Genomic DNA, 54922 nt, shown 5'->3' with positions numbered 1-54922 from the left:
GCCGATCTGCTCGCCGGTTTGGGCTTCGCCGAAGACGCGGTCCGCCGGGCGCAGGGCTGGGTTCTCGGAGAAGCCGACCTGGCTGAATGGACCGACGCGCCCGAAACGCTGAAGCCTGTTCTCGGCGATCCCTCCGGATTCGAGGCGGACCTGCGCGCGGTTGTGGAACAGGTGAGCGCTGCGCCCGACATCGCTCCGACGCAGATGGACTGGCGCGCCACGACGATCCAGACCGCGCGGCTTCTGGGCGACGCGGCTCGCGAAGGCCGGCGCGCCGTTCGCCTGCAACGGGCGACGCCGCCGACGGGTCCGCTGTTGAACCTGACCGAACCGGAAGAGACCAGCCGGCAGCGCCGGTGGGAGCCGGAAACCCGCGCCGTGGAGCGGGTGGTCGAGAAGGTGATCGAGCGCGACCGCACCCGGCGCAAGCTGCCGGACCGGCGCAAGGGCTACATCCAGAAGGCCGCCGTGGGTGGACATAAGGTCTATATCCACACCGGCGAATACGAGGACGGCGAGCTCGGCGAGATCTTCATCGACATGCACAAGGAAGGCGCGGCCTTCCGCAGCCTGATGAACAATTTCGCCATCGCCATCTCGATCGGCCTGCAATACGGCGTGCCGCTGGACGAGTTCGTGGACGCCTTCGTCTTCACGCGGTTCGAACCCGCGGGACGGGTGACGGGCAATGACTCCATTCGCTCTGCGACCTCCATCCTTGACTACATCTTCCGCGAGCTGGGCGTTTCGTACCTGGACCGCCGCGAGCTGGCCAATGCGGACGCCGAGGGCCTGAACGCCGACGGTCTGGGCCTGGGCAAGGCCGAGGATGGAGAGCCCGAAACCGTGCCGGCCGCGCGCTTCATCTCCAAGGGTTTCGCCCGCGGCGCAGCGCCGGACAATCTGGTGGTCCTGCCCTTCGGCCAGCCGCGGGAGACGCCGGTCGCGACCGCAGCCTCGACCGAGGCCGTGGCTTGCCCGGCGTGCGGGGATTTCACCCTGCAGCAGCGGGGCGCGGGCTGGACCTGCGACAGCTGCGGGGCGGCGCCGTCCATGCAGGGTTGATCAACGATTGTGCGCCATGATGGCTCGCGTCTTGCACATCCGAAGGCGAGACCGGAGCCCGTCATGAAAGCCATCCTGACCTTCACCCTCGCGGCCCTTCTGGCGGCCACGGCCCTGCCCGCCGCGGCGCAGAACGCCGGCCAGATCGCGCGCGTGCGCGGCGGCGCCAGCTGCCCCGGCTGCAACCTGTTCCAGGGCGACTTCGGCGGCCTCGAGGCCCGCGGCCTGAACCTTTCCGGCGCGCGGCTGCGCCAGGCCGACCTGAGCCTGGCGGTCATGAACCGGGCCCGGTTCACCAATGCGGACCTGCGCGACGTCGAAGCGTATGGCGGCGTCTTTTCGAGCGCGAACTTTTCCGGCGCGAACCTGACCAACGCCAGCTTCGTCGGCGCATATCTGGAAGGCGCCTCGTTCTCGGGCGCGACGCTGACGGGCGTCAATTTTTCCGGCGCGTCGCTGGAGCGCGCCACCGGCCTGACGCAGGGCCGACTGAACCAGGCGTGCGGCGACGAGGCCACCCGGCTGCCGCGCGGCCTGACCGTTCCCCACTGCTGAGCTGACGGCATAAGGCCTTGGACCTTACCGCGATTTAAGTAGGGTTTGCGGGCATTTGCGGTCATGACGGGAGGGTGAAAACGCTTGTCGCTCCACAGACCCGCCGCCTCTCCACCGCCGGCCTTGCACTGGGCGCGGCCATCGCCGCCCTGGCGAGCGCCGGATCGGCGAGCGCCGGGAGCCAGTTCGATCTGGGCCTGCAGGATCGCGATGTGGCGCGAATGGTGTCCCTGGGCGGCTCGTGCAACCGCTGTGAGCTGTCGGGGCGGGACCTGACGGGGGCGGCCTTTATCGGCGCCGTCTTCACCAACGCAGCCCTGGTGGGCGCCGACCTGCGCGGCGCCGAACTGCAGGGCTCCAACTTCACCGGCAGCGACTTCAGTCGCGCCGATCTGTCCGGCGCCGAGATGGTCGGCGCCAACTTCACGGGCGCCAACTTCACCGATGCGGACCTGTCGGGCGTCGAGGCCATGGGCGCGACCATGGTGCGCGTGCGGATGACCAGCGCCAATCTGAGCGGCGCGGAGCTGACCGGCGCCAATATGAACGGCGCGGTGCTGACCAACGCAAATCTGTCGGCCGCCGAGCTGAACGCCACCACCCTGGCCAATGTGAGCGCCCGGGCGGCGAACCTCAGCAACGCCGATATCTCCATGTCCAACCTGTCGAACGGGGACTTCCGCAGCGCCTCGTTCCGGAGCGCCGAGTTGAACGGCGCGCGCCTGACCGGCGGAAACTTCGCCGGAGCGGACTTCCGCGGCGCCGAGCTGAACCGCGCGGACATTCGCGGCGCGGACCTGTCGGGCGCGAACGGCCTGACGCAGGAACAGATCAGCCGGACCTGCGGCGACGCGAGCACCCGCCTGCCGTCCCGTCTGACGGTGCGGATCTGCCGCGGCGTCAGCATGGTGCGGATCACGCCCCGCGCGCCACCCGCCCCGCCGGCCCCTCCGGTTCCGCCCCGGGTGAGAAATCTCGCGATCGCCAGTTCGGGCCACTGACGACAAAGGCCGCTGTCCCCGGGGACAGCGGCCTTTTTCATGTCCGGGGCGTGGGCCAACCGTCAGGTCTTGAGTGGCAGGGCCGCACGGATGTGCAGCTCCTTGTACTGACGTTCGGCGGCGTCCGAGGGCGCGCTCATCAGCAGGTCCTGGCCCTGCTGGTTCAGCGGGAAGGCGATGACCTCGCGGATGGCGACCTGGTTGGCCAGCAGCATGACGATCCGGTCGATGCCGGGGGCCAGGCCGCCGTGCGGCGGCGCGCCGTAGCGGAAGGCGTTGAGCATCCCGCCGAACTGGTCCTCGACCACCGAGGCGTCATAGCCGGCGATCTCGAAGGCCTTGAGCATGATCTCGGCCTTGTGGTTCCGGATCGCGCCGGAGCACAGCTCATAGCCGTTGCAGACGATGTCGTACTGGTAGGCGAGGATGTCGAGCGGATCCTTGGTGGTCAGGGCCTCCATCTCGCCCTGCGGCATGGAGAAGGGGTTGTGCGAGAAGTCGACCTTCTTCTCTTCCTCGCTCCACTCGAACATGGGGAAGTCGACGATCCAGCAGAATTTGAACTCGTCGTCCGAGATCAGGTTCAGGTCCTGGCCCAGTTTGGTGCGGGCGTTGCCGGCGAATTTGTAGAAGACGGACGGGTCGCCGGCGGCGAAGAAGGCGGCGTCGCCCTTGCCCATGGCCAGCGACTTCATCAGGGCGTCGGTCGCCTCGGCGCCGAGGTTCTTGGCGATCGGACCGCCCCATGCGCCCTGGTCCTCGGACCAGAAGATGTAGCCCAGACCCGGCTGGCCCTCGCCCTGGGCCCAGCTGTTCATGCGGTCGCAGAAGGCGCGCGAGCCGCCGGTCGGGGCGGGAATAGCCCAGACGGCGTTCTTTGCGTCGCCGGCGAGGATCTTGTTGAACAGGCCGAAGCCGCCGTCGCGGAAATGCTCCGAGACGTCCTGCATCTCGATCGGGTTGCGCAGGTCCGGCTTGTCGGTGCCGAACAGGGCGATGCTCTCCCGGTACGGGATGCGGACGAAGGGATAGGGATCGACCGTCTTGCCGTCGGCGAACTCCTCGAACACGCCGTGCATGACGGGCTCGATGGCGGCGAAGACGTCCTCCTGGGTGACGAAGCTCATCTCGACGTCGAGCTGGTAGAATTCCAGCGAGCGGTCGGCGCGCAGGTCCTCGTCGCGGAAACAGGGCGCGATCTGGAAATAGCGGTCGAAGCCCGAGACCATCAGCAGCTGCTTGAACTGCTGCGGGGCCTGCGGCAGGGCGTAGAATTTGCCGGGATGCAGACGCGACGGGACCAGGAAGTCGCGCGCGCCTTCCGGCGAGGAGGCCGTCAGGATCGGGGTCTGGTACTCGAGGAAGCCCTGCTCGACCATGCGCTGGCGGATCGAGGAGATGACGCGCGAGCGCAGGACGATGTTCTTGTGCAGGGTCTCGCGGCGCAGATCGAGGTAGCGGTGCTTGAGGCGGATGTCCTCGGGGTATTCGGGCTCGCCGAAGACCGGCAGCGGCAGTTCGGCGGCCTCGGACAGGACCTCGACGCCGGTGACGCGCAGTTCGATCTCGCCGGTCGGCAGGTTGGGGTTCACCACCGAGCCTTCACGGGCCACGACCTCACCGTCGACGCGGATGACGCTCTCGGCGCGCAGGCGTTCGACGGCTTCGAAGCCCGGGGTCTCGGGGTGCAGCACCAGCTGGGTCAGGCCGTAGTGGTCGCGCAGATCGATGAACAGCAGGCCGCCGTGGTCGCGCTTGCGATGGACCCAGCCGGACAGGCGGACATTGGAGCCTGCATCGGTCAAACGGAGGGCGCCGCAGGTGTGGGAGCGGTAGGCGTGCATGGGCGGTACGTCTTGGATCAGGGGCCGCGAGGGCCGCAATTCGGGAGGCCGGAAGGGCGCATCATCGCCCCGGAAAGTCAAGGCTGGAGGCGATTGCACCGACGCGCCTCCCCCTGCCCGAGGTAGACTCGCGATCAAAAAAACACCGTCTACCTAGTCTACCGAGTCTACGTTCGATCGCTCCCTTTCGCCGAGCCACGCAGTCTGCACCATGGGCGCGTCAGAATCGGACGCAGGCCTCCGCGTGGTCGAGATGAATCGTCGGGATGATCCACAGTCCGGGATCGTCTTTGCACCGACGAACCACCGCGGGGGACGGATACGGCGCGCCCTCTGCTATGATGAATGTCATGACCGCCCGCGCCCCGACACCCGACCAGATGCGCCTGCCGCTGCAAAGCGATCTGCCCGACGGCGCCGACGGCTTTGTCGTGTCGGCCTGCAATCGCGCGGCGGTCGACGCCTTGGCCGACTGGCCCAATCTGATCGGCGGGGTGATGGCGATCTGCGGACCGGCCGGGTGCGGCAAGAGCCGGCTGGGGCAGATCTGGGCCGAACGGGTCGGGGCGGTGGCCCTGCATGGGGCCGAGGCGGCGCTGATCGATCCGGGCGAACTGGAGGGGCGGCCGCTGTTGCTGGACCGGGCCATGGACGCGGACGACGAGACGCTGTTCCACCTGATCAACCTGACCCAGGCCACGGGCGGAGCCCTGCTGATGGTCTCGCGCCCGGCGCCCTCGGCCTGGAAGGTCGCCCTGCCCGATCTGCGCTCGCGGCTGGACGCGGTCATAAGCGTGCCGATGGAAGCGCCCGACGACGCCGTGCTGGCCGCCATGCTGGAAGCGCGGTTCGCGGAACGGGGCATCCGGCCGCAGAAGGACGTCATCCCCTGGCTGCTGCGCCGCATCGACCGGTCGGCGGCGGCGGCCGCGGATGTGGTCGAGCGGCTGGACGCCCTGCACAAGCCTGTGACGCGGGCGCTGGCGCGGGAGGTCGTGGAGGGGACGGAGGAGAGCGGGGAGCTGTTTGAGTAGGGCTTCAGCGCGGTCGCGCCGGCAACCGCTCGACCAGTTCGTCGAACACGACCCGGCATCGGGTGTTGGTCCTCATGTCTTCGTGCATGACGATCCAGGTCTCGAGATCAGCGCCGAACGCCTCGGGCAGCACTCGTGTCAGCTTCGGCTCCATCGCCGCGACGGCCGTCTGGCAGACGCCGATGCCGTACCCCGCCCGGATGGCCGAGAGTTGCGCAACGTCGCTGTCCACGCGCAGGGCGAAGGCCGCCCGCTGCAGCATGGGCCAGGGCTGCAGGAACGCTCGCAGAGCCGGCGTCTCGACATCATAACCGATGACATCGTGGTTCCGCAGGTCCTCCAGGGTCCCAGGCGTTCCCCGACGCGCCAGATAGTCCGGGTGGGCATGGAGCCCGAGCTCGAAGTTCCCGACCCGTTTCGCGATGAGGGCGTTCTGCGTCGGCCGGAACATGCGGACGGCGATGTCCGCCTCTCGCTGGAGCAGGTCGTCGACGCTGTTGGACAGGACCAGTTCGATCGCCAGATCGGGATGTTTGAGACGCAATCCCGTCATGATGGGTGGCAGGTGCACCGTCCCCACGATCTCGCTGGCGCTGATGCGGACCGTCCCTCTGACCTCGCCCGCACGGCCGTCCGCGGTGCGCAGCAAGGCGGCCGAGGTTGACGCCAGAAGATCGGCGTGGGGCTTCAGTTCGAGGGCCGCGTCGGTCGGCGACAGGCCGCGCGCCGATCTGACGAACAGCGAGACGCCGAGGCTGGCTTCGAGCGCATCGATGTGGCGGGCGACGCTGGGCTGGGTGATGCCGAGCCGGCGCGCCGCCCCTGACAACGAACCCTCCCGGAGCACGGCGCCGAAGGTTCGGTAGAGGTCCCAGCTGGGTTCATGACTCATGCATTTTCGTATAGCAGCTGCAGATATATCCGCAATTTCGTTTGCCTTGGCCCGGGTGCAGTTTGCGTCATCAACGGATGGAGCTGAACGTGACAACGAAACTGGCATTGGTCCTCGGGGCGACCGGCGGCATCGGCGGCGAGGTCGCGAACCGACTGGCGCAGGCGGGATGGACCGTCCGCGCCCTGTACCGCGCCTCGTCGACCGGCGAGCGCGACCCCCGCTTCGCCTGGATCGAGGGCGACGCGCTCTCGGCTACGGATGTGGCTGCGGCCGCCGAAGGAGCCTCGCTGATCGTCCATGCGGTGAATCCGCCCGGCTACCGCAACTGGGCCACCGTGGTTCTGCCGATGCTGGACAATACGATCGCGGCCGCCCGGGCCAACGGCGCCCGGATCATTCTGCCCGGCACGGTCTACAACTACGGGCCGGACGCCCTGCCGAACCTGTCGGAAGACGCGCCGCAGACCCCCCGCACCCGCAAGGGCAAGATCAGGGCCGAGATGGAGCGGCGCCTGAAGGCCGCGGCCGCGACCGGCGAGGCGACGGTGCTGATCGTACGATCCGGTGACTTCTTCGGCCCGACGGCGGTCAACAGCTGGCTGAGCCAGGGGATCGTGACGCCGGGCAAGCGCCCGACCGCCCTGATCTCGCCCGGCAAGCGCGGCGTCGGTCACCAGTGGGCCTATGTGCCGGATGTGGCCGAAACGATGGTGCGCCTCATTGAACTGGGCGATCTGGAGGATTTCGCGACCTTCCACATGGAAGGGCATTGGGACGCCGACGGGACGCAGATGATCGCCTCGATCCAGCGCGTGCTGGGCGGCGAGCCGGTCCCCGTGAAGGCCATGCCGTGGTTCGTGATGAGGCTGCTGACCCCCTTCATGCCCCTGATGGCCGAACTGACGGAGATGGAATACCTCTGGCGCACCCCGGTCCGCCTGCTCAACGGGCGGCTGATCGACCGGCTCGGCGCTGAACCGAAGACGCCGCTGGACGACGCGATGCGCGCGACGCTCGGGGCCATGGGAAGCCTGTGACGGACGCCGGTCAGGACAGAGGCGCCGGCGCCCGATCGCATGCGACCGGGGCTCCACCCCTCAATCCCCTCCGCCCCGCTTCGCGTGGTCCCCCTCCCCACGCAGTGGGGAGGAGACGCCGCCTACAGCCCCAGCTTCGCCTTCAGGATGTCGTTGACCGCGGCCGGGTTGGCCTTGCCGCCGGTGGCCTTCATGACCTGGCCGACGAACCAGCCGAGGGCCTGGGGTTTTTCGGCGACGGCGGCCGCCTTGTCGGGGTTGGCGGCGATGATGTCGTCGATGGCCTTTTCGATCGCGCCGGTGTCGGTGACCTGTTTGAGGCCGTGCTTCTCGACCACCTCGGCGGGCGAGCCCTCGCCGTTCCAGACGTGGTCGAAGACCTCCTTGGCGATCTTCGACGAGATGACGTCGGTTTCGATCAGCTCGACCAGCTGGGCGACATGGGCGGCCGGGAGGGTGTTCTCGCTGAAGTCCTTACCCTCGGCGGCGAGGCGGGCGGAGACCTCGTTGGTGACCCAGTTGGACACCAGTTTGGCGTCACGCCCTTTCGCGGCGGCTTCGAAATAGTCGGCCTTGGCCTGTTCCGAGATCAGCACCACCGCGTCGTATTGCGACAGGCCGTAGTCGGCCATCAGCCGGCGGCGCTTCTCGTCCGGCAGTTCGGGCAGGGAGGCCTTGATGTCGTCGATCCAGGCCTGTTCCAGCTCGAGCGGCAGCAGGTCGGGGTCGGGGAAGTAGCGATAGTCCATCGCCTCTTCCTTGGAGCGCATCGAACGGGTCTCGCCGGCCGTGGGGTCGTAGAGGCGGGTCTCCTGGGTCACCTTGCCGCCGTCCTCGAGGATCTCGATCTGGCGCCGGGCCTCGTAGTTGATGGCCTGGGAGATGAAGCGGAACGAGTTGACGTTCTTGATCTCGCAGCGCGTGCCCAGATGGCTGAAGTCGCCGGTGGCCTTGTATTTGGCGTACTGGCCCTCGCGGCAAACCGAGACGTTGACGTCGGCGCGCAGGTTGCCCTTCTCCATGTCGCCGTCGCAGGTGCCGAGATAGATCAGGATGGTGCGGATCTTCTTGACGTAGGCGACCGCCTCTTCCGGCGAGCGGATGTCCGGACGCGACACGATCTCCATCAGGGCCGTGCCGGCGCGGTTCAGGTCGACATAGCTCTCGGTCGGCGACAGGTCATGGATCAGCTTGCCGGCGTCCTGTTCCAGATGCAGTCGCTCGATGCCGACGTTGAAGAAGGAGCCGTCCTCGGCCTCGACCTCGACGACGCCCTCGCCGACGATGGGGAAATAGAGCTGGCTGATCTGATAGCCGGTCGGCAGGTCGGGATAGAAATAGTTCTTGCGGTCGAACTGGCTGCGCTTGTTGATCTGCGCATTGAGGCCCAGGCCGGTGCGCACGGCCTGTTCGACGCAGTATTTGTTCAGGGTCGGCAGCATGCCGGGGAAGCCGGCGTCGACCAGCGACACCTGCTCGTTCGGCCCCGCGCCGAAGCCGACGGCGGCGCCGGAGAACAGCTTGGCCTTCGACGCCACCTGGGCGTGGATCTCCAGCCCCATGACGATTTCCCACGGGCCGGTGCGGCCCTGGATGAGTTTGGACGGGGTGGCGATGGTGTCGGTCATGGTGCGTATCTAGGACGGCGTGGCTTGGGAATGAAGAGTTTTCGCGACCCTCTCCCTCAGGAAGAGGGATCAGAATAGCGTCGTCGGCGGGAACCTCGAAGATCGCTCCTTAACTCACACCTGAGTGAATGTTGACGCACGATCCCCGACGGGATCATCCTCCCCGCAACAACAAAAGCAGGAGGGACCGATGCGGGATCAGGGGCGAGCCAGGGGAATCGGGCGGCGCAGCCTGCTCAAGGCGGGCGGAGCCGGGGTGGCGACGATGGCGGTCGCCCCCTCCGTCGGGGCGGCGTCTGCGGCCCGGGAACGGCGGCCGGCGCCGGAGGGGTTTCTCTGGGGGACGGCGATTTCGGCCTATCAGAGCGAGGGAAACAATACCAACAGCGACGCCTGGCTGATGGAAAACCTGCAGCCCAGCATGTTCCGCGAACCGTCCGGCGACGCCTGCGACAGCTATCACCGCTTCGACGAGGATTTCGCCCTGGCCCAGGCGCTGGGCTTCAACTGCCACCGCTTCGGCGTGGAATGGGCGCGGATCGAGCCCAGCGAGGGGCGGTTCTCCAACGCCGTGCTCGACCACTACGCCCGCATGCTGGACGCCTGTCAGGCCCGCGGGCTGAAGCCGATGATCACCCTGAACCACTTCACCACGCCGCTGTGGTTCGCCCGCCGCGGCGGCTTCGAGGCCCCGGACTCGCCCGCCATCTTCGCGCGGTTCTGCGGCAAGGTGGCCGAGCGGCTGGGCGGCCGGATGTCCATGGTGACCACCTTCAACGAGGCCAATATCCGGCTGCTGGTCGACCTGATGCCAGGGATCGAGGCTGGGCGGCGCGTCGCCGAGGTTGCGATCGCGGCAGCGGCGAAGGCGACGGACTCGCCGAGGTTCTCGCGGCTGGCCTTCGCCGACCCCGCCGTGGCGACCCCGCTGATGCAGGCGGCGCATCGCCAGGCCTATGACGCGATCAAGGCCGTACGGCCCGATCTGCCGGTCGGGGTGACCCTGACCACCCAGGACATCCAGGCGCCGGGGCGTCCGGACCTGGTCGAGCTGTATCAGCGGCGGCTGTATGGCGACTGGGTCGAGACAGCCCGGACCCATGCGGACTTCTTCGGGGTCCAGACCTATACGCGCTTCATCGTCGGCGAGGACGGGGTGCAGGCGCCGCCGGCGGGGGCGGAACTGACCATGGCGGGCTATGAATTCTATCCGCAGGCCCTGGCCAACACGATCCGATGGGCCCATGCGGCGGTCGGCAAGCCGATCTATGTGACCGAGAGCGGCGTGGCCGTGCAGGACGACGCGCGGCGCAGCGCCTTCATCGACGCCGCCCTGGACGGGGTGCGGCAATGCCTCGACGAGGGCATTCCGGTGCACAGCTATCTGTACTGGTCGCTGCTGGACAATTTCGAATGGACCTCGGGCTATGGCGTGCCGTTCGGCCTGTCGGCGGTGGACCGGGAGACGTTCGAGCGGAAGCCGCGACCCAGCGCCCTGCATTTTGGCCGGCTGGCGCGGGCCAATCTTATTTGAGCGGGTCTTTGAGCGGCGGCGGCGCGGTCATGGGCGGTATCGGGGAAGACGGAGCTTCGAACCAAGCGGCTTTGGCGTCCCCTCTCCCATTGGGAGAGGGAGGGGCCCGTCGGCGGAGCCGACGGGAGGGTGTGGGGTTACGGCGCCGGCCAGTTTCGCCTGGGCCCGGATGGCGGCGAGGACAGTGGGGAGCGAGCCTGTCACCTCGGTGTTGGGGAACCTGAGAACGGACCAGCCCAGAGACTCGATCGCTTGCTGGCGGTGATAGTCGTTGAGTTGCCGGTCGTCGTCATCGTGAACGCCGCCGTCCAGTTCGATCACCAGCTTGATGGATTCGCAGGCGAAGTCGGCGAAGTAGCGATCGATGGGGTGCTGGCGACGAAATCTGAAGCCGTCGAGACGGGAGGCGCGGAGGGCCTGCCACAGGATGTTCTCTGCATGGGTCCGGCGCTTGCGGGGATCGCGGGCACGGGCGGTTCGAGTTTCGGGCGTCATGCAGCGTAACCCCACACCCTCCCACGCGCTGCGCGCGCGGGCCCCTCCCTCTCCCTCAGGGAGAGGGGCTTTGATTGTTCACCACCACTTCTCCGGTTTCGCCACAAACCCCGCCGCGTCTTCCAGCGCGCTGGCGACCTGGAAGACCGTCGCCTCGTCCAGCGCCTTGCCGATGACCTGGAGGCCGAGGGGCAGGCCGCCCGCGTCGACGCCCGCGGGGACGGAGATGCCCGGCAGGCCGGCGAGGTTGGCGGTGACGGTGAAGATGTCGTTCAGATACATCTGCAGCGGATCGATCTGCTTGTCGCCGAGGGCGAAGGCGGCCGAAGGCGTGGACGGCGTCAGGATGGCGTCGACGCGGTCCCACACCGCGTCGAAATCCATGGCGATGCGGCGGCGGACCTTGAGGGCGCGGACGTAGTAGGCGTCGTAGAATCCGGCCGACAGGACATAGGCCCCGATGGTCAGTCGGCGCTGGACCTCCTTGCCGAAGCCCTCGGCGCGGCTGGTCTCATAGAGGTCGGTCAGGGACGTGGTCCCCTCGGCGCGGTGGCCGAAGCGCATGCCGTCGTAGCGGGCCAGGTTGGACGAGGCCTCGGCCGGGGCGATGATATAATAGGCCGGCAGGGCGTACTTCGTGTGCGGCAGGCTGATCTCGACGATCTCGGCGCCGCCGGCCTTGAGCCAGGCCACGCCCTGGTCCCACAGCGCCTGGATCTCGGCGGGCATGCCGTCGACGACGTATTCCTTCGGCACGCCGATGCGCAGGCCCTTGACGCCCTTGTTCAGGGATCGGGTCCAGTCGGGCGTCTCGACGTCGAGGCTGGTGGCGTCCTTCGCATCGTAGGAGCACATGGCGCGCAGCAGGATGGCGGCGTCCTCGACGGTCTTCGTGATCGGGCCGGCCTGGTCCAGCGAGCTGGCGAAGGCGACCATGCCGAAGCGGCTGGCGCGGCCGTGGGTGGGCTTGATCCCGACCGTGCCGGTGAAGGCGGCGGGCTGGCGGATCGAACCGCCGGTGTCCGAGGCGGTGGCGGCCAGGCAGAGGTCGCCGGCGACGGCCGAGGCCGAGCCGCCGGAGCTGCCGCCCGGGGTCAGGTCAGCGTTGGAAGCCGTTGACTTCCATGGGTTCACGACCGGACCGAAGGCGCTGGTCTCGTTCGACGAGCCCATGGCGAACTCGTCCATGTTGAGCTTGCCCAGCATGACCGCGCCGTCGCGCCACAGGTTGGCGGTGACGGTGGACTCATAGGGCGGGACGAAGCCGCGCAGCATGTTGGAGCCGGCCGTGGTCTGGACGCCGTCGGTGCAGAACAGGTCCTTGATGCCCAACGGCGCGCCTTCCAGGGCGCCGCCCTCCCCTTTCGCCAGTTTGGCGTCAGAGGCGCGGGCCATGGCGAGGGCCTTGTCCGTGGTCTGGAGGACATAGGCGTTCAGACGCGGATTGGCGGCGTCGATATTGGCGACGAAGGCCCTGGTGATCTCTTCCGAGGAGAAGTCGCGGGCCTTGAGGCCGTCGAGCGCGGCCTTGAGCGTGAGTTTGGTCAGGTCGGACATTCTATTCGACCACCTTGGGCACGACGAAGAAGCCGTCGGCGGACTTCGGGGCGTTGCCGAGCACGTCGGCGACCTTGTTTCCGTCGGTGACGACGTCGTCGCGCAGGCGCATCGGCTGGGCCACGTTCGACGTCATCGGCTCGACGCCGTCGACGTCGACCTCGTTGAGCTGTTCGATCCAGGCGAGGATGCCGTTCAGTTCCGCGGCGAGCGGCTCGAGCCGGTCTTCCGGGGTCTTGATGCGGGCGAGGTGCGCCACACGGCGCACGGTCGCGGCGTCGATGGCCATGCGGCCCTCCAATGCGAAACCTGAGCGGGCGGGATTAGCCGCCCCAACCCTCTTTCACAAGGATCAGGCCCGGTTTCGCAAGGATTCCGACGCTATCGGGCGGGTGTGACCGTCACAGTAGCGGGCGCCGAGCCGTCCGTGGCCAAGGACCAGCCGACGATGACCCGCCGGGTGCGGCTGCCGATCGTCGTGGAGGCCGGGTCCATGGTGCTCTCGGTGAGCTCCAGATCGACGCGGCCCGGGGCTTCGGACAGGATGCGGTATTCGAGGACGTCGCCGAGGCGGAAGACGCGCCAGCCGTCAGCCGGACCCTGGAAGAAGGCGATGTGGGTGTAGAGGCCGTTCATGGCGGGATCGCCGCCGGCCGTGCCGAACAGTTTGGCGGTCAGGCCGCCGCCCTGCCGGGTCAGCGGGTCGAGGCTGACGACCGAGGCGGCCTGCTGCAGCTCGACGGCGGTTTCGGGCTGAAGCGTGGCGGCGGGCCCCGCGGCGGTCAGGGGCGCGGCGACGGGCGCCGTGGCGGTGGCGTGTTCGGCGGCCGGGACTTCGGCCTTGCGGCTTTCGACCTGGGCGTCGCAGCCGGCGAGGCCCGCCAGGGCGACAAGGAAGGTGACTGGCTTCATCGGATGTTCCCCCATCAACGATAGCTCACCTTGCACTTTGACAGGGCGGCTCGCCAGTCCTACCGCCAAGCCGTGACAGTTCTATCGCTCGAAGATCTCGCCGCCTCGACCCCGCCCGGCACGCCGTGGCTGGGGCTGGATCTGGGCGAGAAGACCATCGGCGTCGCCGCCTCGGACGCGACGCGCATGATCGCCAGCCCGTTGTCGCTGATCCGAAAGACGAAATTCACCGACGACGCCCATGCCGTGCTGAAACTGATGGACGGGCGCAAGGCGTCGGCCCTCGTCATCGGCCTGCCGCTCAACATGGACGGCAGTGAAGGGCCGCGGGCGCAGTCCTGCCGGGCCTTCGCCCGCAATCTGCAACGCATCCGCGCCGTGCCCTGCGCCTTCCAGGACGAACGGCTGTCGACCAGCGCCGTCGAGCGGTTCCTGATCGGGGAACTGGACCTGAGCCGCAAGCGTCGCGCCGATGTGGTCGACCGCACAGCCGCCGCATGGATCCTGCAGGGCGCGCTGGACCGGTTGAGGGTCTGATGGGCGGGCTGATCGCGGGCGTCGTCCCGGTCTTCGTGCTGATCGCCATCGGTTACGGGCTGCGCAAATCGGACTTCCTGCCCGACGCGACCTGGCGGCCGATCGAGAAGCTGTCGATCCACCTGCTCTATCCGGGCTTCCTGATCCCGGCGATCTGGAACGCCGACATCTCGAGCGGCGGCGCGGGGGCGGCGGGGGCGGCCTCGGTCACCTCCGTGCTGATCATCGCGACCCTGACGTTGGCGCTCAAGCCGCTGATGAAGATCGACGGCCCGGCCTTCACCAGCGTGTTCCAGGGTGCGATCCGGTGGAACAGCTTCGTCTTCCTGCCGGTGATTTTGTCGGTGTACGGCCCGGACGGTCTGGCGCTGGCGGCGGTCGTGATCGCGTCCATGATCCCGGTCACCAACGTCCTGTGCGTCATCGTGCTGGTGAAGTGGGGGGCGGATGAGCGGTCGATGTCGCCGTGGGCGCTGGCGAAGGCGATTCTGTCCAACCCCATCCTGCTGGCCTGCCTGATCGGCCTGGCGCTCAATCTTGGCGGCGTGCCGCGGCTGCCGGGCATTTCCAACACCCTGGAGCTGCTGGGCGGGGCGGCCCTGCCGCTGGGCCTGATCGTGGCGGGCGCGGGTCTGAGCTTCGCGGAGGTGGCCCGACGCCGGATCACCATCGGGGCCGTGTCGTTCGTCAAGCTGGTCATAACCCCGCCGCTGATGTGGGGCCTTTGCGTGCTGTACGGCGGCGACGAGACGGCCCAGGGCATCGCCCTGCTGTGCGGCGCGGCCCCCGGGGCGGCGGCCAGTTACATCCTGGCGCGGCAGATGGGCGGGGACGCCCCCCTGATGGCCGGAATCGTGGCCCTGACGACGGTGGGAAGCGCCTTGAGCATCCCGATCCTGCTGGCGCTATTCCATCTGGCCTAGATGCGCCCTATAGGCGGGCCTCGATGAGCCAGCCTGCCGCCCTCACCGATCTGATTCTCGAGCGGCTGGCGCCGTTCCCGCGCAGCCATTTCCTGTCCGCGGGCGATCTGAACGCCGCCACCACGCCGCCGCTGCTGGATCTGGCCGACGCCTTCGTCGACTTCAACCGCCAATCCTCCAAGTCGCTGGACCTGATGCGCGGGCGCACGGTCATGAACCTGTTCTTCGAGAACTCGACCCGCACCAGCGCCTCGTTCGAGATCGCGGCCAAGCGGCTGGGGGCCGATGTGACGACGCTGAGCCCGCGCACCTCGTCCGTGGCCAAGGGCGAGACCCTGATCGACACGGCGGCGACGCTGAACGCCATGAAGCCCGACGTGCTGGTGGTGCGCCACGGCGCCTCGGGCGCGGCGGCCCTGCTGGCCCAGAAGGTGGGTTGCGCGGTCGTGAACGCCGGGGACGGCCGCCATGAGCATCCGACCCAGGCGCTGCTGGACCTGCTGAGCCTGCGCCGGGCCTTCGGCGACGTGGGCGGGCTGACGGTGGCGATCTGCGGCGACATCGCCCACAGCCGGGTGGCGCGGTCGAATGTGTCGATGCTGTCGATGATGGGCGCGCGGGTGCGCCTGATCGGGCCGCCGACCCTGGTGCCCGGCGACGCCGACCGCTGGGGCTGCGAGGTCTTCCACGACATGCGCGAGGGGCTGAAGGGCTGCGACGTCGTGATGATGCTGCGCCTGCAGCTGGAGCGGATGGAGGGGGCGCTGGTCCCCTCGACCCGCGAGTATTTCCGTTTCTGGGGTCTGGACCGCGAGAAGCTGGCCTGGGCCAATCCGGGGGCGAAGGTCATGCACCCGGGACCGATGAACCGGGGCGTGGAGATCGACTCCGACGTGGCCGACGACCTGACGGTCTCCCTGATCCAGGACCAGGTCGAGATGGGTGTGGCGGCCCGGATGGCTGTGCTGGCGGCCCTGTCGGCGCGGCTGGACGGAGACTCCTGATGGGCGCTCTTTGTGTTCCCTTCCCCCCTCGCGGGGGAAGGTGGGCCGCGGAGCGGCTCGGATGGGGGGGCTGTCAGCCCTCGACGGAACGTGAGTGGAAAAGCGAACTGGGATGGGCCGGTGCTTCACCCCCCATCCGTCAGGCTTCGCCTGCCACCTTCCCCCGCAAGGGGGGAAGGGCGTGAATACGTTGGCGATTCTCAATGCGAGAATTCTTGATCCCGCCACGGACTATGACGGCGCCGGCGCGGTGCTGGTCGAGGACGGCCGGATCACCGAGGTCATTCACGGCGCCGGCGCGACCGCCCCGGAAGGCGCGACCGTCATCGACGCCGGCGGCCTGTGCCTGTCGCCGGGCCTGATCGACATCCGGGTCAAGACCGGCGAGCCCGGAGCCGAGCCGAAGGAGACGCTGAAGTCGGCCAGTCTGTCAGCGGCGGCGGGCGGGGTCACCACCATCGTCATCCAGCCGGACACCGATCCCGCCATCGACGATCCGGCGATGATCGAATTCATCCAGCGGCGCGGAGCGGCCCTGGGACTGGTCAATGTCCGGGCGGCGGGGGCGGCGACCCGGGGCCGCGACGGCGCGCGGATGGCCGAGATCGGCCTGATGGACGAGGCCGGGGCGCTCTATTTCACCGACGTCGATCAGGTCATCGCCAACACCCGCACCCTGCAGCGGGTGATGAGCTACGCCGCCGCCTTCAACGCCCTGATTTCCTGCCGCCCGGCCGAACCATGGCTGAGCGAGGGGGCGGTGGCGACCTCGGGCGAACTGGCGACGCGGCTGGGTCTGGCCTCGGCGCCCGCGATCGCCGAACGCATCCAGCTGGAGCGCGATCTGGCCCTGGTCGAACAGACGGGCGCGCGCTTCCTGGTCGACCAGATTTCGACCGAGGGCGCGCTGGAGACGCTGGCCCGCGCCCGGGCCAGGGGCCTGGAGGTCGCCGCCTCGGTGTCGATCAACCACCTGTGCTTCAACGAGATCGATATCGGCGACTATCGCACCTTCTACAGGCTGGACCCGCCGCTGCGGCCCGAGAGCGACCGGCTGGCCCTGATCGAGGCGGTGCGCGACGGCCTGATCGACGCCATCACCTCGGCCCACGCCCCTGCCCCCGCCGAGGACAAGCGCCGCCCCTTCGCCGAGGCGACGCCCGGCGCGGTGGGGCTGGAAACCCTGCTGGCGGCCGCCCTGTCACTGCACCATGAGGACGGACTGGACCTGCTCGACATCCTGCGGCCGCTGACCCACGGACCGGCCACCTTGCTGGGGCTGGACGCCGGCGTCCTGGCGGCCGGCGCGCCCGCGGACCTGACCCTGTTCGACCCCGGCGCGCCGATCGTGGTCGACGCGAACGCGCTGAAATCGAAATCGAAGAACTCCCCCTTCGACGGACGCCGTCTGCAAGGCCGGGTGTTGCTTACCGTCGTCGGCGGACGCATCGTCCACGACGCACGCTAAGAGGGAGCGAATCACTTGCAGGATCTGGTCGGGCCCGCCCTCGGGACGGTCGCCCTCGTGGCGGTCGGCGGCTATCTGCTGGGCTCCATTCCGTTCGGCGTGATCCTGACGCGTCTGCTGACGGGCGAGGATGTGCGCAGCATCGGCTCGGGCAATATCGGCGCGACCAATGTGCTGAGAACCGGGCGCAAGGATCTGGCCTTCGCCACGCTGATTCTGGACGCCGGCAAGGGGGCCGCCGCCTATCTGATCGCCCAGGCGCTGTTCCCGGGCGTGCCGGCCCTGGCGGCGATCGCCGGCGGCGCGGCCTTCCTGGGCCATCTCTTCCCGGTCTGGCTCGGCTTCAGGGGCGGCAAGGGGGTGGCGACATTCTTCGGCCTGCTGCTGGCCGCCGCCTGGCCGCTGGGCCTGCTGGCGGGGGCGACATGGCTGCTTGTCGCAGCGTTGTTCCGCATGTCCTCGCTGGCGGCCCTGCTCGCCGCGGCCGCCGCGCCGGTCTACGCCGTGCTGCCGCTGGCCGCCCTGGGCCTGCCGGTTCCGGCGCCGGTCGCGGCCCTGGCGCTGTTCACCGCCGTGCTCATCTGGATCCGGCACCATGAGAACATCGCGCGTCTGCTGAAGGGGGCGGAACCCCGTATCGGCGCCAAAAAGGGGTGAGCCCCTCGCCGCCCCTGTCGGAGGCGGAGCGATTCGCGCGGCTGAGGCTGGCGCGCACCGATCGGGTCGGCCCGGTCACCTTCCGCCAGCTCCTGGACCGGTTCGGCGCGGCGGAACGCGCGCTGGAGGCCCTGCCGGACCTGATCCGGCGCGCCGGCGGCCGCGGCGACGGTCCGCCGCCTGTCGATCAGATTGAAGCGGAATACGCGGCGGGCGACCGGATCGGCGCCCGGCTGATCGTGCTGGGGGACGCCGCCTATCCCGAGCCGCTGGCGGCGACGGACCCGCCGCCGCCGGTTTTGTGGGCCCTTGGCGACGCGGGGTTGATGAGCCGGCCGTGCATCGCCGTCGTGGGCGCGCGCATCGCCTCGGCGGGCGGCCAGCGGATCGCGCGCGGGCTGGCGCAGCAACTGGGCGAGGCCGGCCATGTGGTCGTCTCCGGCCTGGCGCGCGGCATCGACGGGTCGGCGCATGCCGGGGCCCTTCCGACCGGCACGGTCGCCGTTCTGGGCGGCGGGGTGGACGACGTCTATCCGCCGGACAACGCCGACCTCTATCGCCGGATCGTCGAACAGGGCTGCATCGTTTCGGAAAGCCCGGTCGGGGCGCGGGCCCAGGCGAAGGACTTCCCGCGCCGCAACCGCATCATCTCGGGCCTGTCGCGCGGGGTGATCGTGGTCGAGGCCGAGCTGCGGTCCGGATCGCTGATCACGGCGCGGCTGGCGGCGGAACAGGGGCGCGACGTCTTCGCCGTGCCGGGCTCACCGCTGGATCCCCGCTCGCGCGGCCCCAATGAACTGCTGCGGCAAGGCGCGATCCTGTGCGAGGGCTTGGAGGACGTGGAGCGCGCCTTCTCGACCCTGCGCACCCTGCGCGAGCCGGCTCACGACAATCCCTTCCAGGCCGCGCCGGAGGAGATCGATGCGGCGCTGATCGAACGGGTCGCCGCCCTGCTGTCGCCGACGCCGACGCCGCGCGACGAGCTGGCCCGGGCGGCGGGAGCCCCGATCGGCGCGGTGGCCGCGGCCCTGCTGGAGCTCAGTCTGGCAGGCCGGGCCACCCTGCTTCCGGGCGGTCTGGCGTCGGTCTGAAAACGCCCGATTTTCAGCGCCGATTGACAGCGACGCCCGGGCCAACCACGTTCCGCCCCCTTTCCGCGCCGTTTCAAGGCCCCCTCCCCGCATGAACCTCGTCGTCGTCGAGAGCCCCGCAAAGGCCAAGACCATCAACAAATATCTGGGCCCGGACTTCACTGTCCTGGCGTCCTACGGGCACGTCCGCGACCTGCCGTCCAAGGACGGCTCGGTGCTGCCCGACGACGATTTCGCCATGTCGTGGGAAATCGACGCCAAGGCCTCCAAGCGGCTGAGCGAGATCGCGGAGGTCGCCAAACGGTCCGACCGCGTCATCCTGGCCACCGACCCCGACCGCGAGGGCGAGGCGATCAGCTGGCACGTGCTGGAGATTCTGACCAAGAAGAAGGTGCTGAAGGACACGCACGTCGAACGCGTCACCTTCAACGCCATCACCAAGAGCGCCGTGCTGGAGGCCATGGCGAAGCCTCGCCAGATCGACATGGAGCTGGTCGAGGCCTATCTGGCCCGCCGCGCGCTGGACTATCTGGTGGGCTTCACCCTGTCGCCGGTGTTGTGGCGCAAGCTGCCGGGCGCCCGTTCGGCCGGACGGGTGCAGTCGGTCGCCCTGCGCATCGTCGTCGATCGCGAGATGGAGATCGAGGCGTTCAAGGCGCAGGAATACTGGTCGGTCGAGGCCGATATGAACGCGGACAGCCCGCCGTTCACGACGCGTCTGGTCAAGCACGCCGGCAAGCGGGTGCAGCGGCTGGACATCACCTCGGAAGCGATGGCGAGCGCGGCGCGCGACGCCATCAAGGCCGGGACCTTCACCATCAGCTCGGTGGAGAAGAAGCCGGTCAAGCGCGCCCCGGCCCCGCCGTTCATGACCTCGACCCTGCAGCAGGAGGCCTCGCGCAAGCTGGGCTTCACGGCGCAGCGCACCATGCAGGCGGCGCAGAAACTGTATGAGGGCGTCGACGACCAGGGCGGCCTGATCACCTATATGCGGACCGACGGCCTGTCGGTCAGCCCCGAGGGCATCGCCCAGGCGCGCGAGGTCATCGGCGACCGCTTCGGCCCGGCCTATGTCCCGGAACAGCCCCGATACTACAAGACCAAGGCCAAGAACGCCCAGGAGGCGCACGAGGCGATCCGGCCGACGAACATGGCCCGCGCGCCCGAGACCCTGCGTCTCGATGGCGATCTGCAGAAACTGTACGAACTGATCTGGAAGCGGACCATCGCCAGCCAGATGGAGTCGGCGCGTCTGGACCGGACCACGGTCGAGATCGAGGAGCCGACGGGCCAGACGGGGCTGCGCGCCACCGGCCAGGTCGTGGCCTTCGACGGCTTCATGGCCGTGTACGAGGAGGGCCGAGACGACAAGCCCAAGGACGGCGGCGACGACGAGGACGACACCACCCGCCTGCCCGCGCTGAAGGAAGGCGCGATCGCCAGGGTCGACGCCGTCCGCATGGAACAGCATTTCACCGAGCCGCCCCCGCGCTTCTCCGAAGCGACCCTGGTCAAGAAGCTGGAAGAGCTGGGCATCGGCCGGCCGTCGACCTACGCCTCGATCCTGACGACGCTGCGTGACCGCGAATACGTCCGCATGGACAAGAACCGCTTCATCCCCGAGGACAACGGGCGGCTGGTCACGGCCTTCCTCGAACAGTTCTTCGGCCGCTGGGTGGAGTACGACTTCACCGCCGCGCTGGAAAACCAGCTGGACGAGGTGTCCGCCGGCGATCTGGACTGGAAGGTGGTCCTGCGCGAGTTCTGGAGCCAGCTGAAGCCGGCCACCGAGGCGGTCACGGCCCGTCAGGGCGTGATCGACGAGCTGGACACGGCGATCGGCCCCTTCCTGTTCCCCGACAAGGGCGACGGGACCGACCCGCGCCTGTGCCCCCTGTGCAAGAGCGGCCGGCTGCATCTGAAGGCCAGCTTCAAGATGCGTTCGTCCTTCATCGGCTGCTCCAACTATCCGGAATGCCGCTACACGCGCGGTTTCGGCGCGGCGAGCGAGGTCGAGGACGGCGGCGACCGCGATCTGGGCGTCGATCCGGTCACCGGCCAGCCCGTGGCCCTGAAGATCGGGCGGTTCGGGCCCTATGTGGAAACCACCCTGCCCGGCGAGGAGAAGCCGAAACGGTCATCCCTGCCCAAGGGCTGGTCGGCGGCGTCGCTGACGCTGGAGCAGGCGCTGAGGTTGCTGGCCCTGCCGCGCGAGGTCGGGATGCATCCGGAAGACGGCAAGCCGATCACGGCGGGTCTGGGCCGTTACGGACCGTTCGTGCTGCACGCCGGGACCTACGCCAATGTCGCCGACATCGACGAGGTGTTCGAGGTCGGTCTGAACCGGGCGGTGGTGCTGCTGGCCGAGAAGCGGGCCGGCAAGTTCGCCGGGCGGGGCGGGGCTTCGGCGCCGCTGAAGGATCTCGGAGCCCATCCGGAGACCGGCGAGCCGATCCACGTCATGGCGGGCCGGTTCGGCCCCTATGTGAAGTCCGGCAAGATCAACGCCACCCTGCCCAAGGGCACGGCGCCGGAAGACCTGACGCTGGAAGAGGCCCTGCCCCTGCTGGCGGCGCGGGCGCTGGCGGCGCCGGCCAAGGGCAAGAAGGCGCCGGCGGTGAAGAAGGCCGCGGTGAAGAAGCCGGCGGCCGCCAAGAAGGCGCCGGCCAGGAAGCCGGCCGCGAAGAAAGCGTCCAAACCGGCAGCGTGACCCATCGCTCTCCCTCCCCTTCATGGGGAGGGACGGCGGAGCGAAGCGGAGCCCGGGCGGGGTAGTGTGAAGCTCCCGCCGTCCGCGCTTGAGGCTACAATTCCCCACCCGGATCGCTACGCGATCGTCCCTCCCCACTTCTGGGGAGGGAGAACGAATGTCACCGCTTCAGCAGCCTGTCCCGCGCGGCGTTGAGCCGGGCGGCGAGGCCTTCGGTGCCGCCCTGGTCGGGGTGGGCGCGGCCCATCAGGCGGCGCCAGGCGGCATTGACGGCTTCGGGTGTGGCGCCGGCCGGCACGCCGAGGATCGACCGGGCTTCCGCATCAGACAGAGCCTCGGTCGGGCGGGGAGCGACGCTTCTCTGACGCGACGCCACCGTCAGCCACAGACCCGCTCCGATGAGCCCGGCCGCCGGCAGCCAGGCGCCGCGAACGGCCAGCAGTACGCCTCCGGCCAGCATCACGGCGCTGAACAGGGTGGCCGCAACGCGCCACTGGCCCCGACGACGGCCCTCGCCCTGACGGCCCAGCCGAACAAGGGCCCAGACGGCGATGGCGGCCAGAACCAGCCAGATCAGACTCAAGACGTCATGCCGCCGCGTCGAGCGGGGCGTCCAGGGCGGCGGTGTCGAGGCCGAGCGCCTGCATCAGATTGCGCATCTCCTGACGGGCGGCGACGTGGGCCAGGGACACCGCCACGGGCCGGATCTCGCTGGACAGGTCGGCCACGGTCAGGCCGAACGGGAACAGTTCGCGATAGATGACGCGGTCGCGCAGGCCGGGCCCCATGCGGAAGCCGACGCGGCGGGCCAGCTTCTCCATCCGCTCCTCGAGCCGCTGGCGGTTGCGCGCGGCGGCGACCGCGAGGCGGTTGGTGACCACGATCCAGTCGATCTGGGCGTGACGCCCCTGGGTGATGGCCCGCTGTTTGCGGGCCTCCCAGACGCTTTCCGAATAGATCGAGGGCTTGAGCAGATCGAGGGTGACCGGATCGACCGAGCCCAGCAGGTCGAAATCGACGAAGCTGTCGTTCATCGGGGTGACGATCTGGTCGGCCAGACCATGGGCGGTGCGCGACAGCAGGGTGTCGCCGCCCGGCGTGTCGATCAGGATGATGTCGGCCGACGCTTTCGCCTCGGCGAAGGCCGCCTCGAACCGGGCCAGCTGTTCGGCCTCGCCGGCGCGCGCCAGGGCCTTGCCGTCGCCCATGTCGGGCTCAAGCGGCATGGGCAGGGTCTGGCTGTTGCCCGCCATCCAGGCGGCGCGGTTGGCGAAGAATTTGGCCATCGACCGCTGGCGCAGGTCCAGATCGATAATGGCCACGCGCCGGCCGGCGTGCAGCAGGGCGGTGACGATGTGTATGGCGAGCGTGGACTTGCCCGCTCCGCCCTTTTCGTTGCCGACGACGATGACCGTGGGGTCAGCCATGGAGACTCATACCTGTTTGGGGCCGCCGACTCAGACGCGCAGCCGAGACAGGCAGAATCGCGGGGGGCGGGCCCGACGTCAACGCAGGGGGGGTGTTAGGGCTGTGGATGCCCGCCCTAGACGGCGCGACGGCACCAGGGATCGTCGATCCCGGCGGCCGCGCAGACCGCGCCGGCTCCGGCGGCGGGCGCGCGAACCTTGAGCCGCGTCAGCTGACGGCCGCCCACCTCGACGGCCTCGTAGACCGGCGACAAACCGTCCAGCGCCCAGGCGGCCTGACCGCCCTTGAGGCGGTTCCAGGCGGCGCGGGCCGAGGCTTCGCTGGAATAGGCGCCCAGTTGCACCAGGCCGCGGGCGGCTCCCGGGGCGGCTTTCGGAGCGGCTTTCGGAGCGGCGGTTTGTATGGCGGGCCGAAGCCCCGCGCGGGCGGCGGCGTTGTCGACGCGATGCGAGACCTGTTGCACCACGGCGTCAGCCATCGCCGGGGCGGCGGCGGCCACGAGACGGGGCGCGGCGCGCTCGACCATGCCGTTCATGTCGGCGTCCCGGGCGTCCCACAACGCATGGGGATCCAGCACCTCGACGCGGATGGCGGGACGCAGGGCGGCGTGGTTGGACGTGCGACGAACGGCAGGGGCGGCGGAAGGCTCACCCTGTCCGTCGAGCGGGATGGCGGCCACGGCCTCCGCCAGGGTTTCGAAACGACGCGGATCACTTTCCACCATGCCGCAGGCCGTCAGGCCCGAGGTGGCGAGGAGGACAAGCACTGGACGGATCAGGAGGCTCGGCGTCATAAGCCAACCCTCGCACGGCAGCTTTTGCCGCCCGGTTCACAAGCACGCTTAAGGCGAAGGGTTAATCCGTTCATCATGACCGAGCCCGCCTCCCTTCCCGTCGTGCGCACCGTCTCCGCGCTGCGTGCACAGATCAGCGCATGGAAACGCCAGGGGTTCACTGTCGGCTTCGTTCCGACCATGGGCGCGTTGCACGAAGGCCACTTGACCCTGGTGCGGGAGGCCGGTCGCCGGGCCGATCGCGTGGTCGCCAGCGTCTTCGTCAATCCGACCCAGTTCGCGGCGCATGAGGACCTGGGGACCTATCCCCGGCGGGAGGCGCAGGACGCCGGAATGCTGGCCGGCGCGGGCTGCCATCTGTTGTTCGCGCCCACGGTCGAGGAAATGTACCCCGAGGGCTTCGCCACCGCGGTCAGCGTGGGCGGACCGTCCGCGGGGCTGGAGACCGACTTCCGCCCGCACTTCTTCGGCGGCGTGGCCGTGGTGGTGGCCAAGCTGCTGAACCAGGTCCAGGCCGAGGTCGCCGTGTTCGGGGAGAAGGATTATCAACAGTTGATGGTCGTGCGGCGGATGGCCCGCGACCTCGACATTCCGACGGATATCGTCGGGTCTCCGACCGAACGGGACGGCTACGGCCTGGCCCTGTCATCGCGCAACGCCTACCTGGGCGACGCCGAACTGGAGACCGCGCGGCGGCTGAACGGCGTGTTGGCCGAGGCCGGGGCCCAGGCGACCGGGCGGCGTCCGCTGGCGGCCGTCGAACGCGACGCCCATGCGGCCCTGCTGAAGGCGGGGTTCGAACGGATCGACTATGTGGCCGTGCGGCGCGCCAACAATCTGGCGCCGTTCCGCGACGGCGTCGTGGACGCGCCCGCCCGCATTCTGGCGGCCGCCTGGCTGGGCCGGACGCGTCTGATCGACAATATGGCGGTCGCGGCGCCGTCGTAGGCGAGCTCAGGCCAGCTTCAGATCCATGGGGCCGCCGATCCATTCCACGGCCGACTTCCGCCGCGCCTCGGCCGCGGCTTCGGCATGGCCCAGGGCGGTCTCGGCCTCAGCGAGGACGAAATAGCTGTAGGGATCGCCGGGCCAATCCTCGAGCAGTTCGACGATCTTCGCCCTGGCGGCCGCCGCGTCGCCCTTGAGCAGCAGGGCGGCGGCGAGGCTGCGGCGGGTCGGGTACCAGACGATCGGCGGGTCGCCGCCCTCGGAGTCCTGGCCCTGGATTTCGGCGGCGCGGGTGAAGGCGGCCACGGCGGCCCCGGCATTGCCCTCGATCATGGCGGCGCGGCCTTCAAGAACGCGTTGGGAGATCTCGGTGAATTCGGTGCGCATCCTGCCCTGGGGACCGGCGGCGAAGCCGGGCGCCGCGCGGAGGGCGGCGATGGCCTCGGCCTCGGCCCGGACGGCCGCCGCTTCCCCGGCCCGCGCGGCCGCCTCGCCGCGGGCGAAACGCCAGCTGACGCGCAGCATGGGATGGCTTTCAGCTGGTTCGGCCAGGGCCGCGACCTTCTCCGCCGAGCCGAAGCGGCCGTAGATGGCGTAGGCGTTGTTCACCATCGCCTGGCGCCAGACATTGTCCGCCGGAATCTCCGGCCAGGTCGCCAGAAACCCGTCGGCCAGCTTGAGGCCTTCCTCGCCGCCGCCGGCCATCAGGGCCCCGCCCATGCCGAAATGGATGTTGTGCCCGTGCAGCGGCATGCCGGACAGGCCGCCGGGCGGTCGCGCCAGACCGACGTAGCGCCGGTCCAGCGCCACGGCGTTGACGTTGGACATCATGGCGTCCCTGTACCGGCCGACCCGGTAGAAGGTGTGCGACGGCATATGCACCAGATGGCTGGCCCCGGGCGCCAGGGCCGCCAGCCGCTCCCCGTACGGAATGGCCTTGTGCGGGTCGTCCGACCATTCCGTCAGGTGGATGTAGAGATGGATCGCGCCCGGATCATTCGGGGCGTGGGCCAGGGTCTGTTCGAGGAGGGTCATGGCCCGGGTGATGCCGGGATCGGCGGCCTTGCCGGCGTCGTCCCACCATTCGTCGGCGTTCAGCATCCAGGCGTCGGCGGTGATGGCGGCCACAGTGACGTCGGTCGGGTTGGCGCGCGCGATCCGGTCCATCGACCGGGCGAAGCGGCGGCTGCGCGAGCCTTTCTGGCCCGAATAGCGCTGCACCAAGGCGTCGATCATCTGGCGCTGCATCGGTGTCGCGCGGCGGCTGAGGCGGCGGGCGTCCCGCGCGGCCTTCAGGGCGGCGGCGAGGCTTTCGTCGTCATTGCCGCCGCCGTTCAGATTGGGCCCCAGGGCCCAGGCCTCGCCCCAGGCGCACAGGCCGCAGGTCGGATCCAGCAGCCGCGCCTTGCGGAAGGCGCGGACGGATTCCTTGTGCTCAAAGGCCCAGCGCAGCCGGACGCCATGGTTGAACCAGGCCTGGGCCTCGGGGTTCGCCGTGTCGATGGTGAAGCCGCCCGTGCCGAAGCCGTCGACCATGACCATGTCGGCGACCGGCGTGACGGCGTCGGCCGAGTTGGCCGGTCCGCACACCTGGGGCCTTTCGATCAGGTCGCGCACGGCGCGGTCGGCGGTCGCATCGGCGACGGCGGCCGGGCCGATCAGCGCCGCCGTCAGCGCGACGCCCGCCATCAGTAACCTGCGCATGAACCGCCTCCCCCTGCCCTCGCCTTCACCCTGCCGCGAAAGCCGGGAGGCGCCAAGCCGGGTCAGCCGCAGTCGACGCGTTCGATGACCCCGGTGGTCTGGTTGAAGCGGATGTTCAACCGGTCGGGTCTCAGGTCCCTGGTCGTCGGGCAGGTGGTGCAGACAATGCGGACGTCGGCTCCGGACTGGAAGCTGACCGCTCCAATGTGAGAGCCCACCAGCGACTGCGAAGCCGCGGCGTCGCACCGCTGTGGAACGGGGGTGGCGTCCGGCGCGTCGACGGGTGCGCAAGCCGTCAGCGTCAGGCCCGCGGCGGAGGCCAGGAGAACGACCTTCATCCGCATTTCACCTCCCGAATGATTCCGGAGCGCTCTTCATAGAGGATGTTCAGCCTCGACGGGCTGTAGTCCATCGTCACCGGGCAGGTGGTGCAGGTCACCCGCCAGGTCTCGTTGGCCGGTCTGGCAGGCAGTTCCGAGCGGTTGCGGCCGATGAAGCGCTGGTACTGGTCCGCACGGCACCGGGTCGGACCGTCAGACGGGGGCGTCGCAGGCGCCGGTTCCACCGGCGCGCAGGCGGAGAGCGCCCCGGCGAGGGAGAGGCTGAGGATGAGGGTCTTCATCGGTCGTCTTCCTGTGATGCGTCAGCCGCAGCGGACCTGTTCGACGATCTGGGTCTGTTCATTGAAGAAGATGTTCAGGCGTTGCGGCACATAGTCCTCGGTCACCGGGCAGGTGGTGCAGGCGACCCGGCGGTTCACGACATCGACCGGAACCGGGATCTCGGTCTTCGGCTTTCCGACCAGCCACTGAAGCTCCCCCGCGCGGCACATGTCGACGGTCGGATAGGTCGGTCGGGCGCCGACGGGCTGGTTCAGCTGCGCTTCCTCGACCGTCCGCGGCGCGGCGCCGTCAGAGGCCGGCGTCGAACAGGCGGCGAGCGCCGCCAGGGCGATCAGGCCGCCTTTTCCCAGCGACCTTCGGGCGACTGTTTCCAGTAGGCCAGATTGGCGCCCTGATCCTTCAGCGTCTTCCACCGGACCCGCGCGCCCGTGAGCGCCGTCTCGTCGCGCCCGTCGAAGATGATGAAGCATCGGTCGAAGCCTTTCGTGTCGCCCAGCTCTGCGCCGTCCACAATGAACAGCGCCTGAGCCGCATTCGGGTTCTCGGACGATTCGGTCAGCAGGATGGGCTGGCGATCCGCCCCGGTCTCCGTCGCCCGACCATGGGCCAGGAAACTGTCGTCACGATACGTCCACAGCCGCTCGTCGATATGGTCGAGCAGGCCCGTATCGGACGCCCGGACCAGGGCCTTCCAGCCCCGGTCGCGGGTCTTCTCCAGCAGACCGGGCAGGACCTGGTCCAGCGTCGAGCGCTCGAGGTGGTAGAACCAGATTTCCGGCGTTGCGTCAGACACCCGGTTCCACCTCTCGCGCGGCTCAGGACTCGTAGGCGTCGGCCACCATCCGGTCGAGCGTACGCACGCCCCAGCCCACGGCGCCGTCCGGCACGGTCGGATTCTTCGAGTCCTTGACCCAGGCGGTCGGGGCGATGTCGATATGCGCCCACGGCACGCTGTTGGTGAAGCGCTGCAGGAACAGGGCGGCGGTGATCGAACCGCCGGCGCGACCGTTGCCGGTGTTCTTCACATCGGCGATCGGGGTGTCGATGTGGCGCTCGTAGGCGGCCGGGATCGGCATCCGCCAGGCGTTCTCGCCGACCTTGGGACCGGCGGCGAGGAAGTTGTTCGCCAGTTCGTCGGAGTTCGAGAACACGCCCGCGTATTCCAGACCCAGGGCCACGATCATGGCCCCCGTCAGGGTCGCCAGGTCGAGCATGAATTTCGGCTTGAACCGCTCCTGGGTGTACCAGAGGCAGTCGGCGAGGACGAGGCGACCCTCGGCGTCGGTGTTCAGCACCTCGACCGTCTGGCCGGACAGCGAGACGACCACGTCGCCCGGGCGCTGGGCCGCGCCGTCGGGCATGTTCTCGACCAGGCCGAGAACGCCGACGACGTTGACCTTCGCCTTCCGGCCCGCCAGCGCGTGCATGAGGCCGGCCACGGCGGCCGCGCCGCCCATGTCCCACTTCATGTCTTCCATGCCGTCGGCCGGCTTGATCGAAATGCCGCCGGTGTCGAAGCAGACGCCCTTGCCGACGAAGGCGATGGGCTGGTCGCCCTTCTTGCCGCCGTTCCATTTCATGATGGCGACCTTGCTTTCGCGGACGCTGCCCATGCCGACGGCCAGCAGCGTGCGGAAGCCGAGCTTCTCAAGCTCCTTCTCGCCGAGGATCTCGACCTCGAGGCCCAGCTTTTCGAGGCCCTTCACGCGCCTGGCGAACTCTTCGGGATAGAGGATGTTGGCCGGCTCGCTGACCAGATCACGCGAGAATTCGACGGCCTCGGCCACGGCCGCAAGGGCGGTCCAGGCGGCTTCGGCGGCCTTGGGGTCGGCGGCGACGATGCGGATGGTCTCGATCGACGGCGTTTTCTCGGGCTTCAGGGTCGTGCGGTATTTCAGGAAGCGGTAGCCGGCGAGGCGGGCGGCGAAGGCGGCCCGCGCGGCCTGGGCGGCCGACAGGTGCGACGCGTCGATGGTCAGGACGGCCGCGCCCGACAGCTTGACCGCGTGATAGGCTGCGCCGGCGGCGGCTTCCAGGGCGAGGTCATCGAATTTGGCCGGATCGCCCGCCCCGGTGAGCACCAGGGTCGCGGCGTCCACACCCGCGGGGGCGGCGACGATCAGGGTGCTGTTTGAACCGCCGGTGAACCGGCTCGCCGTCATCGCCCGGGTCAGGGCGCCGGACGCCGCGGCGTCGAGCTGGGCGCCTGTTCCGACGAAGGCGCGGCCTTCGTTGACCAGGATGGCGAGAACCTCTGGGGCGCTCGCGGACGCGACGAATTCGATCTTCATTTACTGCTCCCGCCGGGCATTACGCGTCCGGTGATGGTGTCGATAGGAACGAGCGCGTGCGGTTTCACCGGCGCGGTCGGGTGTGTATTAGATGCTCTCCCTCGCCGCCGCCTGCAACGGGCGATTTCTCCTGAACATGACCCTGATCCAAGGCTATCTTTTCCGGCAGATCGCCCGTCCCGTCGTCGGGGCGTGCGCCGCACTGACCGGAATCGGCATTCTGAGCCAGAGTCTGGATCAGCTGGAGGTCATCGTCGAACGCGGCCAGAGCGTCTGGGTCATGATCAAGCTGACCTTGCTGGCGGTCCCGCAGTTGCTGGCCGTGATCGTGCCCATCGGCATGTTCGTCGGCGCCCTGATCGCCCTGACCCGGCTGCAGCGGGAGCAGGAACTGACCGCCATCTTCGCCTCGGGCGTCACGCGCTGGCAGGCGATCCGGCCGGCGATCCGGCTGGCGGCCATCGCGGCGCTCGCGACCCTGCTGATCACGACGGTGCTCATGCCCTGGGGCCAGCGCCAGGCGCGCGCCGAGGCCTTCGCGATCCGCACCGACCTGGCCGCCGTGCTGATCGAGGAAGGACGCTTCGTCCAGGGACCCAACGGCCTGACCGTCTATGTCCAGCAGATCGAACAGAACGGCCTGCTCAAGAACCTGTTCGTCTATGTCGACGAGGGCGACAAGGTCACCACCTGGGACGCGGCGGAAGCGCGGTTCGGCCGGATCGACGGGACGCCCTTCCTGACCCTCGTGAACGGATCGCGACAGAGCTATTCGTCCCGCGGCGTGCTGGAATATATTTCCTTCGGACGCACGGTGGTGGATCTTTCGCCCTATGCCGACGTCACGGACCGTATTCGTTACAAGCCGTCGGACCTGTATCTGCCCCAGCTGTTCAATCCATCGCCCCAGGACCTCGAAAGCGTGGGATCGGCAGGCGAACTGGCGGCGGAGGGGCATTCGCGCCTCTCGGCTCCGTTGTACGCCCTGATGGCCATGGCCATGGCCCTGACCGCGATCATGGGCGGTCAATTCAGCCGCACCGGCTACGGCCTGCGAATTGCCAAGGCCGCCGCGGCGTTCCTGATCGTTCGGGTGGCGGGCTACGGAATCGTGTCGGCCAGCGCCTGGAACGGCTGGCTGAACATCTTCCAGTATCTGCTGCCCGTCATCGCGACCATGATCGCCCTGAGGCTGCTGTTCCGCGCGCTGAAGCCGCGACGCAGCCGCGCCTGGCCCGCAATGGACCGGTTCAGGGCGAGGTTCGCATGAGCCGGATCGCCCTGCCCGTTCCCTGGCTGCGCCTGGGCCGCATCGAACGCTACGTCCTGGTTCAGCAGGCGCGGTCGCTGGCCATCGCCCTGGGCGTCATCGCCGCCCTGATCATGCTGATCGACTTCGTGGAGATTTCCCGCGGGGTCGGATCCGACGTTGACCTGTCGGGCGCACGGATCCTGGGCTTGATGCTGCTGAAGTCGCCCCAGGTGATCCTGCAGCTGCTGCCCTTCGTCTTCCTGTTCGGAACCCTCGCGGCCTTCGTCGGACTGAACCGGCGCAGCGAGCTGATCGCCATGCGGGCTGCCGGCGTGTCGGCCTGGCGGTTCGTCCTGCCCGCCGCGGGCGCGGCCTTCATGTTCGGCGTGATCACGGTGGCGGCTCTGGGGCCGCTGGCGGCCTCGGCGGACGGACTGTTCCAGCGCGAACGATCCCGGCTGTCGGGATCGGCGGTCGCCGGCGAGGCCGAGCAGGCCGTCTGGATTCGCGAGGGCGACGACACGCGACAGATGGTCATTCGCGCGGCGCGTCAGGATCGGGCCAACGCGCGGCTGCTCGGCGTCAGCTTCTTCATCTACACCAACGACAGCGCGGGATTACGCACCTTCTCGGAGCGGATCGACGCCGCCTCGGCGACGCTGGGGAACGGTCGCTGGCGGCTGGTCGACGCGGTCGGCGCCCAGATCGGCCAGCGCGCCGTGCGCTACGCCACGCTCGACCTGCCCTCCAGCCTGGCCGACGACGAGGCGTTCGAACGGTTCGCCCGGCCCCAATCCACGTCTTTCTGGTCCCTGTCGGCGCAGATCGCGCGCGTCGAGGATGCGGGTTTCTCGTCCACCGCCTACCGGCTCCGCCTGCAGCAGCTGCTGGCCACGCCCCTCATGTTCGCGGCCATGTCGATCCTGGCCGCGGCCTTCTCGCTCAGGCTGATGCGGCTCGGCGACCTGGCGAAGATGAGCGTCGCCGCCGTGGTGCTGGGTTTCGCCTTCTTCTTCGTCAACCAGGCGGCGTCGGCGTTCGGCTCCGCGGAGGTGATTCCCCCCTGGCTGGCGGCCTGGTTGCCGCCATTGCTGACGGCGCTCGCCGCCTTCACCTTGCTGTTCTATACCGAAGACGGCTAAGCGAACTCCCCGCCGTCCCGTCCGCCATCAGAGTGATTTCGAATGCAGCGTGACCGTCGCGCGCCCGACACGGCAGCCTTGCGCCTCCGGCTTCTGGCCGGCGCGGCTGCTGTGGCGCTTGCCGCCTCGGCCCACGCCGCCAGCGCCCAGACGGCTCCCGCGGCGCCCGTTCCCGCGGCGACGGGGCCGGACGGACTGACGGCCGACGCCATCTATATTGAAGCGGACGTCGCGGCCCGGGAGGGCGACGTCATCACCGCCAGCGGCGCGGGCGAAAACCGCGTGCTGGCGCGATTCAGAGGCGTGACCCTGAGGGCCGGCGAAGTCAGCTATGACCTGGAGCAGGGCGTGGCGACCGCCAACCGGCGGGTGGAGTTCACCGACCCGGCCGGGACCGTCGTTTTCGCCAGCCATCTGGAGCTCGATTCCGACCTCAAGGCCGGCGTAGCCGTGGATTTCGCCACCCGGTTCAGCAACGGCGCCAGCCTGATGGCCGCCACCGCCGTGCGCCGCAGCGAGAATGTGAACGAACTGAACTACGCCATCTTCACGCCCTGCCCGATCTGCGACGCCGAAGGAAATCCCAAGGAACCCAGCATCTCCATCCAGGCGGAGAAGGTGGTCCAGAACGAGGAGCTCCGGGCGGTCCTTTACCGCAACGCCCTGTTCCGCATCGGCGGCGTGCCGGTCTTCTACCTGCCCTTCTTCGCCCATCCGGATCCGACGGTGGAGCGCGCCTCGGGCTTCCTGGTGCCGATCCCCAGCTATGACGAAGGCCGGGGACTGAGCCTGGAGGTTCCCTATCTGCACGTCGTCTCGCCATCGGAAGACTGGCTGATCAGCCCGCAGCTCAACACCGACGTCGCGCCGCTGCTGAATCTGCAGTGGCGGCGCCGGTTCTCGAACGGCATGGTCGTGGCCCGGGCCGGCTATACCTATGAAGAGAATTTCGGCGATTTCGACGGACCCGACGCCGACAACCTGCCCGACATTCCCATCGACGCCGAGCATCGCAGCTATCTGCTGGCCCACGGGCGGTTCGATCCGGACGGACCATGGCGCGGAGGTTTCACCGCCGAACGCGTTTCGGACAAGACGCTGTTCGACCGTTACGACATCCGCGATCCCTATCAGGACAACGGCCTCTACTACGGCGATCGCCGCCGCCTGATCAGCCAGGCCTACGCCGAGCGCCAGACCGACCGGTCCTATGTCTCGATCGCCGCCTTCGACATGCAGAGCCTTCGCATCGCCGAGGCCAACGTCGATGCGCCGGGGCTGAATATCTTCGAGGCCGACGACAGCCTGCCGTTCGTGGCTCCCCTGATCGAGGCCCGTTGGGAACCTGCCGGACCGGTCCTGGGCGGGCGACTGCGGCTGCGCGGCACGGCGGTCGCCCTGTACCGCGACGCCTATGTGGGAGCCCCGGTTCTGCGGCCCGAGGTCGTGCCCACCGGGTCGCTGCTCGGCCTGCCGGGCGTGGACAGCCGCCGGGTCTCCGGCCAGGCCGAATGGCGCCGGGCCATGACCTCGCGCGCCGGCATCCGGTGGGAGCCGTTCGTCGACCTTCGCGCGGACGCCTATTCAGTGGGCGACCTGCCCCCGGTCCTCGGACTCGACGACGAAGCGATCACGCGCGGTCGCGCCACGGCCGGACTGGACGTCAGCTATCCCCTGATCCGGCGCATGAGCGACAGCGCCGACCTGATCCTGGAGCCGATGGGACAGCTGTCCGTTTCGACCGACCCGGATCTCGACCCCCGCATTCCCATTGAGGACAGCCAGACGCTGGAGCTGGACGAAAGCTCGCTGTTCCGCATCGACCGCTTCCCCGGCTATGACCTTCTGGAAGGCGGCCTGCGGCTCACCGCGGGCATGCGGGCCACCCTTCGGTGGGACCAGGGTCGACAGGCCAGCCTGTTCGTCGGGCGCAGCCTGCGCGATGCGGAGGAGCCCGGATTCCTTGTCCCCGTGCCGGACGCCCCGACCCGGTTGTACGACCCGTCAGGCCTGGCGTCAGACACCTCGGACTGGGTCGTGCAGGGCAGTTTCTCGCCCTCGGACCGGATCCGGGGCTGGGGTCACGCGACGATCGATTCCTCGGGCGATATCCGCCGGGCCGAAGCCGCGATCGACGGCCGTTGGGGCCGGCGAAATCTGGCGTCGGTCAGCTACATCATCGATCGATCCAATCCGGTCGCCGGGCCGCTGAATCGCAACTATGAATTCATCCAGTTGTCAGGCCAGCAGTTCGTTTACGGCAACTGGGGCGTGACCGCCGCCGGCATCGCCGATCTGGAGCGCGACGTGATCACCCGCTCGGAGGTTGGACTGCTGTTCGACGACGATTGCTTCCGGTTCGAGATCGGTTATCGGCGCGATAATACCCGCGTCCGCCCCACCGGGCCCTCGGAGGGCGTTTATGTACGCCTAAACCTCGCCACTTTCGGCGGTACAGGGTATTGACGCAGCGACAGGCGCTGGACGCCGCGCGGCCCGGGGGCGCGCGGAAAAGGACTCTCCGGATCCGATCCGGGCCAACGCCGCTTGAGGAATACGGACTGACATGGGTTTGACGCGTTATATGACGGGCGTGGCGATGGCCGCCCTCCTGGCCGGTACGGCCGTGGCGCAGACTGCGCCGGCTCAAGCCCCGGCCGTCGCCGGAACCCTGAATCCGGCCGCCGAGGCGGCGCCCGCGGCCGCTCCGACAGCGCCGGCCTTCCAGATGTCCGATGGCATCCTGGCCACGGTCAACGACAGCGTCATCACGGGGTTCGATCTGCGCCAGCGCATGCTGCTTCTGATCGCCATGACCCAGGTCCAGCCGACGCCCGAGAATATTCCGGCCATCCAGCAGCAGGCGTTGAACCTGCTGATCGATGAGCGGCTGCAGGCTCAGGAACTGGCCAAATACGAGGATCTGGTGATCTCCGACGAAGAGGTCGATCAGGAACTGGCCGCCATGGCGCAGGAAGTGGGCGCCGCGCCGGCGACCTATCTCGACTTCCTGGCCCAGGGCGGGATTCGTCCCTCGACCCTGCGCGAACAACTCCGGACCCAGATGGGGTGGTCCCAACTGGTGGGCGGCCGCTTCCAGAGCCGCGCCCGGGTCAGCAAATCGGCGGTCGACGCCGCTCTGCGCCAGGCCTCCGAGGCGGCGTCCAAGAAGCAGTATCTGATCGGCGAAATCTACATCGAGGCCGGCCGTGTGGGCGGTCAGCAGGCCGCGCTGGACGGCGCCACCCAGCTGGTGCAGCAGATGGTCCAGGGCGCGCCCTTCCAGGCCGTCGCGCAGCAATTCTCGGCCGCCCCCTCGGCCACCCGCGGCGGCGACGCCGGCTGGGTCGTGGAAGGCAGCGTGCAGCCCGCTCTGCAGCAGGCGCTGGATCAGCTCGCCGTCGGCCAGCTGTCGCGGCCCATACCGGTCGATGGCGGCGTCTACATCGTCTATATGCGCGACAAGCGGGACGGGGCTTCGACCAGTCTGGTGCAGATCAGGCAGGTGATGATCGAATTGCCGGAGACCGCCACGGATGCGGATGTGGCGGCGGCCACGGCGCGGCTGGAGGCCCTGCGGCCGCAGCTGACGTGCGAGACCATGCTGCAGCGCGCGACGTCGGAACAGGGCCTGCTGGGCTCCGATCTGGGCGAGTCCGATGTGCAGAACCTGGCGCCGCAGTTCCAGCAGGTCGCCCGCTCGGCCGAAATCGGCTCGGTCAGCACGCCGGTCCGCACGCCGCTGGGCGTGCATCTGCTCGGCGTCTGCGGACGACGGGCCGGCGGCGTCGAGGCGCCCGATGCGCGCACCGTGGAAGGCGCACTGTTCCGCCAGAACCTCGCCACCCTGGGCAAGCGCTATATGCGCGACCTGCGCGAGGACGCCCTCATCGAGATGAAGTGATGACCGGCCCCGCGCCGCTGGCCCTGTCCATGGGCGAACCGGCGGGCGTGGGACCCGAGATCATCGCCAGGGCGTGGACGGCGTTGAGGGCCGACGGCCCGGCCTTCGTCGTCGTCGGCGACGCGGCCCTGCTGCGCGCGCAGGGCCAGCCCGTGCAGACGGTGTCGGCGGCCGGGGACGCCGCGGCCGTGTTCGCTCGCGCCATACCCGTGCTGGACCATCCCCTGCCCGTCCCCGTGACGCCCGGAAAGCCCGAAGCGGCCAACGCCGGCGTCGTCGCCGACTGGATCGAGCAGGCCGTGGACCTGGCCCTGTCCGGCGAGGCGTCGGGCGTGGTCACGGCCCCCATCGCCAAGGCGCCGCTGTACGCCGCCGGCTTCCGCTTTCCGGGGCATACGGAGTTCATCGCCGAACTGACCGCCGACGCCCCGTTCGCCGGCACGCGCGGCCCGGTGATGATGCTGACGGCCAAGGACCTGCGCGCCTGTCTGGTCACCATTCACGCGCCCCTCGCCGAGGTCCCGGAACTGGTCACGATCGAGCGCGTCTGCCGCACGGCGCGGGTGGTGCATGAGGCGATGCGGCGCGACTTCGGCATCGCCGCGCCCCGGCTGGCGCTGGCGGCGCTGAACCCGCACGCGGGCGAAGGCGGCGCCATCGGGCTGGAGGAAATCCAGGTCCTGGCCCCGGCGGTGAAGATCCTGCGCGCCGAGGGGATCGCCATCACCGATCCGCTGCCGGCCGACACCCTGTTCCACGACGCGGCGCGCGCGACCTACGACGCCGTGCTGTGCCTGTACCACGACCAGGCCCTGATCCCGGTCAAGACGCTGGACTTCTGGGGCGGGGTCAACACGACCCTGGGCCTGCCGGTTGTGCGGACGTCGCCGGATCACGGGACGGGGTTCGACATCGCCGGCAAGGGCGTGGCCCGGGCCGACAGCCTGATTGCGGCGGTGCGGCTGGCGGCGACGATGGCGGGGAAGAGGGTGAAGAGTGCTAGTGAGTCGTGAGTGGTCGGCGTCTGCAATTGAACCGCTCACGCAGTCCTCACCACTCACGACTCACTAGCACTGGCATTCTTCACTCCGTGACCGACCTCCCCTCCCTGCGCGAAACGCTCGACGCCCACGGCCTGCTGGCGAAGAAGAGCTTCGGCCAGCATTTCCTGCTGGACCTGAATGTGACGCGCAAGATCGTGCGGCTGGCGGGGCCGTTCGAGGGCCGGGCGGTGATCGAGGTCGGCCCCGGTCCCGGCGGGCTGACGCGGGCCCTGCTGGAAAGCGATGCGGGCCCGTTGGTGCTGGTCGAGAAGGATCCGCGCTTCCTGCCGCTGCTGGCCGAGTTGGACGACGGTTCGGGCCGGCTGACGGTGGTCGAGGCCGACGCCCTCAAGGTGCGCGAGGCCGATCTGGTCGAGGGCCCGGCGCATGTGGTGTCCAACCTGCCCTACAACGTCGGCACGCCGCTGCTGATCAAATGGCTGACCGGGCCGTGGCTGCCCCACGCCCTGACCCTGATGTTCCAGAAGGAGGTGGCCGAGCGGATCGTCGCCGCCCCGGGGGACGACGCCTACGGCCGGCTGGCGGTGATCAGCCAGGCCGTGTGCGAGGCGCGGCTGGTGATGCACCTGCCGGCCGCCGCCTTCACCCCGCCGCCCAAGGTGGCCTCGGCCGTGGTGCATCTGGTCCCGCGCGCGGACCGGCCCGACCGGGAGCTGCTGAAGGCGCTGGAACGGGTGACGGCGGCCGCCTTCGGCCAGAGGCGAAAGATGCTGCGGTCCAGCCTGAAGACGCTGGGCGGGGCGGCCCTGTGCGAGGCGGCGGGGATCGAGCCGGACGCCCGGGCCGAGGTGATCGACGGGGCGGGGTTTCTGCGTCTGGCCGAGGCGGTGAGCCGGAACGACTGAGCGACCGGGGCCGTCGCGTCCCTGCGCGGGTGACGGCCGGAGGATGATCTGCCACAACCGCTCCGGAACCGAACGGAGATCGGGCGCGAACCCGGGAAGGCCCGCAGCACGTGACACCCACACCCTGGCAGGTCGGCGGCATGGTGTTCGGCCTGATCGTCTACGCCGTCGCCTGGGTGCGCGGCGCCCGCCCGGAACGAACGGGCGCGGGCGTCCTGCTGCTGGCCTGCCTGCTCTCTGAAATCACCTATCGATGGGAGGTCGACGGACATTATCCGGCCGGCATGGTCCAGGACTGCGTCCGTCTCCTGATCTTCGCCTGGATGAGCTTCCGGATGGATCGTTGGTGGCTCCTGGTCATGACGGCGGCCAACGGGCTGCTGGTGCTGGTCTATGTGCTCAGACTGGTGGATCCGGCGGTATCGCAGTACACCCTGGCCTCGGCCCACGTCGGCCTGGGGTATCTGATCGACCTGACCCTGTTGTTCGGCGTGTTCGAGCGCTGGCTGTCGGGAGAACGGGCGGCTGCCCCGGCCGCCTGGGCGGAGGCGAACCGGGCGACGGCGGCCCGCGACGCCGCGCGATGGCGGGGCGACAATGACGCGGCGCAGGCGCATATAGCGGCAACCCCGGGACCCGCGGGACGTTCAGCGGGTCCCCCAACAATCGGAGACTCCGGATGATACTTTCCACAGGCACGCTCGTGGCGGTCGTCGATGGCGAGAAGCTGGCGCTGTACGAGAACAAGGGGCATCAGAAGATCGAGCTGAGCCCCAAGCCGACGCCGGAGATCGCCGATCGCGCCTCGGGCGCCGCGGGTCGGATCTCGAGCGACGCCAACCCCGATAACGACACCCAGGCCGAGGACGGCTTCGCCATGGGCGTGGCCGACGTCCTGAACAAGATGGTGCTCAACCACAAGGTCGAGCATCTGCTGGTCATCGCCGCGCCCAAGACCATGGGTCAGCTGCGCAAGGGCTGGCACAAGGAAACCGCATCGCGGGTCGTCGGCGAAATCTCGAAGGACCTGACGGGGCATTCGGCCGAGCAGATCGCGACGGCGATCGAGAAAGCGTAGGGGCCGGCCCCCCTCTCATCCTACGGTCTGCTCCCGGGATGAGAGGGCGGCGTCCGCCGAAGCGATTGAACATCCATGAACCGTGGACCGCGTCCGATGATCCGTTCCCGTCCGTCCGGCCTCGCCCTGCCGGTCCTGCTCGCCTGCAGCGTGCTCGGCCTGGGCGCCTGCGCCTCGACGCCCGGATTTCCCGGCATGGAGTTCAACCGCGCCCAGGCGGACGAGGGCGGAGCGACCTTCCGCGAGGGCGTGGGCATGGCGGCGACCGCGCCCCTGGATGACCTCAACCTGCGCCGCAAACAGGTGCCGGAGGTTCTCATTTCGGCGCGGCGCGCGCCCTATGCGACCGAAGGCTTGCGGCGGTGCAGCGACATCCGGGCCGGGATCAGCGCCCTGGACGAGGCGCTGGGACCCGATGTCGACCAGCCGCAGCCCGCGCAGGGCACGGGCGATCAGGCGGCCAATGCGGCGCTGGACATGGTGCGCGACACCGCGACCGATTTCATTCCCCTGCGCAGCTGGGTGCGAAGACTGTCCGGCGCGGAGGCCCATGACCGGGAGGTCCAGGCGGCGGTCCGCGCCGGCCTGGTCCGTCGGGGGTTCCTGAAGGGGATCGCCCGGCAGAGGCAGTGCACGCTTCCGGCCTGACCGGCCTGGCGGGGGGCCGTCGGGCGCGCCGGGAGGCGGACCGCGACGGCTTTCGGGCGGCCGCCGGGGACGCGGGGCCGTTGGGTTCAAGGCGGGGCGTGTCAGGCGGCCGATGTTGACCGTCGGCGATCGGACCGCAGGTTCATGGCCGCTCCCGACCCATTGCGGACCTTGCTCAAACGGCGGCAGCCATGCATCAAAAAGGCATGGAGCACTTCACGCGGGCTTGGGCACTCGGTGACCTTTCTGACGACGAGGCCGCCAAGGTTGAGAGTGCCTATCGAACATACATCGACACTCTCGATCACGGCTCGGCAGTCCGGCAATTTGCGACAACGATAGGGTTGAATGACGCCCTTGTAGATCGGGCCATCATCGACTCGGGCAACGTCCGGCTGCGGCTTCTCACCGGCGATCAGCAGCGCGGCTATTGGCACACCGAGATCACCTACAAGAACGCCCGCATCGTCTTCGGACAGGATGCCCTCGCCCAGGCGGTGCAGAACCGTCCGACCGAGATTTGGTATGATGAGTTCTCAGGCGGGGAGCCTGAGATGGTCCATCGGTTCCTGCTGGTTCAACCGAGCGGAACTGAAGATCGAGGGGAGGTCCGCATAGAGTTCACCGACCTCAAATTTTCCGAGACTCCGGCTCAAGATCGCCACCTGCCGCCTCTTTGAGGGCGGGTCCGCTAACCACCCTCAGGGGACAGTCCGCTTTCGACCCAAAGCGGACATCCCAGCGGCGGACTTAGCCGTCTGTAAGAATGGCAGACTCACACAGCCCGACGAAGAACACCGTGAAGTTCCCGTGGAGAACTACGAGTGCGGCTTCTCCGCTAACGATCCGGTCGGCCCGTTCCGCTTCGTCCTCGACCTCACTCTGAAAATAGTCCGGCCAGCGAGGGTTTGGAGTGCCAAACAGCCTCCGCAGGAGCCGCTTTCTGGGTCGTTTTCCTTGGATGATCTCTAACCAACCGATCAGGTTGTTAGATTCAACGGCTACGTGGAAACGCTCCACCCCACGCATCTCAAGCACGTAAGGTTTGCCCGTCCAGTCAGTCATCCTCGCGGTCACGCGGTCGCTAGCGAAATCTAATCCGGTCAGCGAACCATCGTGAAGATTCGGAATGTCGATAACCAACGAAGTCATGGCCTCTTATATCTTCGCCATGATCGCATTCCACCCGGCCCAATCCCGCAATATGTGCCCTGCCCAGAGACTGAGCCGAACGTCCGGAAAGTAGCGCAATGCCTGTGACCGTTCCCGACCCATTGCGGACCTTCGTGGTTGAGGCGACAGTCCGTCACCAAGTCCGGGGCCCGATGTGCGCACGTTCTTCCTGTATGGCATCAAAGACGCTCGACAGGCATCCGCCTATCTTGACCACCATCTCACCCCGAGTGGCGAGAAGGAGTGGACGCTCTGCAGCGGGGCCCGTCCTTTCGCGTGGCTCCGTGTCGATCCGGAGGCGGAGCTATACGGCGATGAGGGTGACGACCTCATCGAACACGGACCCTGCATTGTCGCTGACCGGAGCGGTGCTCTTGCTCATCTGGAACCCGATCTGATTGCTTTCCTGAAGCTGGCGCAGTCGACTTTGGGAGGGACCCTCCGCGGCGATAACGACGAACTTCTCTAAGGTCGGCATTCCGCGCCTAAGCGACAGTCCGCTCCCGACCCATTGCGGACATCCTGACGCGACGCCTAACCTGCTGGTAGCAGAGCAAGCGGAGGCTCAATGACCCTGTTGTCCTTAGCGGCGGCCCTTCTGATGCTGGCCGGTGGGCAGGCAGTGACGACCGACCGTCCGCGGTGTTGTGGGTCGGATAACCGGGTCATTGTCGTAAGTGCTGATCAGAACGTCGCGGTCGCCTTGGGCCGAGGCCTGGAACTGGACGATGGCAGCCAGCGGTTCTTTACCTACAAGGTGTTCCGCCACGGCGTGGCCGAGAGCAACTGGACTACGCCCGCCTATCAAGAAGGCGCGATAGACGTTCGCTGTGAAGACCAAACGGCCAGGGTCGTTTTCCAGAGGCTCTACCGAGGCAACGGTGACCCGCTCACAACCGTCCAGATCACCGACAACGACGCACCGTTCTCGCCAGTCACCGATCCCGCGCTGCAACGACAGTTCGACGTTATTTGTGGGGATGAGCCTCGCGTCTCGTATGAACAGCCATTCCTCTTCATGGAGGCTTACGGATTGAACGACGGCAGGAACCCGCGTGTGGGGCCGGGTCCAATGGTGCGTTAAATCAGTGCCTCCCCTTTCCACCCGTTGCGGACATTGGGCTTGTGAGCGACACCATGCCCATGGATCGAAATATTGAACCCGGCACGAAGGTGCGACTAACCAACCACTCGGACGGCAGTTGGGAGGACGGCGTTGTGGTCCATTGCTGGTTGAGCGACGAGATCAACGCCCACGATTGCTATGTCGCGTTCTTCGGTGAGGCGATCCCCGCCGGCCAACCAGCATCGAAGCCTTACGTTCTGCAATACGCTTCCACCTCCCTGACTGTGCTTGAGGAATAGACAGCTTCCCACCCGAAGGCGGCGGTCTGCTCCCTACCCATTGCGAACCCTCACCCTGCCTGACAGCATGCTTGGATGCGCGTTGTCCTCCTACTTGCTTTGCTTTTCCTCACCGGCTGCGGATCGCAGAGGCCATTTGACCGGGAGCGATGGCTTGATGCCGATCTGGCGACCCGCGAGCGTGCGCACATGATCGCCAGCTTTCTCAAGGCGCACCCTCTCCAAGGTATGGATCGGGCGGAAGTAGTCCACCTGCTCGGCCCTCCGACGCCGACCGACAAATGGGAGGGGACCGAAATGATCTATGTCTTGGGGCCGGACGGAAGCCTCATGGCTATCGACCACGAGTGGCTTCTGATCGAGCTGGACGAGACAGATCGAGTTGCGAGCTACGACGTCGTGTCAGACTGACGTCCGTTTCCAAGCTCTGTACGGACGTCCGCTGCCGACCCGTTGCAGACCTTGCGCTTCGGCCATAGGGTCAATCGACATACATCAGGCCAAGCAGACCTCGGGACCTCCGATTGAGTGAGCAGCGCAGCCAAGGTCCAAGTCGTTTGCGGATTGCGCGACGTTGGCAGTGGCTTGCAGCTTTCGGATCCGCCCTGTTCTTCCTGGCCTGCTTTATCGGTTGGCCGCTAGGCTATTGGTGGCCGTCAGCGATCGGTTTCGTCGCCTTTTTGCCTAGCTGTTGGGTGTTCAACACCAAGTGCTATGATTGCGGTCATCCCGCATTCGCGAACCATGCTGCCGACGAAGAGCTTAGGCGCGATCGGAGATTTTGGACCCGTTTCTGGGGCAAAGAATATGGCGGGGTGCATCTGCCGCTTCGACGTGCATGCACCAAATGTGGCGCACGTTTTTGATGCTGCCGAGTGGCTTGCTGACTTCCGCTAACCACCCACAGCGGACCTCCCGATGGTCCGCTTCCGGCTGGAGCCGTTGACCGGCGGAGGAGCCGGCGGCGCCCCGTCGAACGCGGCGCGTATCGAAGGGCCCTGTCCGCCGTCGCCGTCACCCGGGACAATCAGGCCGACACATCCTCGATATCCCGCCCTCCATATCCGCGACACCCGACACACCCGCGACAAATGCTGACAATTCGCCGCCAACCAGACGAATCCGGCGCGCCAACCGTCTGATCCGCTGCGGTTTTCGTCGCCTGTCGGGGTCATCTGCCCGCCGCAGGAAGCGGCGGTCCCATACTGTCGGGATGGAACAGACAGACACGCCCAAACGCCGCAACGACTACAAGATCCGCAGCGACCGGACCTGGACCCTGATCCGGGAACGGTATCTGGCCGGCCAGAGCGCGCCGAGGCTGGCCGGGGTGTTCGACGTCACCGAGGCGGCGATCCGGCGACGGGCCGGCCGGCAGGGCTGGACCAAGCGGTCGCTGGCCGAGGCGACGCCCCCGGAGCCGGCCGACGCGGGGCTGGCCGACGCCGTGGCGGGCCTGCTGGACGGGGACCTGACGCCCCGCGACGCGGCGCGGCTGGCGCTGGGCGAGGCGGTGAAGCTGTTGCGCGGCGGCCGGATGGGGCTGGCCGGCGAGGCGGCGCGGGTGGCCGATGTGATGGGTCGGGCGGCGGCGCGGCTGGGCGACGAGGCGGCGGATCCCGGCGAGCCGGACGAGGCGGCGTTCGAGGCGGTGCGGCGCAAGGTGCTGGGGTGGGATTCCCTTCACCCCTCCACCGCTTCGCGGTCCCCCTCCCCGCGGGGCGGGGAGGAGACGGCGTGAGCCGGGTCGAAGGGTTCGACGGCCTGCCCTTTTCCGAGAAGCGGATGTTCGCGGCGGACTGGGGGACGTGGGCCCATGAGGGGCAGAAGCCGCCGGAGGGGGACTGGACGACCTGGCTGGTGCTGGGCGGGCGCGGCGGGGGCAAGACGCGGGCGGGGGCGGAATGGGTCGCCGACCGGGCCCGCGAAGGCGGCCGGATCGCCCTGGTGGGGCAGAGCCTGCATGACGTGCGCGAGGTGATGATCGAGGGGCCGTCGGGCGTGCGCGCCCTGCCCCGCTACGGCCTGGGCGGACGGCCGAGCTGGGAGGCCAGCCGGCGCCGGCTGGTGTGGCCGAACGGGGCGGTGGGGATGGCCTTCTCGGCCGAGGACCCGGAGAGCCTGCGCGGGCCGCAGTTCGGGGCGGCGTGGGCGGACGAATGGTGCGCCTGGCGGCGGCCGGAGGCGACCCTGGCCCTGCTGCGGATGGGGCTGAGGCTGGGGGCGCGGCCGCGGCTGGTGCTGACCACGACGCCGAGGCCGACGGCGGCCCTGCGGCGGCTGTTGCGGGAGACGGGGGTGGCGCGGACCGACCTGCCGACGCGGGTCAACGCGGAGAACCTGGCCCCGGCGTTTCTGGAGGGGCTGGAAGGGCTGTACGGCGGGACGCGGCTGGCGGCGCAGGAGCTGGACGGGCGGGTGGTGGAGGGGGACGGGGCGCTGTTCACCCTCGAGATGATCGAGCGGGCGCGGCGAAAATCTCCCTCCCCTTCATGGGGAGGGACGGCGAGGCCACGGGCCGAGCCCGGGTGGGGCTCGCAGGGGCCGGAGCGCAGACTGACGCACCCCACCCTGTCGACGCTTCGCGCCGACATCCCTCCCCATGAAGGGGAGGGAGAACGCGCCGACTGGCCTTCCTTCGAGCGGGTCGTCGTGGCGGTCGATCCGCCGTGTTCGGCCGGCGGGGACGCCTGCGGGATCGTGGTCGTCGGCCGGGCGCGGGGCTCGGCCCGGGTGCTGGCGGACAGGACCGTGCGGGGACGGTCGCCGCAGGGCTGGGCGAGGGCCGTGGCGCGGGCGGTGGAAGCGTTCGGGGCGGCGCGGGTGGTCGCCGAGGCCAACCAGGGCGGGGAGATGGTCGAGGCGGTGCTGAAGGCGGCGGGGGTGACCTGTCCGGTCAGGCGGGTGCATGCGCGGCTCGGCAAGCGGGCGCGGGCCGAGCCGGTGGCGGCGCTCTACGAACAGGGCCGGGTGAAGCACGGTCCGGGGCTGGAGGCGCTGGAGGAGGAACTCATGGGGCTGGGGGACGAGGGCGGCGGCAGTCCGGACCGGGCCGACGCCCTGGTGTGGGCGGTGACGGACCTGCTGATCGACGGGGGCGGGCCGGGGCCGAGGGTCAGGGTGGTTTGAGGGTGTGGGGGGTGGGGGGTGGGGTGTGGCGGGTGCGGAGAGGGTGAAAGTGTCGGGGAATCACACCCCACACCCCACCTCCCACACCCAAACCTCAGACCGCCTCGTTCAGCAGGGCGGCCTTGTAGCCCTCGACCCAGATGTTGCGGAACCGCTTCGAGCGCTCGGCGTGGTAGATGTGGGCCAGCTCGGCGTAGGAGCGGTCGAAGTCGTCGTTGACGAAGACATAGTCGAACGCCCCGCAGTGCTCGATCTCGCCCTTGGCGTTGGCGATGCGGCGCTCGATGACGTCGTCGGCGTCCTGGGAGCGGGTCACCAGGCGGCGGCGGAGCTCCTCGAGGCTGGGGGGCAGGATGAAGACGCGGACGGCGTCTTCCGGGCATTTGGCGGCGATGTCGCGGGCCCCCTGCCAGTCGATGTCGAACAGGACGTCGCGGCCCTCGGCCAGGGCGCGGTCGATCGGGGCGCGCGGGCTGCCGTAGCGGCTGCCGTGGACGTCGGCCCATTCGAGGAAGGCGTCGGCCTCGATCATGCGCTGGAATTCGGCGTCGTCGACGAAATGGTAGTCGCGGTCGGCGACCTCGCCGGGGCGGATGGCGCGGGTGGTCATGGACACCGACAGCTCCAGACCGCCGTGGTCGGCCATCAGGCGGCGGCACAGGCTGGTCTTGCCGGCGCCCGAGGGGCTGGCGACGATCAGCAGGACGCCGCGGCGGGGCGTGCGTTCATTCGACATTCTGGACCTGTTCGCGCAACTGTTCGATCACGGCCTTGAGCTCGAGGCCGATTCCGGTGAGCGCGGTCGTAGCCGATTTCGAGCAGAGGGTGTTCGCCTCTCTCATGAATTCCTGCATCAGGAAGTCGAGTTTCCGTCCGGCGGGGGGTTGCTGCAACAGGGTGCGGGCCGAGGCGAGGTGGGCGGCCAGCCGGTCCAGCTCCTCGCGCACGTCGGCTTTCGTGGCGAGGGCGGCGGCCTCGAGGAAGATGCGGTCCTCCAGGCCCGGCGCGTCGGGAGCCAGTTCGGTCATGCGGCGGGCGAAGCGGTCGCGGATGGCGGCGGTCTGGGCGGCGGCCTCGGTTTCGGCGGCGGCGGTCAGGGCGGCGATGCGGTCGATGAAGTCGGCGATGACGGGCAGGAGCTGGCCGCCCTCGCGGTCGCGCGACAGTTTCAGGGCGTCGAGGGCCTGATCGATGGAGGCGGCCATGGCGGCCTCGACGGCGGCGCGGGTTTCGGGGTCGTCGATCTCCTCGGGCGCTTCCAGAACGCCGCGCAGGGACAGAAGCCCGTCGGCCGAGGGCGGGGTCGCCCCCTCCTCCGCCAGTTCGTTGGCGAGGGTCAGGTAGCGGGCGAGGATGTCCTGGTTGACCACCAGGGACGCGGCGCCGAGCGCGCGTTTCGCCTGGACGCCCAGCGTGACCTGACCGCGGCTCAGCCGGGCCTGGGCCGCGGCTTTGGCGTGGCGTTCAAGGCTGTCGAATCCGGGCGGGCCGCGGAAGCGGATCTCGAGGTTGCGGCCGTTGACCGAGCGGACCTCGACCGACCAGGTCCAGTCGCCTCCGCCTTCGACGACCAGCGCGCCGTCCGCCCGGCCGAAGCCGGTCATGCCGGAGATGTGCGTCATCGGGCCGGAGCCGGGGCCGGGGCGGCCGGCGGTATGCTGATGACCCGCGCGCCCGGCGGGATTGTCACGCCGGACGGCGCGACGGCATCGGGCGCGGCGGCGGGAGCGCCCGGAACCGCGCCGGGCGTGACGGTCGGAGCGGCCTCGGGCGGCAGGCCGGCCTTGCGGCGCTCGATCTCGCGCCAGCGGGCGACATTGGCGAGGTGCTCTTCATAGGTGCGGGCGAAGACGTGGCCGCCCGTGCCGTCGGCGACGAAGAACAGCTCGTCGCTGCGGGGCGGGTTGAGGACGGCGGCGACGGCGTCGCGGCCGGGATTGGCGATGGGCGTCGGCGGCAGGCCGTCGATCTGATAGGTGTTCCAGGCCGTCGCCCGGTCCAGTTCCGAACGCCGGATGCCCCGGCCCAGCGGACGGCCGCGGGTGATGCCGTAGACGATGGTCGGATCGCTCTCCAGCCGCATGCCCGCCCGCAGGCGGTTGCTGAAGACGGCGGCGACGCGCGGGCGCTCGGCCGCGAGGCCGGTTTCCTTTTCGACGATCGAGGCCAGCACCATCGCCTCCTCGGGCGTGCGGACGACCGTGGTCGGGCTGCGCGCGGCCCACAGGCGGGCCAGGTTCTCGTCGCGGGCGCGGCGCATGCGGGCGATGACGGACTCGCGCGTTTCGCCCCGGCTGACCTCATAGGTGTCGGGCCACAGCGAGCCCTCGTCCGGCGTGCCGTCGACGGTCCCGATCAGGATCGGCTGATTGTTGAGGATGTCGACCGCCTGGGCCGAGGACCAGCCCTCGGGCAGGGTGACATAGTGGCGGACCACCCGGCCCTCGACCAGCAGGACGATGACGGAGCGGAGGGACGCCTTGCTGGGCACCTCATATTCGCCCGCGCGCAGCTTGCGGTCGGCGCCGGTCAGGGTGGCGGCGGCCTTGAACATGTCCACCGAGCGGATCACGCCGGCGGACTTCAGGGTCGCGGCGATGGCCGAGACGCCCGCGCCGCTGGGCAGGGTGACGATGGTGGTCTGCTGACCGTCGCGCGCCGACGGGCCGGGGGCGTAGAAGACGCTCCAGGCGGCGACGAGGGCGGCGATGATGAACAGGCTGATCGTGGCCGTGGCGGCCAGGAACGCCGTCTTGCGGCCTGAACGGCGTTCGACCCCCACCTAGGCGACCTTTCTGAAGATGACGGTGGCGTTGGTGCCGCCGAAGCCGAAGCTGTTCGACATGGCCACGTCGATCTCCATCGGCTGGCCCTTGTCCCGAACCATGTTCATGGCGGTTTCCCGTTCCGGATTGTCCAGATTGATCGTCGGCGGCGCGATCTGGTCGCGGATGGCGAGGATGCAGAAGATGGCCTCGATGGCCCCCGCCGCGCCCAGCAGGTGGCCGGTCATGGACTTGGTGGAGGACAGGGCCACGTTCGGGGCGTGGTCGCCCATCAGCTTCTCGATCGCGCCGGCCTCGATCCAGTCGGCCATGGTCGAGGTGCCATGGGCGTTGACATAGTCGATGTCGGAGACGTCGATGCCGGCCCGCTTCACCGCCATCTGCATGGCCCGATAGCCGCCGTTGCCGTCCTCGGCCGGGGCGGTGATGTGATACGCGTCGCCGCTCATGCCGTAGCCGATGACCTCGGCGTAGATGGTCGCGCCGCGGGCCTTGGCGTGTTCGTACTCTTCCAGCACCACGATGCCGGCGCCCTCGCCCATGACGAAACCGGAATGGTCCTTGTCCCACGGCCGCGAGGCCTTTTCGGGCGTATCGTTATAGGCCGTGCACAGGGCCTTGCAGGCGAGGAAGCCGGCGATGCCGATGGGAACGATGGAGCTTTCGGCCCCGCCGGCCACCATGACGTCGGCGTCGTCCAGCATGATCATCCGCGCCGCGTCGCCGATGGCGTGGGCGCCGGTGGCGCAGGCGGTGACGACCGAGTGATTCGGGCCCTTGAGGCCGTGCCGGATGGAGATCTGGCCCGAGGTCAGATTGATCAGGGCCGAGGGGATGAAGAAGGGGCTGACCCGGCGCGGGCCCTGTTCCTTGAGGATGATGGCGGTGTCGGCGATGGGGCCGAGGCCGCCGATGCCGGAGCCGACCATGACGCCGGTGCGCTCGCGCTGTTCCTCGGTCTCGGGCTTCCAGCCGGAGTCGGCCAGGGCCTCGTCCGCCGCGGCGATGGCGTAGACGATGAAGTCGTCGACCCGCTTGCGGTCCTTGGGCGACATGACCTTTTCGTGGTCGAAGACGCCGGGTTCGCCCGGAACGCCCCCGCCCCGGCCGTCCACGGACGGGATTTCGCCCGCGATGGTGCAGCCATAGCCCTCGGTGTCGAAGCTGGTGATCGGGCCGATGCCCGACCGCCCCTCGAGGATGCCCTTCCAGTTATGGTCCACGCCCCAGCCGAGCGGGGTGAGCAGACCGAGGCCGGTGACGACGACACGGCGCATGAGCGCTCCTCGCAACAGAATCCAGACCGCAAACAGTAATGGCCGCCGGGCGGCCCCGCTAGGGGCGCGCCACGGCGGCCATCAAAGCCGTTTTGAAGTGGAGGCGATCAGCCCGCCAGCTTCTCGTCGATGAATTTCACGGCGTCGCCGACCGTCTGGATGTGTTCGGCGGCGTCGTCCGGAATTTCGATGTCGAATTCTTCCTCGAAGGCCATGACCAGTTCGACGTTGTCGAGCGAGTCGGCGCCCAGATCGTCGATGAAGCTGGCCTTTTCAACGACCTTTTCCGGATCGGCGTCCAGGTGGTCGATGACGATCTTGCGGACGCGTTCCAGGGTGTCGGACATGGGGGTCTCTGCTTTTGGGGCCGCCGGAGCGGCTGTTGTCTCGATCACTGCCGTATGACGACAGCGGCGACGGCGCAAGCCTTCAACGAAGACTCAGGCGCGTCGGTTGCGTGGGCTTTAGCACAGCCGCGACGGCTGGAAATAGGGGGAATGGGGTGTGGGGTGTGGGGGGGCGGATGCCGGCCCCTCAATGGTCTCGATGAGGGAAGAAGGACAGCCGGCCTTACACCCTACCCCCCCACACCCCACACCCTACCGCCTAGATCATCGCCATGCCGCCGTTCACGTGCAGGGTCTGCCCCGTGACATAGGCGGCTTCGTCAGAGGACAGATAGACAGCGGCGGCGGCGATCTCGTCGCCGGAGCCCAGCCGGCCGAGGGGGATGGTCTTGAGGATGGTCTCGCGCTGGGCGTCATTGAGCACGTCGGTCATCGGCGAGGCGATGAAGCCCGGGGCGATGCAGTTGACCGTGATGCCGCGGCTGCCGACTTCCTGCGCCAGCGACTTGGAGAAGCCGATCATGCCGGCCTTGGAGGCGGCGTAGTTGGTCTGGCCGGGGTTGCCGGTGACGCCCACGATCGAGGTGACGCCGATGATGCGGCCCGAGCGGCGCTTCATCATCCCCTTCATGGCCGCGCGCGAGAGGCGGAAATAGCTCTCGAGGTTGATCCGGATGACGTCCTGGAAGTCCTCGTCCTTCATCCGCATCAGCAGGCCGTCCTTGGTGATGCCGGCGTTGGCGATCAGGATGTCCAGCGGGGCGCCGGCGGCTTCCTCGGCGCGGGCGACCAGGCCGTCGACAGACTCGGCGTCCGACAGGTTGGCGGCGGCGAAGAAGGCGCGCTCGCCGAGTTCCTTCGCCAGGTCCTGCAGGACGGCCTCGCGGGTGCCCGAGAGGACCACGGTCGCGCCCTGGGCGTGCAGGGCGCGGGCGATCGAGCCGCCGATGCCGCCGGTCGCGCCGGTGACGAGAGCGGTCTTGCCGGTGAGATTGAACATCTGAAACTCCTTTTCCTTCTCCCCTTGCGGGAGAAGGTGGCCCGGAGGGCCGGATGAGGGGTCACGCGGACCTCTCAAGATTGAAGTTGGAGACGCCGCGCCGGCTTCCGCCGGTTCGACCCCTCATCCGTCAGGCTGCGCCTGACACCTTCTCCCGCAAGGGGAGAAGGAAAGTCAAAAACTCTTCGCGAACGCTTCCAGCTCTTCCGGCGTGTTGAGCGCGCCGCTCGCGGCGTCCGGGGCGATGCGTTTGGCCATGCCGGTCAGGACCTTGCCCGAGCCGATCTCGGCGAAGCGGGTCACGCCGCCCTCGCCGGCCATCCATTCCATGCTCTCGCGCCAGCGGACGCGGCCGGTGACCTGCTCGACCAGCAGGCGGCGGATGACCTCGGGGTCGGTCTCCGGGCGGGCGGTGACATTGGCCACGACGGCGACCGACGGGGCGACGATCCGGGCGTCCGCCAGGGCCTCGGCCATTTCGTCGGCGGCGGGCTGCATGAGCGGGCAATGGAAAGGGGCCGAGACGTTCAGGGGGATGGCGCGGGCGCCCAGCTCCTTGGCCTTTTCGATGGCGCGGTCGACGGCGGCCTTGTCGCCCGAGATGACGATATTGCCGGCGTTGTTGTCATTGGCGACGACGCAGACGCCGACCTCGGACCCGGCCGCGGCGGCGGCTTCGGCGAGGGCGAGATCGGTCTTCGGGCCGATCAGGGAGGCCATGGCCCCGCGCCCGACGGGGACGGCGCGCTGCATGGCCTGACCGCGCAGTTTCAGCAGGCGGGCGGTGTCAGACAGCGAAATCGCGCCGGCGGCGCACAGGGCCGAATATTCGCCCAGCGAATGGCCGGCGACGCAGGCGGCGCGGCTGACGTCGACGCCGAACTCGACCTTGAGGACGCGGGCGGCGGCCAGGGAGACGGCCATCAGGGCCGGCTGGGCGTTCTCGGTCAGGGTCAGCTGGTCCTCGGGGCCCTCGCGCATCAGCGCCGACAGCTTCTGGCCGAGGGCGTCGTCGATCTCGGCATAGACCTCGCGCGCGGAGGCGAAGGCGTCGGCCAGCGCCGCGCCCATGCCGACCGACTGGCTGCCTTGTCCGGGGAACAACAGGGCGAGGGTCATGGGCGGGGCTCCGGCGGGGTTGAATCGAGCGGGAGGGGTAGGACGATCAGACGGGCGGGGCAAGACGGGCCGACCGGGCTGATCTGGACTTGGGCAGGTTCTTCACGAAGACCACAAAGGGATCACGAAGAACACGAAGGGGCCGGCGGGCCCGCGTCTCCCGTCAGGGAGGCGCAAGAGAAAACGGATGGCGGGCAAGGGCCCGCGAGCCGTGGTCAGGCACACGCACTTCGTGCCCTTGGTGATGAACCAGCCTCCGCTGGCCACAAGCGCGAAACTCGGGAATTGGCCCTTCGGGCCAGTCAGAACAGCACCGCCGGGTTCATGATGCGGAGCGGGTCGATGGACGCGCGGACGGCCTGCATGGTCTGGATTTCGAGCGGCGACTTGTAGCGGCGGGCCTCGTCGGTCTTGAGGCGCCCCAGGCCGTGTTCGGCCGATATGGAGCCGTCGTAGCGGGCGACGATGTCGTGGACGACCTCGGACCCCTCGGCCCAGCGGGCGAGGAATTCCTTCAGGTCGCCGCCCGGCGGGCACAGCACGTCGTAGTGCATATTGCCGTCGCCGACGTGGCCGAAGGCGCTGACGCGCGCGCCGGGATGGAAGCGTTCGACGGCGGCCGTGGCCTCCTCGAGGAAGTCGGCGATGCGCGAGACGGGCACGGAGACGTCGTGCTTCCAGCCGCCGCCCTCGGGCTTCTGGGCGGCCGACTGTTCCTCGCGCACCTTCCAGAAGGCGGCGCGCTGGCTGTCGTTCTGGGCGATGGCCGCGTCGGTGATCAGACCGGTCTCGAAGGCGTGGGTCAGCAGCCGCTCCATGGCGGAATCGGCCCCGCCCGGTTCGCCGGACACCAGCTCGATCAGGACGTACCAGGGCGGCGTGGTGTCCAGCGGCTCGCGAGTGTCGGGGATGTTGGCGAGGACGAAGCCCATGCCGATTCGCTTCATCAGCTCGAACGCCTCGACGCCGCCGCCGGTCTCGGACTTGGCGCGGGCCAGCAATTCGATGGCGGCCGCCGGCGTATCCAGCCCGACCATGGCCGTGGCGCGGGAGCGCATGACCGGAAACAGCTTCAGGGTGGCGGCGGTGACGACGCCGAGCGTGCCCTCGGCCCCGATCAACAGTTGCTTGAGGTCGTAACCGGTGTTGTCCTTCCGCAGCCGCTTCAGGCCGTGGAATATCCGGCCGTCCGGCAGCACGGCCTCCAGCCCCAGCACCAGATCGCGCATGACGCCGTAGCGGATGACGGCGGTGCCGCCGGCGTTGGTCGAGACCACCCCGCCGATGGTCGCCGTGCCCTCGGCCGCGAGGCTGAGCGGGAACAGCCGGTCGGCGGCGGCGGCGGCCTGCTGCGCCTCCAGCAAGGTGACGCCCGCCTCGACCGTCATGGCGTCATCCAGGGGGGTGACGTCGCGGACCGCGCGCAGCTTGCGCGTCGACAGCAGCACCTCGCCAAAGGGGATCTGGCCGCCGACCAGTCCCGTGTCGCCGCCCTGGGGCGTGACGGCGACGCGATGTTCGGCGCAGATCGCGACCAGACGCGCCGTCTCCTCCGTCGAGCGCGGCGTCAGCATCAGGGGGGTGTGGCCCCGCCAGCGGTTGCGCCATTCGGTCAGCCAGGGGGCGATCTCGGCGACGTCGTCGGTCCAGCCGCCGGGGCCGGCGGCGGATTTCAGGGCTTGGAGCGCGGCGGCGGAGGGCGGGGTCATGCGCCCTTGTCTCAAAGTCATGGACGCGGCGAAAGGGCCAAGCCACGCTGACGTGATGACCCGCGCCCCGCCCTCGCCCGTCCCCGCCGTCGGCGTCGTCTGCCTGCGCGGCGACGAAGTGCTGCTGATCCGGCGCGGGACGCCGCCGCGGCAGGGCGAATGGAGCCTGCCCGGCGGCCGGATCGAGCCCGGCGAGCGCGCCGTCGACGCGGCCTTGCGGGAACTGCGCGAGGAGACCGGGGTCGAGGCGGAGATCACCGGCCTGATCGACGTGGTCGACGGCGTCTTTCCCGAGGCGGGCCGGCATTATGTGCTGATCGACTACGCCGCGCGCTGGATTTCTGGCGAACCCGTGGCGGGCGACGACGCGGTCGAGGCGCGGTTCGTGGCCCTGGACGAGGCGCCGGCGATGGTGGACTGGGCGGAGACGCGCCGGATCATCGCCCTCGCCGCGGCGTCCCATGATTTGGGACGCGACCGGACAGCGCGGCCGTGACATGGTCAAGCTTGCCGGCGGTGGGCCGGAGGGGGACCTTCATCATGCGTATCCGTAATCTCGTGGCGGCGCTCGCCGCCTCGGCCCTGCTCGCGCCGGCCGCCCTGGCCCAGACCGACTCGATCGACTTCACCCTGACCAACAACACCGAGCATGTGCTGACGGCCCTGTTCATCTCCCTGCCTTCGACCGACGAGTGGGAAGAGGACATCTTCGGCGCCGACGTGCTGGGCGCGGGCGAGAGCATGGACATCTCGATCGACGACGGCCTGCCCGAGTGCGTCTACGACATCCGCGCCGACTTCTCGGACGGCGATTCGGTGCAGGTCGCGGAGGTCAATTTCTGCGAACTGGACGGCGAGGAACTGGCCATCAACGAGGAATAGTCCGGCGTTCCGATCGCCGACTGGAGGGCGGCTCTCGCGGGAGCCGCCCTTTTTATTACGCGGATGTCATCTCTCCCCATCCGGTTTCTGTGGCGCGCGAGCCACAGGGTGCTAACCTGAGCGGGATTTGGGAGGCTTCATGGACACGTCCGTTCTTTTCACCCTCGCCCTGCTCGCCCTGGCCTTCGTGCTGCTGTTCAGCGTGGTCAAGATCGTGCCCCAGGGTCGCGAATTCACCGTCGAGCGGTTCGGCAAATACACCCGCACCCTCGCCCCCGGCATCAGCCTGCTGACGCCTTTCGTGGAGCGGGTCGGACGCCGCATGAACATGATGGAGCAGGTCCTCGACGTGCCCCAGCAGGAGGTCATCACCAAGGACAACGCCATGGTGAAGGTCGACGCCATCGTCTTCATCCAGGTGATGGAGGCCTCGGCCGCCGCCTACCGGATCGAGAACCTGCCCTACGC

58 protein-coding genes (1 of these 58 cut by a window edge) are annotated in these 54922 nt (G+C 68.9%); 33 read left to right on the top strand and 25 right to left on the bottom strand.

From position 1 onward, the window contains the following. The 3 genes from WC555_RS07225 to WC555_RS07215 all read left to right on the top strand — a co-directional run. On the top strand, positions 1-1065 hold the final stretch of the coding sequence (locus WC555_RS07225; RefSeq protein WP_373252518.1) for a TSCPD domain-containing protein. It extends 1341 nt beyond the left edge of the window; only the last 1065 of its 2406 coding nucleotides appear in the window; its start codon lies beyond the left edge, outside the window; its stop codon occupies positions 1063-1065. A 63-nt stretch (positions 1066-1128) separates the two neighbouring features. Beyond that, positions 1129-1620: a pentapeptide repeat-containing protein gene (locus WC555_RS07220; RefSeq protein ID WP_373252517.1), complete on the top strand. Its 492-nt coding sequence runs from the start codon at positions 1129-1131 to the stop codon at positions 1618-1620. 74 nt (positions 1621-1694) lie between these two features. After that, on the top strand, positions 1695-2621 hold the full coding sequence (locus tag WC555_RS07215; RefSeq protein WP_373252515.1) for a pentapeptide repeat-containing protein: 927 nt from the start codon (positions 1695-1697) through the stop codon (positions 2619-2621). A gap of 62 nt (positions 2622-2683) precedes the next feature. Here the strand turns inward: WC555_RS07215 and aspS are convergent, their stop codons facing one another. Next, positions 2684-4465 carry an aspartate--tRNA ligase gene (gene aspS / locus WC555_RS07210; RefSeq protein ID WP_373252513.1) on the bottom strand — a complete coding sequence of 594 codons (1782 nt, stop codon included), beginning with the start codon at positions 4463-4465 and terminating at the stop codon, positions 2684-2686. 350 nt (positions 4466-4815) lie between these two features. On the opposite strand from aspS, the gene WC555_RS07205 reads away from it, so the two are divergent. Further along, the gene (locus tag WC555_RS07205) at positions 4816-5499 is read left to right on the top strand and encodes a chromosomal replication initiator DnaA (protein ID WP_373252511.1); all 684 of its coding nucleotides are present in this window, start codon (positions 4816-4818) and stop codon (positions 5497-5499) included. Positions 5500-5503: 4 nt separating this feature from the next. Here the strand turns inward: WC555_RS07205 and WC555_RS07200 are convergent, their stop codons facing one another. After that, entirely contained in the window at positions 5504-6391 is an 888-nt protein-coding gene (locus WC555_RS07200; protein WP_373252509.1) for a LysR family transcriptional regulator, read from the bottom strand. Positions 6392-6480: 89 nt separating this feature from the next. Here WC555_RS07200 and WC555_RS07195 point away from each other — a divergent pair, with 89 nt between their 5' ends. Then, positions 6481-7431, top strand: a complete 951-nt coding sequence (locus WC555_RS07195) for an NAD-dependent epimerase/dehydratase family protein (protein WP_373252507.1) — start codon at positions 6481-6483, stop codon at positions 7429-7431. Between the two features lie 122 nt (positions 7432-7553). Here the strand turns inward: WC555_RS07195 and gatB are convergent, their stop codons facing one another. Beyond that, the gene (gene gatB, locus WC555_RS07190) at positions 7554-9059 is read right to left on the bottom strand and encodes an Asp-tRNA(Asn)/Glu-tRNA(Gln) amidotransferase subunit GatB (RefSeq protein WP_373252505.1); all 1506 of its coding nucleotides are present in this window, start codon (positions 9057-9059) and stop codon (positions 7554-7556) included. A gap of 190 nt (positions 9060-9249) precedes the next feature. On the opposite strand from gatB, the gene WC555_RS07185 reads away from it, so the two are divergent. Further along, on the top strand, positions 9250-10593 hold the full coding sequence (locus WC555_RS07185) for a glycoside hydrolase family 1 protein (RefSeq protein ID WP_373252503.1): 1344 nt from the start codon (positions 9250-9252) through the stop codon (positions 10591-10593). A 27-nt stretch (positions 10594-10620) separates the two neighbouring features. Here the strand turns inward: WC555_RS07185 and WC555_RS07180 are convergent, their stop codons facing one another. From WC555_RS07180 to WC555_RS07165, 4 genes are all read right to left on the bottom strand, one after another. Beyond that, the gene (locus tag WC555_RS07180; protein WP_373252501.1) at positions 10621-11088 is read right to left on the bottom strand and encodes an endonuclease domain-containing protein; all 468 of its coding nucleotides are present in this window, start codon (positions 11086-11088) and stop codon (positions 10621-10623) included. Positions 11089-11166: 78 nt separating this feature from the next. Further along, positions 11167-12645 carry an Asp-tRNA(Asn)/Glu-tRNA(Gln) amidotransferase subunit GatA gene (gene gatA / locus WC555_RS07175; protein ID WP_373252499.1) on the bottom strand — a complete coding sequence of 493 codons (1479 nt, stop codon included), beginning with the start codon at positions 12643-12645 and terminating at the stop codon, positions 11167-11169. Between the two features lies 1 nt (position 12646). Beyond that, entirely contained in the window at positions 12647-12934 is a 288-nt protein-coding gene (gatC, locus tag WC555_RS07170) for an Asp-tRNA(Asn)/Glu-tRNA(Gln) amidotransferase subunit GatC (RefSeq protein ID WP_373252497.1), read from the bottom strand. A 92-nt stretch (positions 12935-13026) separates the two neighbouring features. Then, on the bottom strand, positions 13027-13557 hold the full coding sequence (locus WC555_RS07165) for a hypothetical protein (RefSeq protein WP_373252496.1): 531 nt from the start codon (positions 13555-13557) through the stop codon (positions 13027-13029). A gap of 72 nt (positions 13558-13629) precedes the next feature. On the opposite strand from WC555_RS07165, the gene ruvX reads away from it, so the two are divergent. The 7 genes from ruvX to topA all read left to right on the top strand — a co-directional run bounded on the left by ruvX (position 13630) and on the right by topA (position 21947). Beyond that, a complete protein-coding gene (gene ruvX, locus WC555_RS07160) occupies positions 13630-14094 on the top strand; it encodes a Holliday junction resolvase RuvX (protein ID WP_373252494.1) in 465 nt (154 codons plus the stop codon). After that, positions 14094-15017, top strand: a complete 924-nt coding sequence (locus WC555_RS07155; protein WP_373252493.1) for an AEC family transporter — start codon at positions 14094-14096, stop codon at positions 15015-15017. The genes ruvX and WC555_RS07155 overlap by 1 nt, the downstream gene beginning before the upstream one ends. Before the next feature lie 23 nt (positions 15018-15040). Beyond that, on the top strand, positions 15041-16021 hold the full coding sequence (locus WC555_RS07150) for an aspartate carbamoyltransferase catalytic subunit (protein ID WP_373252491.1): 981 nt from the start codon (positions 15041-15043) through the stop codon (positions 16019-16021). A gap of 181 nt (positions 16022-16202) precedes the next feature. Beyond that, positions 16203-17489 carry a dihydroorotase gene (pyrC, locus tag WC555_RS07145; RefSeq protein ID WP_373252489.1) on the top strand — a complete coding sequence of 429 codons (1287 nt, stop codon included), beginning with the start codon at positions 16203-16205 and terminating at the stop codon, positions 17487-17489. 15 nt (positions 17490-17504) lie between these two features. Then, on the top strand, positions 17505-18146 hold the full coding sequence (plsY, locus tag WC555_RS07140; protein WP_373252488.1) for a glycerol-3-phosphate 1-O-acyltransferase PlsY: 642 nt from the start codon (positions 17505-17507) through the stop codon (positions 18144-18146). Then, the gene (dprA, locus tag WC555_RS07135) at positions 18143-19237 is read left to right on the top strand and encodes a DNA-processing protein DprA (RefSeq protein WP_373252486.1); all 1095 of its coding nucleotides are present in this window, start codon (positions 18143-18145) and stop codon (positions 19235-19237) included. Before plsY ends, dprA begins: the two co-directional genes overlap by 4 nt. 91 nt (positions 19238-19328) lie before the next feature. Next, positions 19329-21947 (top strand): type I DNA topoisomerase, encoded by a 2619-nt coding sequence (gene topA, locus WC555_RS07130; RefSeq protein WP_373252484.1) that lies wholly within the window; start codon positions 19329-19331, stop codon positions 21945-21947. A 160-nt stretch (positions 21948-22107) separates the two neighbouring features. On the opposite strand, the gene WC555_RS07125 is transcribed toward topA, so the two are convergent. The 3 genes from WC555_RS07125 to WC555_RS07115 form a co-directional block, all read right to left on the bottom strand. Further along, positions 22108-22530, bottom strand: a complete 423-nt coding sequence (locus WC555_RS07125) for a molecular chaperone DnaJ (protein WP_373252482.1) — start codon at positions 22528-22530, stop codon at positions 22108-22110. A gap of 4 nt (positions 22531-22534) precedes the next feature. Next, positions 22535-23374: a division plane positioning ATPase MipZ gene (locus WC555_RS07120; protein WP_373252480.1), complete on the bottom strand. Its 840-nt coding sequence runs from the start codon at positions 23372-23374 to the stop codon at positions 22535-22537. Positions 23375-23490: 116 nt separating this feature from the next. Beyond that, on the bottom strand, positions 23491-24141 hold the full coding sequence (locus WC555_RS07115) for an SPOR domain-containing protein (protein ID WP_373252479.1): 651 nt from the start codon (positions 24139-24141) through the stop codon (positions 23491-23493). A 102-nt stretch (positions 24142-24243) separates the two neighbouring features. On the opposite strand from WC555_RS07115, the gene panC reads away from it, so the two are divergent. Beyond that, complete coding sequence (panC, locus tag WC555_RS07110; RefSeq protein ID WP_373252477.1) at positions 24244-25116, top strand: pantoate--beta-alanine ligase; 873 nt, start codon at positions 24244-24246, stop codon at positions 25114-25116. 6 nt (positions 25117-25122) lie between these two features. Here panC and WC555_RS07105 read toward each other — a convergent pair whose 3' ends face one another. The 6 genes from WC555_RS07105 to WC555_RS07080 form a co-directional block, all read right to left on the bottom strand. Next, positions 25123-26820 carry a hypothetical protein gene (locus WC555_RS07105; protein WP_373252475.1) on the bottom strand — a complete coding sequence of 566 codons (1698 nt, stop codon included), beginning with the start codon at positions 26818-26820 and terminating at the stop codon, positions 25123-25125. 62 nt (positions 26821-26882) lie between these two features. Beyond that, positions 26883-27158: a peptidase inhibitor I78 gene (locus WC555_RS07100; RefSeq protein WP_373252474.1), complete on the bottom strand. Its 276-nt coding sequence runs from the start codon at positions 27156-27158 to the stop codon at positions 26883-26885. Then, a complete protein-coding gene (locus WC555_RS07095) occupies positions 27155-27442 on the bottom strand; it encodes an I78 family peptidase inhibitor (protein WP_373252473.1) in 288 nt (95 codons plus the stop codon). Before WC555_RS07095 ends, WC555_RS07100 begins: the two co-directional genes overlap by 4 nt. A 21-nt stretch (positions 27443-27463) precedes the next feature. After that, positions 27464-27652: a hypothetical protein gene (locus WC555_RS07090; RefSeq protein ID WP_373252471.1), complete on the bottom strand. Its 189-nt coding sequence runs from the start codon at positions 27650-27652 to the stop codon at positions 27464-27466. Between the two features lie 122 nt (positions 27653-27774). Continuing rightward, positions 27775-28236: a DNA polymerase III subunit chi gene (locus tag WC555_RS07085; RefSeq protein ID WP_373252470.1), complete on the bottom strand. Its 462-nt coding sequence runs from the start codon at positions 28234-28236 to the stop codon at positions 27775-27777. Between the two features lie 22 nt (positions 28237-28258). Beyond that, entirely contained in the window at positions 28259-29734 is a 1476-nt protein-coding gene (locus WC555_RS07080) for a leucyl aminopeptidase (RefSeq protein ID WP_373252468.1), read from the bottom strand. Between the two features lie 136 nt (positions 29735-29870). On the opposite strand from WC555_RS07080, the gene WC555_RS07075 reads away from it, so the two are divergent. The 10 genes from WC555_RS07075 to WC555_RS07030 all read left to right on the top strand — a co-directional run bounded on the left by WC555_RS07075 (position 29871) and on the right by WC555_RS07030 (position 40347). Continuing rightward, on the top strand, positions 29871-31004 hold the full coding sequence (locus WC555_RS07075; RefSeq protein ID WP_373252466.1) for an LptF/LptG family permease: 1134 nt from the start codon (positions 29871-29873) through the stop codon (positions 31002-31004). After that, positions 31001-32128, top strand: a complete 1128-nt coding sequence (gene lptG / locus WC555_RS07070) for an LPS export ABC transporter permease LptG (RefSeq protein ID WP_373252465.1) — start codon at positions 31001-31003, stop codon at positions 32126-32128. Before WC555_RS07075 ends, lptG begins: the two co-directional genes overlap by 4 nt. Before the next feature lie 42 nt (positions 32129-32170). Beyond that, positions 32171-34594 (top strand): LPS-assembly protein LptD, encoded by a 2424-nt coding sequence (locus WC555_RS07065; protein WP_373252463.1) that lies wholly within the window; start codon positions 32171-32173, stop codon positions 34592-34594. Positions 34595-34694: 100 nt separating this feature from the next. Further along, the gene (locus WC555_RS07060) at positions 34695-36032 is read left to right on the top strand and encodes a peptidylprolyl isomerase (RefSeq protein WP_373252461.1); all 1338 of its coding nucleotides are present in this window, start codon (positions 34695-34697) and stop codon (positions 36030-36032) included. Then, positions 36032-37045, top strand: a complete 1014-nt coding sequence (gene pdxA, locus WC555_RS07055) for a 4-hydroxythreonine-4-phosphate dehydrogenase PdxA (protein ID WP_373252459.1) — start codon at positions 36032-36034, stop codon at positions 37043-37045. Before WC555_RS07060 ends, pdxA begins: the two co-directional genes overlap by 1 nt. Positions 37046-37122: 77 nt before the next feature. Further along, complete coding sequence (rsmA, locus tag WC555_RS07050; protein ID WP_373252458.1) at positions 37123-37941, top strand: 16S rRNA (adenine(1518)-N(6)/adenine(1519)-N(6))-dimethyltransferase RsmA; 819 nt, start codon at positions 37123-37125, stop codon at positions 37939-37941. Between the two features lie 110 nt (positions 37942-38051). Further along, entirely contained in the window at positions 38052-38624 is a 573-nt protein-coding gene (locus WC555_RS07045; RefSeq protein ID WP_373252456.1) for a hypothetical protein, read from the top strand. Beyond that, positions 38621-39019 (top strand): host attachment family protein, encoded by a 399-nt coding sequence (locus WC555_RS07040; RefSeq protein ID WP_373252454.1) that lies wholly within the window; start codon positions 38621-38623, stop codon positions 39017-39019. Before WC555_RS07045 ends, WC555_RS07040 begins: the two co-directional genes overlap by 4 nt. Positions 39020-39115: 96 nt before the next feature. Beyond that, positions 39116-39667, top strand: a complete 552-nt coding sequence (locus tag WC555_RS07035; protein ID WP_373252453.1) for a hypothetical protein — start codon at positions 39116-39118, stop codon at positions 39665-39667. Positions 39668-39858: 191 nt separating this feature from the next. Next, entirely contained in the window at positions 39859-40347 is a 489-nt protein-coding gene (locus WC555_RS07030) for a hypothetical protein (RefSeq protein WP_373252451.1), read from the top strand. A 70-nt stretch (positions 40348-40417) separates the two neighbouring features. Here WC555_RS07030 and WC555_RS07025 read toward each other — a convergent pair whose 3' ends face one another. Then, on the bottom strand, positions 40418-40819 hold the full coding sequence (locus tag WC555_RS07025) for a hypothetical protein (protein ID WP_373252450.1): 402 nt from the start codon (positions 40817-40819) through the stop codon (positions 40418-40420). 175 nt (positions 40820-40994) lie between these two features. Here WC555_RS07025 and WC555_RS07020 point away from each other — a divergent pair, with 175 nt between their 5' ends. The 6 genes from WC555_RS07020 to WC555_RS06995 all read left to right on the top strand — a co-directional run bounded on the left by WC555_RS07020 (position 40995) and on the right by WC555_RS06995 (position 45334). Continuing rightward, complete coding sequence (locus WC555_RS07020; RefSeq protein WP_373252448.1) at positions 40995-41309, top strand: hypothetical protein; 315 nt, start codon at positions 40995-40997, stop codon at positions 41307-41309. Positions 41310-41408: 99 nt separating this feature from the next. After that, on the top strand, positions 41409-41924 hold the full coding sequence (locus tag WC555_RS07015; protein WP_373252447.1) for a hypothetical protein: 516 nt from the start codon (positions 41409-41411) through the stop codon (positions 41922-41924). A gap of 41 nt (positions 41925-41965) precedes the next feature. Beyond that, a complete protein-coding gene (locus tag WC555_RS07010; protein ID WP_373252445.1) occupies positions 41966-42205 on the top strand; it encodes a hypothetical protein in 240 nt (79 codons plus the stop codon). A gap of 75 nt (positions 42206-42280) precedes the next feature. Beyond that, entirely contained in the window at positions 42281-42616 is a 336-nt protein-coding gene (locus tag WC555_RS07005; RefSeq protein ID WP_373252444.1) for a hypothetical protein, read from the top strand. 802 nt (positions 42617-43418) lie between these two features. Continuing rightward, positions 43419-43946 carry a hypothetical protein gene (locus WC555_RS07000; protein ID WP_373252442.1) on the top strand — a complete coding sequence of 176 codons (528 nt, stop codon included), beginning with the start codon at positions 43419-43421 and terminating at the stop codon, positions 43944-43946. 44 nt (positions 43947-43990) lie between these two features. Then, on the top strand, positions 43991-45334 hold the full coding sequence (locus WC555_RS06995; RefSeq protein WP_373252533.1) for a DNA-packaging protein: 1344 nt from the start codon (positions 43991-43993) through the stop codon (positions 45332-45334). 94 nt (positions 45335-45428) lie between these two features. Here the strand turns inward: WC555_RS06995 and gmk are convergent, their stop codons facing one another. From gmk to WC555_RS06955, 8 genes are all read right to left on the bottom strand, one after another. Then, positions 45429-46070, bottom strand: a complete 642-nt coding sequence (gene gmk / locus WC555_RS06990; protein WP_373252441.1) for a guanylate kinase — start codon at positions 46068-46070, stop codon at positions 45429-45431. Further along, entirely contained in the window at positions 46060-46956 is an 897-nt protein-coding gene (locus WC555_RS06985) for a YicC/YloC family endoribonuclease (RefSeq protein WP_373252439.1), read from the bottom strand. The genes gmk and WC555_RS06985 overlap by 11 nt, the downstream gene beginning before the upstream one ends. Continuing rightward, entirely contained in the window at positions 46953-48116 is a 1164-nt protein-coding gene (gene mltG / locus WC555_RS06980; RefSeq protein WP_373252437.1) for an endolytic transglycosylase MltG, read from the bottom strand. The genes WC555_RS06985 and mltG overlap by 4 nt, the downstream gene beginning before the upstream one ends. Then, entirely contained in the window at positions 48117-49397 is a 1281-nt protein-coding gene (gene fabF, locus WC555_RS06975) for a beta-ketoacyl-ACP synthase II (protein ID WP_373252435.1), read from the bottom strand. Between the two features lie 107 nt (positions 49398-49504). Then, complete coding sequence (locus WC555_RS06970; protein WP_055830235.1) at positions 49505-49744, bottom strand: acyl carrier protein; 240 nt, start codon at positions 49742-49744, stop codon at positions 49505-49507. Between the two features lie 259 nt (positions 49745-50003). Then, positions 50004-50744 (bottom strand): 3-oxoacyl-[acyl-carrier-protein] reductase, encoded by a 741-nt coding sequence (gene fabG, locus WC555_RS06965; protein ID WP_373252433.1) that lies wholly within the window; start codon positions 50742-50744, stop codon positions 50004-50006. A gap of 174 nt (positions 50745-50918) precedes the next feature. Further along, the gene (fabD, locus tag WC555_RS06960) at positions 50919-51863 is read right to left on the bottom strand and encodes an ACP S-malonyltransferase (protein WP_373252431.1); all 945 of its coding nucleotides are present in this window, start codon (positions 51861-51863) and stop codon (positions 50919-50921) included. A gap of 302 nt (positions 51864-52165) precedes the next feature. Continuing rightward, a complete protein-coding gene (locus tag WC555_RS06955) occupies positions 52166-53572 on the bottom strand; it encodes an FAD-binding oxidoreductase (RefSeq protein WP_373252429.1) in 1407 nt (468 codons plus the stop codon). A 55-nt stretch (positions 53573-53627) separates the two neighbouring features. Here WC555_RS06955 and WC555_RS06950 point away from each other — a divergent pair, with 55 nt between their 5' ends. From WC555_RS06950 to WC555_RS06940, 3 genes are all read left to right on the top strand, one after another. Then, a complete protein-coding gene (locus WC555_RS06950) occupies positions 53628-54068 on the top strand; it encodes an NUDIX hydrolase (RefSeq protein ID WP_373252428.1) in 441 nt (146 codons plus the stop codon). Positions 54069-54112: 44 nt separating this feature from the next. Further along, positions 54113-54454 carry a hypothetical protein gene (locus tag WC555_RS06945; RefSeq protein WP_373252426.1) on the top strand — a complete coding sequence of 114 codons (342 nt, stop codon included), beginning with the start codon at positions 54113-54115 and terminating at the stop codon, positions 54452-54454. Positions 54455-54593: 139 nt separating this feature from the next. After that, the coding region (locus WC555_RS06940) for an SPFH domain-containing protein (protein ID WP_373252424.1) at positions 54594-54922 on the top strand (329 nt) is incomplete at its 3' end.

Origin of the sequence: Brevundimonas sp., assembly GCF_041648615.1 — a bacterium.
GTDB lineage: Bacteria > Pseudomonadota > Alphaproteobacteria > Caulobacterales > Caulobacteraceae > Brevundimonas.
The sequence above is the reverse complement of the archived record's forward strand: the minus strand, read 5'-3'. Positions and strand labels throughout refer to the sequence as shown.

What these genes read in the sequence shown, in the direction of transcription:
- WC555_RS07035 (WP_373252453.1), top strand. Translation starts at nt 39,116, where the DNA reads ATGATCCGTTCCCGTCCGTCCGGCCTCGCCCTGCCGGTCCTGCTCGCC.
- WC555_RS06945 (WP_373252426.1), top strand. Translation starts at nt 54,113, where the DNA reads ATGCGTATCCGTAATCTCGTGGCGGCGCTCGCCGCCTCGGCCCTGCTC.
- WC555_RS07185 (WP_373252503.1), top strand. Translation starts at nt 9,250, where the DNA reads ATGCGGGATCAGGGGCGAGCCAGGGGAATCGGGCGGCGCAGCCTGCTC.
- fabD (WP_373252431.1), bottom strand. Translation starts at nt 51,863, where the DNA reads ATGACCCTCGCCCTGTTGTTCCCCGGACAAGGCAGCCAGTCGGTCGGC.
- WC555_RS07005 (WP_373252444.1), top strand. Translation starts at nt 42,281, where the DNA reads ATGCGCGTTGTCCTCCTACTTGCTTTGCTTTTCCTCACCGGCTGCGGA.
- fabF (WP_373252435.1), bottom strand. Translation starts at nt 49,397, where the DNA reads ATGCGCCGTGTCGTCGTCACCGGCCTCGGTCTGCTCACCCCGCTCGGC.
- WC555_RS07120 (WP_373252480.1), bottom strand. Translation starts at nt 23,374, where the DNA reads ATGGCTGACCCCACGGTCATCGTCGTCGGCAACGAAAAGGGCGGAGCG.
- WC555_RS07025 (WP_373252450.1), bottom strand. Translation starts at nt 40,819, where the DNA reads ATGACTTCGTTGGTTATCGACATTCCGAATCTTCACGATGGTTCGCTG.
- WC555_RS07205 (WP_373252511.1), top strand. Translation starts at nt 4,816, where the DNA reads ATGACCGCCCGCGCCCCGACACCCGACCAGATGCGCCTGCCGCTGCAA.
- WC555_RS07155 (WP_373252493.1), top strand. Translation starts at nt 14,094, where the DNA reads ATGGGCGGGCTGATCGCGGGCGTCGTCCCGGTCTTCGTGCTGATCGCC.
- gatC (WP_373252497.1), bottom strand. Translation starts at nt 12,934, where the DNA reads ATGGCCATCGACGCCGCGACCGTGCGCCGTGTGGCGCACCTCGCCCGC.
- WC555_RS07065 (WP_373252463.1), top strand. Translation starts at nt 32,171, where the DNA reads ATGCAGCGTGACCGTCGCGCGCCCGACACGGCAGCCTTGCGCCTCCGG.
- panC (WP_373252477.1), top strand. Translation starts at nt 24,244, where the DNA reads ATGACCGAGCCCGCCTCCCTTCCCGTCGTGCGCACCGTCTCCGCGCTG.
- WC555_RS06950 (WP_373252428.1), top strand. Translation starts at nt 53,628, where the DNA reads ATGACCCGCGCCCCGCCCTCGCCCGTCCCCGCCGTCGGCGTCGTCTGC.
- WC555_RS07080 (WP_373252468.1), bottom strand. Translation starts at nt 29,734, where the DNA reads ATGAAGATCGAATTCGTCGCGTCCGCGAGCGCCCCAGAGGTTCTCGCC.
- WC555_RS07030 (WP_373252451.1), top strand. Translation starts at nt 39,859, where the DNA reads ATGCATCAAAAAGGCATGGAGCACTTCACGCGGGCTTGGGCACTCGGT.
- WC555_RS07200 (WP_373252509.1), bottom strand. Translation starts at nt 6,391, where the DNA reads ATGAGTCATGAACCCAGCTGGGACCTCTACCGAACCTTCGGCGCCGTG.
- pdxA (WP_373252459.1), top strand. Translation starts at nt 36,032, where the DNA reads ATGACCGGCCCCGCGCCGCTGGCCCTGTCCATGGGCGAACCGGCGGGC.
- WC555_RS07090 (WP_373252471.1), bottom strand. Translation starts at nt 27,652, where the DNA reads ATGTGCCGCGCGGGGGAGCTTCAGTGGCTGGTCGGAAAGCCGAAGACC.
- topA (WP_373252484.1), top strand. Translation starts at nt 19,329, where the DNA reads ATGAACCTCGTCGTCGTCGAGAGCCCCGCAAAGGCCAAGACCATCAAC.
- WC555_RS07105 (WP_373252475.1), bottom strand. Translation starts at nt 26,820, where the DNA reads ATGCGCAGGTTACTGATGGCGGGCGTCGCGCTGACGGCGGCGCTGATC.
- WC555_RS07015 (WP_373252447.1), top strand. Translation starts at nt 41,409, where the DNA reads ATGACCCTGTTGTCCTTAGCGGCGGCCCTTCTGATGCTGGCCGGTGGG.
- WC555_RS07060 (WP_373252461.1), top strand. Translation starts at nt 34,695, where the DNA reads ATGGGTTTGACGCGTTATATGACGGGCGTGGCGATGGCCGCCCTCCTG.
- WC555_RS06970 (WP_055830235.1), bottom strand. Translation starts at nt 49,744, where the DNA reads ATGTCCGACACCCTGGAACGCGTCCGCAAGATCGTCATCGACCACCTG.
- WC555_RS07075 (WP_373252466.1), top strand. Translation starts at nt 29,871, where the DNA reads ATGACCCTGATCCAAGGCTATCTTTTCCGGCAGATCGCCCGTCCCGTC.
- WC555_RS07165 (WP_373252496.1), bottom strand. Translation starts at nt 13,557, where the DNA reads ATGAAGCCAGTCACCTTCCTTGTCGCCCTGGCGGGCCTCGCCGGCTGC.
- WC555_RS07000 (WP_373252442.1), top strand. Translation starts at nt 43,419, where the DNA reads ATGGAACAGACAGACACGCCCAAACGCCGCAACGACTACAAGATCCGC.
- fabG (WP_373252433.1), bottom strand. Translation starts at nt 50,744, where the DNA reads ATGTTCAATCTCACCGGCAAGACCGCTCTCGTCACCGGCGCGACCGGC.
- lptG (WP_373252465.1), top strand. Translation starts at nt 31,001, where the DNA reads ATGAGCCGGATCGCCCTGCCCGTTCCCTGGCTGCGCCTGGGCCGCATC.
- aspS (WP_373252513.1), bottom strand. Translation starts at nt 4,465, where the DNA reads ATGCACGCCTACCGCTCCCACACCTGCGGCGCCCTCCGTTTGACCGAT.
- WC555_RS07220 (WP_373252517.1), top strand. Translation starts at nt 1,129, where the DNA reads ATGAAAGCCATCCTGACCTTCACCCTCGCGGCCCTTCTGGCGGCCACG.
- gatA (WP_373252499.1), bottom strand. Translation starts at nt 12,645, where the DNA reads ATGTCCGACCTGACCAAACTCACGCTCAAGGCCGCGCTCGACGGCCTC.
- WC555_RS06995 (WP_373252533.1), top strand. Translation starts at nt 43,991, where the DNA reads ATGTTCGCGGCGGACTGGGGGACGTGGGCCCATGAGGGGCAGAAGCCG.
- WC555_RS07180 (WP_373252501.1), bottom strand. Translation starts at nt 11,088, where the DNA reads ATGACGCCCGAAACTCGAACCGCCCGTGCCCGCGATCCCCGCAAGCGC.
- gmk (WP_373252441.1), bottom strand. Translation starts at nt 46,070, where the DNA reads ATGTCGAATGAACGCACGCCCCGCCGCGGCGTCCTGCTGATCGTCGCC.
- WC555_RS06985 (WP_373252439.1), bottom strand. Translation starts at nt 46,956, where the DNA reads ATGACGCACATCTCCGGCATGACCGGCTTCGGCCGGGCGGACGGCGCG.
- WC555_RS07150 (WP_373252491.1), top strand. Translation starts at nt 15,041, where the DNA reads ATGAGCCAGCCTGCCGCCCTCACCGATCTGATTCTCGAGCGGCTGGCG.
- WC555_RS07100 (WP_373252474.1), bottom strand. Translation starts at nt 27,158, where the DNA reads ATGAAGGTCGTTCTCCTGGCCTCCGCCGCGGGCCTGACGCTGACGGCT.
- WC555_RS06955 (WP_373252429.1), bottom strand. Translation starts at nt 53,572, where the DNA reads ATGACCCCGCCCTCCGCCGCCGCGCTCCAAGCCCTGAAATCCGCCGCC.
- gatB (WP_373252505.1), bottom strand. Translation starts at nt 9,059, where the DNA reads ATGACCGACACCATCGCCACCCCGTCCAAACTCATCCAGGGCCGCACC.
- WC555_RS07040 (WP_373252454.1), top strand. Translation starts at nt 38,621, where the DNA reads ATGATACTTTCCACAGGCACGCTCGTGGCGGTCGTCGATGGCGAGAAG.
- WC555_RS07095 (WP_373252473.1), bottom strand. Translation starts at nt 27,442, where the DNA reads ATGAAGACCCTCATCCTCAGCCTCTCCCTCGCCGGGGCGCTCTCCGCC.